At 59.8% G+C, this 45,861-nt stretch carries 37 protein-coding genes and 1 pseudogene; 12 read left to right on the top strand and 26 right to left on the bottom strand.

What is annotated here, in order from left to right; genetic code table 11:
- Nucleotides 1-107: 107 nt before the first annotated feature.
- From AC1RQB_RS23540 to hutC, 13 genes are all read right to left on the bottom strand, one after another.
- Nucleotides 108-1,055, bottom strand: coding sequence for a choline ABC transporter substrate-binding protein (locus AC1RQB_RS23540; protein ID WP_063343906.1), 948 nt, complete (start codon nt 1,053-1,055; stop codon nt 108-110).
- Nucleotides 1,056-1,245: 190 nt separating this feature from the next.
- Complete coding sequence (gene hutG, locus AC1RQB_RS23535) at nt 1,246-2,046, bottom strand: N-formylglutamate deformylase (RefSeq protein WP_063341835.1); 801 nt, start codon at nt 2,044-2,046, stop codon at nt 1,246-1,248.
- 10 nt (nt 2,047-2,056) lie between these two features.
- Nucleotides 2,057-3,262 carry an imidazolonepropionase gene (gene hutI / locus AC1RQB_RS23530; protein ID WP_008068820.1) on the bottom strand — a complete coding sequence of 402 codons (1,206 nt, stop codon included), beginning with the start codon at nt 3,260-3,262 and terminating at the stop codon, nt 2,057-2,059.
- A 17-nt stretch (nt 3,263-3,279) separates the two neighbouring features.
- Nucleotides 3,280-4,689, bottom strand: coding sequence for an amino acid permease (locus AC1RQB_RS23525; RefSeq protein WP_063341836.1), 1,410 nt, complete (start codon nt 4,687-4,689; stop codon nt 3,280-3,282).
- 151 nt (nt 4,690-4,840) lie between these two features.
- A complete protein-coding gene (gene hutH / locus AC1RQB_RS23520; protein WP_007907820.1) occupies nt 4,841-6,373 on the bottom strand; it encodes a histidine ammonia-lyase in 1,533 nt (510 codons plus the stop codon).
- A 116-nt stretch (nt 6,374-6,489) separates the two neighbouring features.
- A complete protein-coding gene (hutH, locus tag AC1RQB_RS23515) occupies nt 6,490-8,013 on the bottom strand; it encodes a histidine ammonia-lyase (protein WP_063341837.1) in 1,524 nt (507 codons plus the stop codon).
- Nucleotides 8,014-8,171: 158 nt separating this feature from the next.
- Nucleotides 8,172-9,002 (bottom strand): quaternary amine ABC transporter ATP-binding protein, encoded by an 831-nt coding sequence (locus tag AC1RQB_RS23510; RefSeq protein WP_007907824.1) that lies wholly within the window; start codon nt 9,000-9,002, stop codon nt 8,172-8,174.
- A complete protein-coding gene (locus AC1RQB_RS23505; protein ID WP_007907826.1) occupies nt 8,999-9,850 on the bottom strand; it encodes an ABC transporter permease in 852 nt (283 codons plus the stop codon). The genes AC1RQB_RS23510 and AC1RQB_RS23505 overlap by 4 nt, the downstream gene beginning before the upstream one ends.
- A gap of 71 nt (nt 9,851-9,921) precedes the next feature.
- The gene (locus AC1RQB_RS23500) at nt 9,922-10,890 is read right to left on the bottom strand and encodes an ABC transporter substrate-binding protein (RefSeq protein WP_007907828.1); all 969 of its coding nucleotides are present in this window, start codon (nt 10,888-10,890) and stop codon (nt 9,922-9,924) included.
- A gap of 68 nt (nt 10,891-10,958) precedes the next feature.
- The gene (locus AC1RQB_RS23495) at nt 10,959-12,431 is read right to left on the bottom strand and encodes a purine-cytosine permease family protein (protein ID WP_008068816.1); all 1,473 of its coding nucleotides are present in this window, start codon (nt 12,429-12,431) and stop codon (nt 10,959-10,961) included.
- A gap of 133 nt (nt 12,432-12,564) precedes the next feature.
- The gene (gene hutU / locus AC1RQB_RS23490; protein ID WP_008068815.1) at nt 12,565-14,247 is read right to left on the bottom strand and encodes a urocanate hydratase; all 1,683 of its coding nucleotides are present in this window, start codon (nt 14,245-14,247) and stop codon (nt 12,565-12,567) included.
- 450 nt (nt 14,248-14,697) lie between these two features.
- Nucleotides 14,698-15,267 (bottom strand): HutD/Ves family protein, encoded by a 570-nt coding sequence (locus tag AC1RQB_RS23485; protein ID WP_063341838.1) that lies wholly within the window; start codon nt 15,265-15,267, stop codon nt 14,698-14,700.
- Nucleotides 15,268-15,290: 23 nt separating this feature from the next.
- Nucleotides 15,291-15,959 (bottom strand): histidine utilization transcriptional repressor HutC, encoded by a 669-nt coding sequence (gene hutC, locus AC1RQB_RS23480; RefSeq protein ID WP_231669701.1) that lies wholly within the window; start codon nt 15,957-15,959, stop codon nt 15,291-15,293.
- A 200-nt stretch (nt 15,960-16,159) separates the two neighbouring features.
- Between hutC and AC1RQB_RS23475 the strand changes: the two genes are divergently transcribed.
- A complete protein-coding gene (locus AC1RQB_RS23475; protein ID WP_063341839.1) occupies nt 16,160-17,524 on the top strand; it encodes a formimidoylglutamate deiminase in 1,365 nt (454 codons plus the stop codon).
- A 118-nt stretch (nt 17,525-17,642) separates the two neighbouring features.
- On the opposite strand, the gene AC1RQB_RS23470 is transcribed toward AC1RQB_RS23475, so the two are convergent.
- Entirely contained in the window at nt 17,643-18,212 is a 570-nt protein-coding gene (locus AC1RQB_RS23470) for a lipocalin family protein (protein ID WP_063341840.1), read from the bottom strand.
- 33 nt (nt 18,213-18,245) lie between these two features.
- Nucleotides 18,246-18,500, bottom strand: coding sequence for a hypothetical protein (locus tag AC1RQB_RS23465; protein WP_008068804.1), 255 nt, complete (start codon nt 18,498-18,500; stop codon nt 18,246-18,248).
- A gap of 279 nt (nt 18,501-18,779) precedes the next feature.
- On the opposite strand from AC1RQB_RS23465, the pseudogene AC1RQB_RS23460 reads away from it, so the two are divergent.
- Both AC1RQB_RS23460 and AC1RQB_RS23455 read left to right on the top strand, forming a co-directional pair.
- Nucleotides 18,780-19,814: pseudogene (locus AC1RQB_RS23460) on the top strand (HAMP domain-containing protein); the annotation flags it as partial.
- Nucleotides 19,815-19,907: 93 nt separating this feature from the next.
- Entirely contained in the window at nt 19,908-20,672 is a 765-nt protein-coding gene (locus AC1RQB_RS23455; protein WP_370694726.1) for a methyl-accepting chemotaxis protein, read from the top strand.
- A 127-nt stretch (nt 20,673-20,799) separates the two neighbouring features.
- Here AC1RQB_RS23455 and AC1RQB_RS23450 read toward each other — a convergent pair whose 3' ends face one another.
- The 5 genes from AC1RQB_RS23450 to AC1RQB_RS23430 form a co-directional block, all read right to left on the bottom strand.
- Complete coding sequence (locus tag AC1RQB_RS23450) at nt 20,800-21,402, bottom strand: DUF924 family protein (RefSeq protein ID WP_063341842.1); 603 nt, start codon at nt 21,400-21,402, stop codon at nt 20,800-20,802.
- A gap of 3 nt (nt 21,403-21,405) precedes the next feature.
- Nucleotides 21,406-22,416 carry a class 1 fructose-bisphosphatase gene (locus AC1RQB_RS23445; protein WP_063341843.1) on the bottom strand — a complete coding sequence of 337 codons (1,011 nt, stop codon included), beginning with the start codon at nt 22,414-22,416 and terminating at the stop codon, nt 21,406-21,408.
- Nucleotides 22,417-22,718: 302 nt separating this feature from the next.
- On the bottom strand, nt 22,719-24,086 hold the full coding sequence (locus AC1RQB_RS23440) for a DUF3999 domain-containing protein (protein WP_063341844.1): 1,368 nt from the start codon (nt 24,084-24,086) through the stop codon (nt 22,719-22,721).
- On the bottom strand, nt 24,083-27,667 hold the full coding sequence (locus tag AC1RQB_RS23435) for a DUF2339 domain-containing protein (RefSeq protein ID WP_063341845.1): 3,585 nt from the start codon (nt 27,665-27,667) through the stop codon (nt 24,083-24,085). The genes AC1RQB_RS23440 and AC1RQB_RS23435 overlap by 4 nt, the downstream gene beginning before the upstream one ends.
- A 289-nt stretch (nt 27,668-27,956) precedes the next feature.
- Nucleotides 27,957-30,407, bottom strand: a complete 2,451-nt coding sequence (locus AC1RQB_RS23430; protein ID WP_008068792.1) for a glycogen/starch/alpha-glucan phosphorylase — start codon at nt 30,405-30,407, stop codon at nt 27,957-27,959.
- Between the two features lie 256 nt (nt 30,408-30,663).
- Between AC1RQB_RS23430 and AC1RQB_RS23425 the strand changes: the two genes are divergently transcribed.
- The gene (locus tag AC1RQB_RS23425; RefSeq protein WP_008005123.1) at nt 30,664-31,101 is read left to right on the top strand and encodes a YkgJ family cysteine cluster protein; all 438 of its coding nucleotides are present in this window, start codon (nt 30,664-30,666) and stop codon (nt 31,099-31,101) included.
- A 209-nt stretch (nt 31,102-31,310) separates the two neighbouring features.
- Here AC1RQB_RS23425 and typA read toward each other — a convergent pair whose 3' ends face one another.
- Both typA and thiI read right to left on the bottom strand, forming a co-directional pair.
- Nucleotides 31,311-33,131 carry a translational GTPase TypA gene (gene typA, locus AC1RQB_RS23420; protein ID WP_008068790.1) on the bottom strand — a complete coding sequence of 607 codons (1,821 nt, stop codon included), beginning with the start codon at nt 33,129-33,131 and terminating at the stop codon, nt 31,311-31,313.
- A gap of 139 nt (nt 33,132-33,270) precedes the next feature.
- Nucleotides 33,271-34,725 carry a tRNA uracil 4-sulfurtransferase ThiI gene (gene thiI, locus AC1RQB_RS23415; protein WP_063341846.1) on the bottom strand — a complete coding sequence of 485 codons (1,455 nt, stop codon included), beginning with the start codon at nt 34,723-34,725 and terminating at the stop codon, nt 33,271-33,273.
- A 330-nt stretch (nt 34,726-35,055) separates the two neighbouring features.
- On the opposite strand from thiI, the gene glnA reads away from it, so the two are divergent.
- The 6 genes from glnA (at nt 35,056) to ntrC (ending at nt 41,138) form a co-directional block, all read left to right on the top strand.
- Nucleotides 35,056-36,462, top strand: coding sequence for a glutamate--ammonia ligase (gene glnA, locus AC1RQB_RS23410; RefSeq protein WP_007907861.1), 1,407 nt, complete (start codon nt 35,056-35,058; stop codon nt 36,460-36,462).
- Between the two features lie 176 nt (nt 36,463-36,638).
- Nucleotides 36,639-37,064 carry a cupin domain-containing protein gene (locus AC1RQB_RS23405; protein WP_404943038.1) on the top strand — a complete coding sequence of 142 codons (426 nt, stop codon included), beginning with the start codon at nt 36,639-36,641 and terminating at the stop codon, nt 37,062-37,064.
- Between the two features lie 25 nt (nt 37,065-37,089).
- Nucleotides 37,090-37,605, top strand: coding sequence for a DUF4124 domain-containing protein (locus AC1RQB_RS23400; RefSeq protein ID WP_063341848.1), 516 nt, complete (start codon nt 37,090-37,092; stop codon nt 37,603-37,605).
- Nucleotides 37,602-38,201: a DUF4124 domain-containing protein gene (locus AC1RQB_RS23395; RefSeq protein ID WP_063341849.1), complete on the top strand. Its 600-nt coding sequence runs from the start codon at nt 37,602-37,604 to the stop codon at nt 38,199-38,201. The genes AC1RQB_RS23400 and AC1RQB_RS23395 overlap by 4 nt, the downstream gene beginning before the upstream one ends.
- Before the next feature lie 418 nt (nt 38,202-38,619).
- Nucleotides 38,620-39,705: a nitrogen regulation protein NR(II) gene (glnL, locus tag AC1RQB_RS23390; protein ID WP_008068785.1), complete on the top strand. Its 1,086-nt coding sequence runs from the start codon at nt 38,620-38,622 to the stop codon at nt 39,703-39,705.
- Nucleotides 39,702-41,138, top strand: coding sequence for a nitrogen regulation protein NR(I) (gene ntrC / locus AC1RQB_RS23385; RefSeq protein WP_007897405.1), 1,437 nt, complete (start codon nt 39,702-39,704; stop codon nt 41,136-41,138). Before glnL ends, ntrC begins: the two co-directional genes overlap by 4 nt.
- Nucleotides 41,139-41,768: 630 nt before the next feature.
- Here the strand turns inward: ntrC and AC1RQB_RS23380 are convergent.
- Nucleotides 41,769-42,209, bottom strand: a complete 441-nt coding sequence (locus AC1RQB_RS23380; protein ID WP_081235249.1) for a hypothetical protein — start codon at nt 42,207-42,209, stop codon at nt 41,769-41,771.
- On the opposite strand from AC1RQB_RS23380, the gene AC1RQB_RS23375 reads away from it, so the two are divergent.
- Nucleotides 42,208-42,663 carry a tRNA (cytidine(34)-2'-O)-methyltransferase gene (locus AC1RQB_RS23375; protein WP_008068783.1) on the top strand — a complete coding sequence of 152 codons (456 nt, stop codon included), beginning with the start codon at nt 42,208-42,210 and terminating at the stop codon, nt 42,661-42,663. The genes AC1RQB_RS23380 and AC1RQB_RS23375 overlap by 2 nt on opposite strands.
- 205 nt (nt 42,664-42,868) lie before the next feature.
- On the opposite strand, the gene secB is transcribed toward AC1RQB_RS23375, so the two are convergent.
- From secB to AC1RQB_RS23360, 3 genes are read right to left on the bottom strand one after another with little or no spacing between them, the layout of a single operon-like run.
- The gene (secB, locus tag AC1RQB_RS23370) at nt 42,869-43,354 is read right to left on the bottom strand and encodes a protein-export chaperone SecB (RefSeq protein WP_007897410.1); all 486 of its coding nucleotides are present in this window, start codon (nt 43,352-43,354) and stop codon (nt 42,869-42,871) included.
- Nucleotides 43,355-43,409: 55 nt separating this feature from the next.
- A complete protein-coding gene (gene grxC / locus AC1RQB_RS23365) occupies nt 43,410-43,664 on the bottom strand; it encodes a glutaredoxin 3 (protein ID WP_053153180.1) in 255 nt (84 codons plus the stop codon).
- A gap of 1 nt (nt 43,665) precedes the next feature.
- Complete coding sequence (locus AC1RQB_RS23360) at nt 43,666-44,079, bottom strand: rhodanese-like domain-containing protein (RefSeq protein ID WP_008005327.1); 414 nt, start codon at nt 44,077-44,079, stop codon at nt 43,666-43,668.
- Between the two features lie 152 nt (nt 44,080-44,231).
- On the opposite strand from AC1RQB_RS23360, the gene gpmI reads away from it, so the two are divergent.
- Nucleotides 44,232-45,761, top strand: a complete 1,530-nt coding sequence (gene gpmI, locus AC1RQB_RS23355) for a 2,3-bisphosphoglycerate-independent phosphoglycerate mutase (protein ID WP_063341850.1) — start codon at nt 44,232-44,234, stop codon at nt 45,759-45,761.
- The last annotated feature ends 100 nt before the right edge of the window (nt 45,762-45,861 follow it).

Below are 45,861 nucleotides of genomic sequence, written 5' to 3'. Positions count from 1 at the left end.
CCCCCCCCCCCCCCCCCCCCCCCCCCCCCCCCCCCCCCCCCCCCCCCCCCCCCCCCCGCTCCCACAGGTTCTGCGCCCCCCTCGCCACAGTGACCCCGCTCGACCAGTCAGTTCTTCAGACTGGCCTGAACGGTTGCCACACCCTCCTTGCCATCAACACTGCTGACCCCCGCCAGCCAGCGCTGAAGATCTTCGGGATGATCACGCAGCCACTGTTTGGCAACATCCTGCGGTGTCTTGCGCTCCATGATCGGCACCATCAACTGGCTTTCCTGAGCCGCGGTAAAGGTCAGGTTTTCCAGCAAGCGGTTCACGTTCGGGCAACGCTCGGCATAGTCCGGCGCGGTCACGGTGGAAACGGTCGCCGCTCCCTCGTTCGGACCGTAGACGTCTTCGCTGCCGGTCAGGTAGGTGACATTCATGTTGATGTTCATCGGATGCGGGGTCCAGCCGACGAACACCACGAACTCCTTGCGATTGACCGCCCGCTGAACGGCGGCGAGCATCCCGGCCTCACCGGACTCGATCAGTTTGAAGTCCTTCAAGCCAAAGTGATTGGTCTCGATCATGGTTTTGATCGTGGTGTTCGCGCCGCTACCCGGCTCGATGCCGTAGATCTTGCCGCCGAGCTGATCCTTGAATCTGGCGATGTCGGCGAACGTTTTCAGGCCGGCAGCCGCGACATAGTCAGGCACGGCAAGGGTCGCCTGGGCATCCGAGAGGCTCGGTTTGTCCATGACCTTCACTTGATTGGCAGCCACGAACGGGGCGATGTTTTTATCCATCGCCGGTTTCCAGTAACCGAGGAAGATATCGAGGCGTTTGTCGCGGATGCCGGCGAAGATGATTTGCTGCACGGCACTGGTTTGTTTGCTTTCGTAGCCGAGGCCGTTGAGCAATACGTCAGCCATGCCACTGGTGGCGATGACGTCGGTCCAGTTGACCACGCCCATGCGTACGGTCTTGCAGGAAGCGGGGTCGTTGGCGAAAACGCTGGCGCTCAGAAGAGCAGTGCCACAGAGGATTGAGAGACAGCGGGTGAACAAACCTTTGATGCTTGTCATAGGGAGCTTTCTCGCGCGGCAGATTATTGTCAGGGACCGGTGTCTTCGTGCACCGTGCCCAGAACATTACGCAGCGTCGAGAGGCTGAAAGCGAACTGTAGCGACCGAGATTTGCACGGTGGCGACTGTCCTGATGCGTTATTCCGATGATCGTTCCCACGCTCCGCGTGGGAACGATCAGTCACCGGTAGTGTTTCTCCCCCCACGCCAACAACCCTTGCAGCAATTCCCTGAGCACCACTTGCGTCGGCGCTGCCAGGTCCGGGCGATAACGGAACGGCTCGAACTCTTCCATGTACGTGCACTGGCCTAACTCCAGTTGCACGGCATGGATGTTCTCGGCCGGGTTACCGTAGTGCCGGGTGATGTGCCCGCCCTTGAAGCGACCGTTCAGCACATGGCTGTAATCGCCGTGCCGTGCGCAGATGGCTTCCAGTTGGCTGGCCAGTTGTGGATCGCAACTGGCGCCGTTGAAGGTGCCGAGGTTGAAGTCCGGCAGCTTGCCGTCGAACAGGTGCGGGATGATCGAGCGGATCGAGTGTGCATCGAACAGCAGCGCGTAGCCGAATTCGGCTTTCAGTCGCGCCAGCTCTTCCTGCAAGGTGCGATGGTACGGTGTCCAGATCTGTTCCAGATAAGTCGCACGCTCTGTAGCCGATGGCTCCATGCCCTCACGGAACAATGGAATGCCATCGAACAGCGTCGCCGGATATAGACCAGTGGTGGCGCCGACATATAACGGCTTGTCATCGGACGGTCGGTTCAGGTCGATGACAAATCGCGAGTACTCGGCGGCCAGCGTGCTGGCGCCCAGCTCAGCGGCGAATTCGTAAAGCCTGGGGATGTGCCAGTCGGTGTCCGGCAGGCTTTTCGCGTCGGGAATCAACCCGGCTTCGACCACCGGGGTCAGGCGCAGGCCGGCGTGGGGCATGCTGATCAGCAGCGGCACGCGGCCTTGTTTGAAGTTCAGAACCTTATCCACAACTGCTCTCCTAAACGCTTGTTTCGACGCCGTGACGCACGACGCGTTTTTCCAGGTCGCCGCCCAGCCAGTACGACAGGTCGGCTGGTCGATCAATCTGCCAGGCGACGAAATCCGCGACTTTGCCGGCTTCCAGCGAACCGTGAGTCTCGGCCATGCCCAGCGCGGTGGCGGCATGAATCGTTGCGCCAGCCAGGGCCTCCTCCGGGGTCATGCGGAAGCAGGTGCAGGCCATGTTCAGCATCAAGCGCAACGACAGCGCCGGCGAAGTGCCCGGATTGAGATCGCTGGCGATGGCGATTTTTACGCCGTGTTTGCGCAGGGCTTCCATCGGCGGCAATTGGGTTTCCCGCAGGAAGTAGAACGCGCCGGGCAGCAATACCGCGACGGTGCCCGATTTGGCCATGGCAATGGCGTCATCTTCGGTCATGAACTCCAGATGATCGGCGGACAGGGCGTGATAACGCGCCGCCAGGCTCGAACCGTGCAGCGACGACAATTGCTCGGCATGCAGCTTCACCGGCAAACCGAGGTTCTGCGCGGCGACGAAAACCCTTTCGACCTGTTCCGGCGAAAACCCCAGGTATTCACAGAAAGCGTCCACTGCATCCACCAGCCCTTCGGCAGCCAGGGCCGGGAGCATTTCAGTGCAGATGTGATCGATGTAGGCATCGGCGCGGTCTGTGTATTCCGGCGGCAAGGCATGGGCCGCCAGGCAGGTGCTGCGCACGCTGACCGGCAGTTCGGCGCCGAGACGACGAACGACCCGAAGCATCTTGCGTTCGTTAGCCAGGTCCAGGCCATAACCGGACTTGATTTCGATGCTGGTGACGCCGTCGCGCATCAGGCTTTTCAGACGCTTGGCGGCGCTGGCGAACAACTCGTCTTCGCTGGCAGCTCGGGTGGCGCGCACGGTGCTGGCGATACCGCCGCCGGCCGCTGCAATTTCCGCGTAGCTGACGCCTTGCAGACGCTGCTCGAACTCGCCGCTGCGGTTACCGCCGAACACCGTATGGGTGTGGCAGTCGATCAGGCCCGGTGTCACCCAAGCCCCGTTCAGGTCATTGACCGCCGGGTATTCGCCCGGCGGCAGTTCGCCGCGCGGACCAATCCACTCAATGTGCGCACCGGACGTCACGATGGCCGCATCCTCGATGATCGAGTAGGCGCCTTGCGCCATGGTTGCGACGTGGCAGTGTTGCCAGAGAGTTTTCATCCGTGGCCTCCGTTAGGTTATCGATGAGAAAAATCAGGGTCCCGCGCCACCAATGCGGCCTGACCTGCCGCCGGTTTCACCCAGGTCAGGTAGGCCAGCACCAGCAACACGATCCAGACCACGCCGACGATCAGCGCCGCCTGGGTATCCGGGAAATAGCCCAGCACGCCGAAAATGAACAGCATGAAAGCAATCGCCGCCATTGGCGCGTAGGGCCAGAACGGCACCGGGAACTTCAGTTGTGCGACCTGCTCGGCGCTCATGGAGCGACGCATCGCCACCTGGGTGAACAGAATCATCAGCCAGACCCACACCGTGGCAAAGGTCGCAACGGAGGCGATTAACAGAAAGACGTTTTCCGGAATCAGGTAGTTCAGCAACACGCCCAGCAGCAGCGCGCTGCTCATCACCACCACTGTCAGCCACGGCACACCATTGCGCGACAAGCGGGCAAAGCCTTTGGGGGCGTGCCCTTGCTGAGCCAGGCCATACATCATGCGACCCGCGCCGAAGATGTCACTGTTGATGGCCGACACCGCCGCCGAGATCACCACGATATTGAGGATGGTCGCCGCCGAGCTGATACCCAGGTTGTCGAAAATCTGCACGAACGGGCTGCCTTGGCTGCCGATCTGCTGCCACGGGAAGATCGACATCAGCACCAGCATCGTCAGCACGTAGAACAACAAAATACGCAACGGTACGGCATTGATCGCCCGGGGCAGCACGCGCTGTGGGTCTTTGGCCTCACCAGCCGTTACGCCTATGATTTCAATGCCGCCAAACGCAAACATCACCACGGCGAACGAAGCGATCAGGCCACCCACGCCGTTGGGCATGAAGCCGCCATGGCTCCAGAGATTGCTGATGTCGGTCGCCTGGGCACCGGGGGCCGTGCTGATGCCGAACAGCATGATGCCGAAGCCACCGAGGATCATCGCGACGATGGCCGCGACCTTGAGCAGCGACAGCCAGAACTCCATTTCGCCAAAGACTTTGACGTTACACAGGTTCAAGCCGCCGACCACCGAAACGATGCCCAGGACCCAGATCCAGCGATCGACTTCCGGAAACCAGAAGCCCATGTAGATACCGAACGCGGTGACGTCGGCCATGCCGACGATGACCATTTCAAATGCGTAGGTCCAACCGAGGATGAAGCCCGCCATCGGCCCTAGATAGGTGCTGGCGTACTGGCCGAATGAACCGGCCACCGGGTTGTGCACCGCCATCTCGCCGAGGGCGCGCATGACCATGAACACCGCGGCGCCACCGATCAGGTAAGCAAGCAATACCGCAGGCCCGGCCATTTGAATGGCCGAGGCAGAACCGTAGAACAGCCCGGTGCCGATCGCCGACCCCAGCGCCATGAAGCGAATATGTCGGGCAGAGAGCCCGCGTTTCAAACCCTTTGCTGGCTGTTGCATTTCTCGTCCTTAATTATTTTTATTGGCGACATGATCGTTCCCACGCTCTGCGTGGGAATGCAGCCCCGTGACGCTCTGCGTCACTGGACGCGGAGCGTCCCAAGAGGCATTCCCACGCGGAGCGTGGGAACGATCATCAGAGAAGGAGTCGTTACAGGCTAGGCAACAACTTCGCCGAAACCAGCTCGTTCAGGCAACGAGTCGCCAGAAGCTCGCTAGCAGCATTGATGTCCGGCGCAAAGAACCGATCCTTCTCATAGAACGGCACTTCGGCACGCAGAATGGCACGAGCCTTTTCCAGTTTCGTCGAGGTCTTCAGACCTTCACGCAGGTCGAGGCCCTGAGCCGCCGCCAGCCACTCCACTGCCAGAACACCACGCGTGTTTTCCGCCATTTCCCACAGACGCTTGCCGGCAGCCGGGGCCATCGACACGTGGTCTTCCTGGTTGGCCGACGTTGGCAGGCTGTCCACCGAGTGCGGATGAGACAGCGCCTTGTTCTCGCTGGCCAATGCCGCCGCGGTCACCTGGGCGATCATGAAGCCGGAGTTCACGCCACCATTGGCCACCAGGAATGGCGGCAGTTGCGACATGTGCTTGTCCATCATCAGCGAAATGCGGCGTTCGCTCAGGGAACCGATTTCGGCGATGGCCAGGGCCATGTTGTCGGCAGCCATGGCCACTGGTTCGGCGTGGAAGTTACCACCGGAGATCACATCGCCTTCAGCGGCGAACACCAACGGGTTGTCGGAAACGGCGTTGGCTTCGATGGCCAACACTTCGGCAGCCTGGCGGAACTGGGTCAGGCAAGCACCCATGACTTGCGGCTGGCAGCGCAGGGAGTACGGGTCCTGGACCTTTTCGCAGTTCTGGTGCGAGTCGGACACTTCGCTGCGCTCGCCCAGCAGATCGCGGTAAGCGGCAGCGGCGTCGATCTGGCCTTTCTGGCCGCGAGCGGCGTGGATACGTGCATCGAACGGCGAGCGCGAACCCAATACCGCTTCAACCGTCATGCCACCAATGGCCAGGGCACCGGCGAACAGGTCTTCGCCTTCGAACAGACCGCGCAATGCATAAGCGGTGGATACCTGAGTACCGTTGAGCAGTGCCAGACCTTCTTTGGCAGCCAGGGTCAACGGGGTCAGACCAGCGACTTTCAGCGCTTCGGTGGCTTCCATCCACTCGCCTTTGTAGCGAGCTTTACCTTCGCCCAGCAGCACCAGCGACATGTGCGCCAAGGGCGCCAGGTCACCGGATGCACCGACCGAACCTTTCAATGGAATGTGCGGGTAAACCTCGGCATTGATCAGGGCGATCAGTGCATCGATCACCACGCGACGAATGCCGGAGAAACCGCGGCTCAGGCTGTTGACCTTGAGCACCATGACCAGTCGCACCAGCGCGTCGCTGATCGGCTCGCCGACACCGGCGGCGTGGGACAAAACGAGCGAGCGCTGGAGGTTTTCCAGGTCTTCGCTGGCGATACGGGTCGAGGCCAGCAGACCGAAACCGGTGTTGATGCCATAAGCGGTGCGGTTCTCGGCGAGGATCTGTTCCACGCAGGCAACGCTGGCTTCGATCTGGGCCGAGGCACTGTTGTCGAGGGTGATTTTGACCGGTTGCTGATAAACATCACGCAGTTGGGCAAGGCTCAGTTGGCCGGGAATCAAATTAAGCGCAGTCATTTTTATGCTCCTTTTGAGAGTTTGTTGTTAACTCACCAGACGCTCCGGAGATGTCCGTTGTCCGTCGCGTCTCGCTTTTGGGGAGCCGCGCCTTGGCACGCTGGTATTTGTAGAAATCAGTTCAGGTTCGGTAAAGCCTTGTGCAGCAAAATCGGGTCTTTCAAAACACCGGCAGCGGCGGCGATGTCCGGTGCCAGCCAGCGGTCCTGATCGTAGGCCGGGACTCGTTCACGCAGCAGACGCCAGGCTGTATCGGTGCCTGCGCCGAAGCGTTGTTCCTTGAGAAATTCAAACGCCTGAGCCGCCAGCAAGTACTCGATGGCGAGGATCTGCGTGCAGTTTTCCAACGCGCGATGCAGCTTCAGCGCCGCATTGGTGCCCATGCTCAAGTGGTCTTCCTGCAAGCCCGAAGTAACGTAGTTGTCGAGCACCGCCGGTTGCGCCAACTGGCGATTTTCCGCACACAGGGACGCGGCAACGTACTGGACGATCATCATCCCGGAATTCACCCCGGGATTGGCCACCAGAAACGCCGGCAGACCGCTGACGTGCGGGTTGATCAAGCGGTCCAGGCGACGCTCGGCGATGGAGCCGATTTCGGCCATGGCGATCGCCAGCAAATCTGCGGCCAATGCCACTGACTGACCGTGCGGGTTGGCCTGGGACATCACCCGGAAGTTGTCCGGCGTGCCCAGCAGCATCGGGTTGTCGGTGACAGAATTGAGTTCGGTTTCGATCTGCTTTTTCGCGTGTTCAAGTTGATCGCGAGCGGCGCCGTGGACTTGCGGGATCGAACGGATGCTCAACGCATCTTGAGTGCGAATGCCCTTGCTGCTGGCAATCACTTCACTGCCATCGAGCAGCGCCCGCAGGTTGATGCCGACTTGCTGCATGCCCAGGTGAGGCTTGAGCGCGATAATCTCAGCATCGAACGCCGCAATCTGACCGCGCTGAGCTTCGAAGCTCATGGCACCGATCACATCGGCCCACTGCACCAGACGCGTTGCATCGGCAATTGCCAGGCAGCTGAGACCGGTCATGCACGGCGTGCCGTTGACCAGGCACAAACCATCTTTGGCGCCGAGCTGAACCGGTTGCAGACCTTCCTCACTCAAGGCCTGTTGCGCGGTAACGATCTGCCCGCGATAGCTGACATTGCCGACACCCAGCAGCGTGATTCCGATATGGGCCATGTGGGTCAGGTAGCCCACCGAGCCCTGGGATGGCACTTGCGGGGTGATGCCGCGATTGAGCAGTGCCAACAAGGCTTCGACCACCCGGCGATGAATGCCGGATTTGCCATGGCTGTAGTTGCGAATAGCGGCGCAGATGATTGCGCGGGTCTGTTCGTCGGCCAATGGCGCGCCGACGCCACAGGCGTGACTGAGCAAGGTGTTGCGCGACAGTTGGCTGAGTTGTTCGCCTTTGAGCGAGACGTTGCACAAGGCGCCCAGGCCGGTGTTGACGCCGTAGGCACGCTCGCCGCTGGCGACGATGCGCTGGACGATCGCCTGGGCGTTCTCGATCCGCGTCCAGATCTGGGGCGACAACTCGAGCTGCGCGCCGTGACGGGCGACTGCGACCACATCCTGCCAGCGCAACGGGGCGTCGGCGATAACGATTTTTTCAGCCTGGGACATCTTTGACCTCTTGAACTTGATCGTTCCCACGCTCTGCGTGGGAATGCCGCCTGGGACGCTCCGCGTCCCGTTGTCAGCGCAAGGCTCAAGCCCTGCGCATGTGTGACGCGGAGCGTCACGGGATGCATTCCCACGCAGAGCGTGGGAACGATCGGCCTTTAAACCACCGCCGCCCGCCGCTGTACAAACCGGTCCACATACTCATCCGCCGGCGAATGCAGGATCTCTCGTGGCGTGCCGACCTGAATCAGGCGGCCATCCTTGAGGATCGCGATGCGGTTGCCGATGCGCACGGCCTCGTCGAGGTCGTGGGTGATGAAGACGATGGTCTTGTGCAGGGTCTTTTGCAGCTCCAGCAACTGGTCCTGCATTTCCGCGCGGATCAGCGGGTCGAGGGCGCTGAAGGCTTCATCCATCAAGATGATGTCGGTGTCCGCCGCCAAGGCGCGAGCCAGGCCCACACGCTGGCGCATACCGCCGGAAAGCTGATGCGGGTATTTGTTTTCGTAGCCCTTCAGGCCCACGGTGTTGATCCAGTGCAGCGCGCGCTCGGCGCACATCTGCTTGCTCTCGCCACGCACTTTCAAGCCATAGGCGACGTTATCCAGCACGGTCTTGTGCGGCAGCAGGCCGAAGCTCTGGAACACCATGCTGATCTTGTGCCGACGAAATTCGCGCAGGGCTTCCATGTCGTATTGCAGGATGTCCACGCCGTCCACCAGGATCGCGCCGCTGGTAGGGTCGATCAGGCGATTGAAGTGGCGCACCAGGGTCGACTTGCCGGAACCCGACAAGCCCATGATCACGAAGATCTCGCCGGTGCCGATGCTCAGCGACAGGTCGTTCACGCCGACCACACAACCGGTTTCGGCCAAGACCTGGTCCTTGGTCTTTTTCTGGCGAATCATTTCCAGCGCGTCTTTGGAACGGTTGCCGAAAATCTTGAAGACGTTTTTGACTTCAATCTTGCTGATGGCTTCGTTGCTCATTTGCTCACCTCATGCCGTGGCCGACCATACGCCTGAGTAATGCGGTCGATGACCACTGCCAGAATCACGATCGCCAGACCGGCTTCAAGGCCACGTCCGACGTTGAGGGTCTGAATCCCCACCAACACATCTTCACCCAAGCCACGGGCACCGATCATCGAGGCGATTACCACCATCGACAGGGCCATCATGGTGGTCTGGTTGATCCCGGCCATGATGCTCGGCAGGGCCAGCGGCAGTTGCACGCCAAACAGTTGCTGCCAGCGATTGGCGCCGAAGGCGTTGATCGCTTCCATCACTTCACCGTCGACCTGGCGAATACCCAGATCGGTCAGGCGGATCAGCGGCGGCGCGGCGTAGATCACCGTGGCGAAAATCGCCGGGACCTTGCCCAGGCCGAACAGCATCAGCACCGGGATCAGGTACACAAAGCTCGGCATCGTCTGCATGATGTCCAACAGCGGCATCAGCACCGAACGCAGGCGATTGCTGCGCGCCGAGAGAATACCCAGCGGAATGCCGATCAGCACCGAGATGACCGTCGCCACCATCATCAATGCCAGGGTCTGCATCAGCTTGTCCCAGAGGCCGACCGCACCCACCAGGAACAGCAGACCGACGATGACCGACGTGGTCACGACTTTGCGGGTCGCGTGCCAGGCAACGCCCGCCACGATCGCCAGCATCAGCCACCAGGGCGCCGCACGCAGCAGCCCTTCGAGATTGACGATGGCCCACAGCAGGGTGTCGGAGATGCTGCGGAACACATCGCCGTAGTTGGTGACCAGCGTATCGACCCAACTGTTGACCCAGTCGGCGATGGAAAAGGTAAAGCTTTCGGGAAACATAAAAAGACTCTCAATCAAGGGGTTGCGATCAAGCATCCGACTGCCGTTGCCGACAGTCGGAGACACTCGACCTACAAGGCCGCGTCGATCTTTTTGGCTGCGTCTTCGCTCACCCACGCGTGCCAGACTTCAGGATGTTCCTTCAAGAAGATCTTGGCCAGTTTTGGCGATTCGATCCGCTCTTTGGCCATGCGCCCGAGGTTCTGATTCAGCAGGTCGATCGGCAGGTTGACCTTTTCCAGCACGGCCACCAGTTCCGGGGCTTGCTCGTGGAAGGTCTTGGACAGGCCGACCTTGATGGTCACGCTCTTGTCCACGCCTGGCTTCTCGTCGAGTTTGACCAGGTCGACCTGGCCCATCAGCGGGGTTGGCGACCAGTAGTAGAACAGGATCGGCTCGCCACGCTTGTAGCTCGACAGCACCGCCGCATCCAGCGCCGGGCCAGTGCCTGGGCGGAAGTTGGTGTAGGTGCTTTCCAGACCATAGCTTTTGAGCATTTCGCTGTTGTCCAGCTCACAGGTCCAGCCGGCCGGGCAGTTGTAGAAACGGCCTTTGGATGGCTCTTCCTGATCCTTGAACACGGCAGCGTATTTGCCCAGATCGGCGATCGCTTTCAGGTCCGGGGCTTTTGGCTCCAGCTTGCGCTTGGCATCGCCTTCGATCACGTAACGCGGCACGTACCAGCCTTCGATCGCGCCAACGACCGGAGCGCCGACACCGATAACCTTGCCGGCCTTCTCGGCCTTGTTCCAGACTTCGCTACGACCGACCCACTCTTCGGCAAACACTTGAATGTCGTTGCTGCTCAGGGCGTTTTCCATGGTGATGGAGTTGCCTGGCAGGCTGTCGGTCTTGCAGTCGTAGCCTTTCTCCAACACGATTTGCATCACGTCGGTCAGCAGCATGCCGCTTTCCCAGTTCAGGCCGGCGAATTTCACCGGTTTGCCCGATTCGCACCAGCCAGCCGCCTGGGTGGCGCCAGCACTGGCCAGCAGGCCCATGGAAAGCAATGTGGTCAGCAGGGTCTTGTTCGATTTCATTGTTTGACGCTCCTAATCATGAGTTGGCTTACGGCAGTCAAGAGGCATCCAGCCCTGTCCACGTCCAATCAGGCCTGCGCCGCAGCGCGACCGGCCCCGCTTGTTTTAGGTTGTACAACGCTGTCCTGCTCGACCGGCAGGATCAGTTGATCGGGTACTGCGCTGTGCCATTTTTTCGCGCACACGTAATACAGGGCTGCGGGAAGCACCAGACCGATGATCCAGGAAATATCCACACCACCCAGAGCGTCCACCAGCGGACCGGTATAGAACTTGGTAGCGATGAACGGCAATTGCACCAGCACACCGAAGACATAGACGCTGATACCGAGAGGGTTCCAACGGCCGTAGCGACCGTTCGGATCGCCCAGCGCCGGCACGTCATAGCGCTCGCGAGTGATGCAGTAGTAGTCCACCAGGTTGATCGCGCTCCATGGCGTGAAAAAAGCCAGCAAAAACAGAATGAAGGACTTGAACGCACCGAGGAACGAGTGCTGACCGAGTAACGCGATCAGGGTCGCAGTACCGACGATGACCAGCACGAAGACCAGACGCTGCAAGCGCGTTACCCGCAAGTCACCACGGAAACCGCTGATGATGGTCGCAATGCACATGAAGCTGCCGTAGGAGTTCAGCGTTGAAATGGTGACCTTGCCGAACGCGATGCTGAAGTACAGCAGCGCAGCGGTGGCACCGCTGCCGCTCAAACCAACGATGTAGGCCACTTCGTGGCCGGCGAATTGTCCGTTGGCCATGGCGGCGGCAAACACACCGAGGATCATCGCCACCTGTGCGCCAATGACCGAACCCGCGCCGGCGGCGAAAAAGGTTTTCACCGAAGACGTGCTGCTCGGCAGATAGCGTGAATAGTCAGCCACGTAGGGGCCGAAGGCGATCTGCCAGGATGCCGCGAGCGATACCGCGAGCAAGAAGCTGGTCCAGCTGAAGTGGCGGATTTGCAGGAGTGCGCCAACGTCAGTCTGGCTCATCAGGCGACTGAACAGGTAAACGAAGGCAATCACGCCAATGACACTGGCGACACGGCCGATGAAATGAATCACCCGGTAACCGAGCACCGTGACCAGCACGATGACACTGGCGAAGATGAGGATCCCGACGCTGTCGCTGACGCCAAACAACTGGCCCAGCGCCTGGCCGGAAAGCACGGTGCCCGTTGCGGTGAAGCCCAGGTACATCAGGCACACCAGCACGATCGGGATGGCCGCGCCATACACGCCGAACTGTACCCGGCTGGAGATCATCTGCGGCAGGCCAAGCTTGGGCCCTTGCGCCGCATGCAGCGCCATTACGCCACCGCCGAGCAGTTGACCGACCAACAAACCGATCAACGACCAGAACACATCACCGCCCAGCACCACGGCCAGGGCCCCGGTGACAATTGCGGTGATTTGCAGGTTGGCCCCCATCCACAGGGTGAACTGACTCAACAGACGACCGTGTCTCTCCGCTTCCGGGATGTAGTCGATCGAACGTTTCTCGATCAACGGTTTACTGCCTGCACGATCGCTGTTAACAGCCATGTTCAACCTCTGTGGATTGTTTGTCGGTGTTGGTGATCCCTGTAGGAGCGAGGCTTGCCCGCGAAGAATGCACCGCGGTGTGTCAGTTAAGACGCCTTCGCGGGCAAGCCTCGCTCCTACAGGTATTTCTGCGTTATTTGCCGGTGATCATCGGCAGGTTCAGGCCTTGTTCCTTGGCACAGTCGATTGCGATCTGGTAACCCGCATCGGCGTGACGCATGACGCCGGTAGCCGGGTCGTTATGCAGCACGCGAGCGATACGCTCGGCAGCTTCGTCCGTACCGTCGCAGACAATCACCATGCCCGAGTGCTGGGAGAAGCCCATGCCGACGCCGCCGCCGTGATGCAGGGAAACCCAGGTCGCACCGCTCGCGGTGTTGAGCAGAGCGTTGAGCAGTGGCCAGTCGGACACGGCGTCGGAACCGTCCTGCATCGATTCGGTTTCGCGGTTCGGGCTGGATACCGAGCCGGAGTCCAAGTGGTCGCGACCGATCACGATCGGCGCGGACAACTCACCGCTGCGAACCATTTCGTTGAAGGCCAGACCGAGTTTGGCGCGCAGGCCCAGGCCAACCCAGCAGATACGTGCCGGCAGACCCTGGAAGCTGATGCGCTCGCGGGCCATGTCCAGCCAGTTGTGCAGGTGGGCGTCGTCCGGGATCAGTTCTTTTACTTTGGCGTCGGTTTTGTAGATGTCTTGCGGATCGCCCGACAGTGCAGCCCAACGGAACGGACCGATACCGCGGCAGAACAGCGGACGGATGTAAGCCGGTACGAAACCTGGGAAGTCGAACGCGTTTTCAACGCCTTCTTCTTGGGCCATCTGACGAATGTTGTTGCCGTAGTCGAAGGTCGGAATACCCATTTTCTGGAAGTCGAGCATCGCTTTAACGTGCACGGCCATGGACTGCTTGGCGGCTTTGACGACAGCGGCTGGCTCGGTCTTGGCGCGAGCGCGGTACTCTTCCCAGGTCCAGCCGGCTGGCAGGTAACCGTTGAGTGGGTCGTGGGCGCTGGTCTGGTCGGTGACCATGTCTGGGCGCACGCCGCGCTTGACCAGTTCCGGCAGGATTTCAGCCGCGTTGCCCAGCAGAGCGATGGAAATCGCCTTGCCTTCCTTGGTGTACTTGGCGATGCGGGCCAGCGCGTCGTCGAGATCGGTGGCTTGCTCATCGACGTAACGGCTGTTCAAGCGGAAATCGATACTGACCTGTTGGCATTCGATGTTCAGCGAGCAAGCGCCGGCCAGAGTTGCGGCCAGAGGTTGAGCGCCGCCCATGCCGCCGAGGCCTGCGGTCAGGACCCAACGACCTTTGAGGTCATCGTTATAGTGTTGGCGACCGGCTTCGACGAAGGTTTCGTAGGTGCCCTGAACGATGCCCTGGCTGCCGATGTAGATCCAGCTGCCAGCGGTCATCTGGCCGTACATGGCCAGGCCTTTGGCGTCCAGCTCGTTGAAGTGTTCCCAGTTCGCCCAGTGCGGTACCAGGTTGGAGTTGGCGATCAGTACGCGCGGGGCGTTGCTGTGGGTCTTGAACACGCCGACCGGCTTGCCGGATTGCACCAGCAGGGTCTCGTCGTCGTTCAGGTTGGTCAGGCTTTCGACGATCTTGTCGTAGCATTCCCAATTACGTGCCGCACGACCGATGCCACCGTAAACCACCAGTTCTTTAGGGTTCTCGGCGACTTCCGGGTCGAGGTTGTTCATCAGCATGCGCAGCGGCGCTTCAGTCAGCCAGCTCTTGGCGGTCAGCTTGTTACCGCGGGCAGCGCGGATTTCGACGTTACGGTACTTAGTGGGCTTATTGTCAGTCACGAAAAAGACTCCTCATCAATCAATCCAAACCAACCCTGGCGGTGGGCAAGCCAGCCTGTGCGCGTCAAAGCGCCACAAGCGAATCAGTGGACGTTGCGAGGAGTCTCGATCGACTCATACGCATACGTCTTTACTTGTACATACAAGCATATGCAATCAAGCGGCCAACTTGCTGGATGAGCATTCAAGAAAAGTTTTGAAAGGGCTGGAAAGGCTGTAGATCAAGGGTTTTGAGGAGGATGAATTTTTTTGGGGAGTTTTCGCGGGGGAAGGACAGCTGTTACTTGAGCGGGGTTTTGCGCCACGCTGGGGCGTTCGGTAACAAAGTGGTGCGCGATGGGAAACGTGTTTTGAACCCAGAAAAGCATCGCGGGCAAGCCCGCTCCCACAAGTACGATGATGTCCCTGTGGGAGCGGGCTTGCCCGCGATAGAGGCGACTCGGTGCTGGATCAGCGTGCGATCAGCTCGATCACACAGCACTGGCCCTTGATGGAGATATCCAGCAGGCCAACGTTACCGTCCAGTTGCAGACAATCATGGCGCCCTAGCTGAGAGGCGTTGTTACCCACCGTCACTTCAAGCTGTTCAGCCACGCTGAACACCAACACGGTGCCGGCCGAGCTGAAAAACCGCTGTTCGCCCTCCAGCCATTGCAACCGCGCGCTGTAACGATCCGGCGCATAAATCAGGTTGAAGTCGCGAATCGGTCCGCCGAGCAATGTGCAGGACACATGACTCTCGCCACTGAAAGCAAACGGGTCCAACGGTAACAACGGCCGCGTGTCCTGGCCGTCGACGCGCAAGCTCATGCCCTCGCCTTGCAGCACGGTGATCACCCGCTCATAGCCGGCAAAGGTTGAAAACCCGCCCGACTCACCAATATCGGCAATCGACAGACGCCAGCCGAAACCCTCAAGGCCAGCACCTCCATCACGGGTGATTTCTTCAGTGCTGCCGCCGCCGTTTTTCCACGGCATACGCGGGTAATCGGCCGCGTGTAAAACTTTCAACTGGCTCATTAGGGCTCTTTATTTATGGCTCTTTATTTGTGGAACCGTCCTTCCAGACGATGACGGGAACCGGGGTGGATCAAACGGGCGGCGGTCACGGGCTGACGACCAGACCAGGTGCGGCGACGAATCAACAGGCAAGGCTCGCCCTTTTCAATCTGCAGCAACTTGCATTCGGACGGCTCGGCGAGAATCGCTTCGACCACGTGCTCGCCTTCGGTCAGCGGCGCCACCTGATTCAGATAGGCATAAGGGGTTTGCAGGGTGAAGTCTTGCTTGAGGTAGTCCGGCGCCACCAGCGCGTTAACGAAACGGTCTTCGATTTGCACCGGAATATCGTTTTCGAAATGCACGATCAGCGAGTGGAAAACTTTCTGGCCTTCGCGCATGTCCAGGGCCACGGCCCGCTCGGAACCGGCGGCCTCTTCTTCGAGGGTGATCACCTTGCAGGTGTGGCGATGACCACGGGAGGCGATCTCGTCGGCGATGTTGTGCACTTCAAACAAAGCAGACTGACTTTTCGGCTCGGCGACGAACGTACCGACACCCTGCATGCGCACCAGCAAGCCGTCGGCGGTCATCTCGCGCAGGGCGCGGTTGATGGTCATGCGGCTGAAACCCAGCTGATTGACCAACTCGCTTTCCGACGGGACGCGGTAGTGCGGCGGCCAGTTTCCACTGTCGATCTGCTGGGTGATCATCTGTTTGACGCGGGCGTACAAGGGCGCCGGACTGTCGCCCAGATTGGCGCTCAGATTGGCATTCGGCGGCAATGTGGCAGAGGGAGTCGGCACGGTTAATCCTTGTTCATCTGTTAGAGGTTGCTAGCTTGCCGGAGTTTACCGAGCAGGCAAACGTCTGTATATGTATATACAAATAACACACGATGGGGTGCTGAACCATGTCCGCCTTCTTTGCCGAACGCGCGCTGCTGCCTAGTGGATGGGCCAACAATGTACGTCTTGAGGTCAGCGCCGATGGCGTGCTGACCCATATCCAGGCCGATTCTCACGCAGATGACGCCGAACGGCTGAGCGGTCCGCTACTGCCGGGAATGCCGAATTTGCACTCCCACGCCTTCCAGCGCGCCATGGCCGGGCTGGCGGAAGTGGCGGGCAATCCGAATGACAGTTTCTGGACCTGGCGCGATTTGATGTACCGGCTCGTCGGAAAAATCAGCCCGGACCAACTCGGCGTGATCGCCCGTCAGCTGTACATCGAAATGCTCAAGGCCGGTTACACCTCGGTCGCGGAATTTCATTATGTACACCACGACACGAGCGGCCAACCGTACGCAGACCCGGCCGAACTGGCGTTGCGCATCAGCCAGGCCGCCAGCTCCGCCGGTATCGGCTTGACCCTGCTGCCAGTGCTCTACAGCCACTCCGGTTTTGGTGGCCAGGCCCCGAACGAAGGTCAGCGCCGCTTTATCAACAGCACCGAAAATTACCTGAAACTCCAGTCGCGCTTGCAGCCGATCCTGGCGCAGCAGCCGGCGCAGGCATTGGGTTTGTGTTTCCACTCGTTACGCGCGGTCACCCCGCAGCAGATCAGTGAAGTGCTGGCGGCCAGCGACAAGCAGTGCCCGGTACACATTCACATTGCCGAACAACAGAAGGAAGTCGATGACTGCCTGAGCTGGAGCGGTCGCCGTCCGTTGCAATGGCTGTACGAAAACACCGACGTCGATCAGCGCTGGTGCCTGGTCCACGCGACCCACGCCAACCCGGAAGAAGTCACGCTCATGGCCAAGAGCCGCGCCATCGCGGGTCTATGCCTGACCACCGAAGCCAACCTCGGCGACGGGATTTTTCCGGCAGTAGACTTCCTGGCGCAGGGCGGGCGCATGGGCATCGGTTCCGATAGCCATGTGTCCTTGAGCGTGGTGGAAGAATTGCGCTGGCTGGAATACGGCCAGCGTCTGCGCGATCAGCGGCGGAATCGTTTGTATGGCGCGGATCAGCCGATGGTCGGCCGCACACTCTACGATGCCGCGCTGGATGGCGGTGCCCAGGCGCTGGGGCAACCGATTGGCGCCTTGGAAGTCGGCAAGCGTGCGGATTGGTTGGTGCTGGATGGTAACGATCCGTATCTGGCAACGGCCAGTGGCGACGGGATTCTCAATCGTTGGCTGTTTGCCGGAGGTGACCGTCAGGTGCGGGATGTGCTGGTCAACGGCCAGTGGGTTGTGCGTGACGGGCGCCATGCCGGGGAAGAAGAGAGTAATCGGGCGTTTACCCAGGTGCTGCGCGATCTCTTGGGCTGACACAAAAAAATGTGGGAGCGGGCTTGCTCGCGAAAGGGTCGTCACCTTCAACACAATTGTTGACTGACAGACCGCTTTCGCGAGCAGGCCCGCTCCCACATTAGATCGCCGGTAACAGTTAGTTCGAAGTCTTGGCCATCTTGCTATCCGACGCGCGCCAGATCAGTCGCGTCGTGTCATAACCCTGCTGACGCGCCTTGCTCAGCAGTTCTTCGCGCACGACACCATTGACCGTCGGGGTGCGCGACAGCAGCCAGAGGTGACGGCGGCTCGGGTCGCCGACAATCGCGGTCTTGTAATCATCGCTGACGTACAACACCCAGTACTCTCCCTTCGCCACACCCGGGATCAGTCGCGAGAACCAGGTATCGAACTCGACCCACAGCTTGTCGGCCTTGCCGGGTACCTGTGGATAAGCCGTGCCTTTGGCCTCTTCCCATTGCCAGTCCGACGTCAGGCAGCGGTTCAGCACCGCCATGTCACCTTCAGACTTGAGACTGTAATGGGCCTCGGATTGTGCGCAGTTGCGCTGAAAATACACCGGCAGACGCGCCAGTTCGTACCAGGTTCCCTGGTAGCGCTTGAGGTTGACCGTGTTGACGGTCTTGGGTGCCAACGGATCTACACCAGAAGTGGCGCAGCCGGCCAATACCAGGCCGGCAAAAAGTACGATCAGTAACCGCTTCATTATTTTTTTCTCCCGTGGGCGAATAGCCCCGGTTTACTTCAGGCCTTGGCCAGAAAACATCAGCACTTTGTCACCGGCATACTGCACGCTGATAAAGCTGTTTTTGTCACCCCAGGTGCAACTGGACATGCCGAGTGCGCCGGAGCAATCGGCAGGTTTGCCCAGCAAGGTCTCAACCTCAGCCTTGGGCATGCCGGTCGACAGCTTCGAATAATTTTCCTGATTGATCTTGCCGCACGCTGCCAACAACACGCAGAACGAGAGCAAGGCGATAGATCGCAGCGACATGGTGTAACTCCTGGGGCGTAGGGAATGGCATGGCTGCCAAGCTGAAGCTTAGAAGAGAAAACCCTTGTCTGGTTCCCTGACCCTGCGGCTATTTGTTCGGCCATCCGTCTGCCCTTTACGATAAATCAGCCACTTTTTCGCGCCGTTGAGTATTTCGTCGGTTTTCCTGCAGGCCGCCTAATCTTTGGCGCCGGCCAGTCGACATAGAAGCAGTGTAAAGCCTTCCACTGTGGCAAATTGACACCCCTTGTTGACCAGCCCTTCGCGGTAGCTCATTTAATGACCAGAAACATGAAGTTCAGCCACAAAATCCTGTTGGCCGCCGCCCTTGTGGTGGCCGTTGCATTCGTCTGTTTCATCCTGTTCAACGATTACCGCCAGCGGCAGACTCTGCGCAGCAGTACCGAGTCCTCGATGCAGGAACTCGGCAGCCTGACCACCAGCAACATTCAGACCTGGCTGGAAAGCCGCATTCAACTGCTGCAATCGCTGTCCCAGCAAATCGCCGTGGACGGCAGCGCCCTGGCCAATCTCAAGCGCGCCATCGATCTGCCGGCCTATACCAGCAACTTCCAGCTGAGCTACTTCGGCGGCACCGATGGCGTGATGTTCTCGGTCCCGGCCGGCAATCGCGCCGCGGACTATGACCCGCGCGCTCGTGGCTGGTACAAGGCGGCCAACAACGCGCAACAGACCATCGTCACCGAACCCTACATTGCGGCATCGTCGGGCAAACTGGTGATTACCGTTGCCACGCCGGTGAAGCACCAGAATCAAATGATTGGCGTCGCCGGTGCAGACATTGATCTGTCCAGCGTCAGCGCGATCATCAACTCGCTGAACTTCGGCGGTCATGGCCATGCGTTTATCGTCAGCGCCGACGGCAAGATCCTGATCCACCCGGACAGCAAACTGGTGCTCAAGAACCTGGCTGACGCTTACTCCAACGGGGCGCCGAAAATCAGCCCGGGCCTGAAGGAAGTCGAACTGGATGGCAAAACCCAGTTCATCTCCTTCACTCACGTCAACGGCGTGCCGTCTGCAGACTGGTACGTGGCGCTGGTGCTGGATAAAGACACCGCGTTCTCGATGCTCAGCGAATTCCGCACCTCGGCGATCATCGCCATGATCATCGCCGTGGTGATCATCATCGCGCTACTGAGCATGTTGATCCGTGTGCTGATGCAACCGCTGCTGACCATGGGTCGCGCCATGCATGACATCGCCGAAGGCGAAGGCGACCTGACCAAACGCCTGACCATTCACGGCCAGGATGAGTTCGGTGCGCTGGGCACTTCGTTCAACCGTTTTGTGGAACGTATTCATACCTCGATCCGCGAAGTGTCCTCGGCCACCGGCCAGGTCAATGAAGTCGCCTTGCGAGTCGTCGCGGCCTCCAACTCGTCGATGTTCAACTCCGATCAGCAAGCCTCACGCACCAGCAGCGTGGCGGCAGCCATCAACGAATTGGGTGCCGCCGCCCAGGAAATCGCCCAGAACGCCGCCCTCGCTTCGCAACACTCGAGCGACGCCCGTGCCTTGGCCGAAGACGGTCAGCAAGTGGTGGATAAAACCATCGCCGCCATGCAGCAGCTATCGGCAAAAATCAGCGATTCCTGCGGCAACATCGAAACCCTGAACAGCAACACAGTGAACATCGGTCAGATTCTGGAAGTGATCACCAGCATCTCGCAGCAAACCAACCTGCTGGCACTCAACGCGGCCATCGAAGCGGCCCGTGCCGGTGAAGCCGGCCGTGGTTTTGCCGTGGTCGCAGATGAGGTGCGCAACCTCGCCCACCGCACTCAGGATTCGGCGCAGCAAGTGCAGAAGATGATCGAAGAACTGCAAGTCGGCGCCCGGGAAGCGGTCAGCACCATGACCGACAGCCAGCGCCAGAGCGAAAGCAGCGTCGGCATCGCCAATCAGGCCGGTGAGCGCCTGGGCAGCGTGACGCAGCGCATCGGGGAGATCGACGGGATGAACCAGTCCGTGGCGACCGCGACTGAGGAGCAGACCGCTGTGGTGGAGTCGATCAACGTCGACATCACCGAGATCAACACGCTGAACCAGGAAGGTGTGGAGAACTTGCAGTCGACCTTGCGTGCGTGTGCTGATCTTGAGCAGCAGGCGGCGCGGTTGAAGCAGTTGGTGGGTAGTTTCAGGATTTAACTGCCAGTCACTGATCATTCCCACGCTCTGCGTGGGAATGCCTCAACGGACGCTCCGCGTTCGGCTCTGAAAGGGACGCGGAGCGTCCCGGGCTGCATTCCCACGCGGAGCGTGGGAACGATCAAAGCTAGAAGCGGGATCCAGGCCCTGAAAGAAACTCAACTTCCTCAGCCGTAGATTCACGCCCCAGCACCGCATTGCGATGGGGAAACCGTCCAAACCGCGCAATGATCTTCTGATGCCGCTCGGCATAATCCAGGTTATCGGCAAACACCGCCCGATCCGCCTCCGGTTGCTGTTCAACCAGATCAAGAAACCGCGAAACCGCTTCGTTCTGCACCGCCAGGTTTTCGCAGTGCTCAAACACCAGATAGATAAACACCCGCTGGATCGGTCGCAGTTGCCGATCAAAATCCGCAGCAATGCCTTGCGCTACCAGTGCCTGAGCCCTGAGATCGCCTGAAAAGGATTTGGGGGTATCGCGAAAGATCATTCGCGGAAGTTGATCGAGTAGCAGCACCAAGGCCAGCCAACCTTCAGGGTGTTGCACCCATTCGGTCAAACCGCCGGCCAGTGCCTGCTCGACCAGGTCCCCGAAACGCGTGCGCGCTTCGAGGTCCTGGCTGTCGCGCTTGCCGAACCATAACTTGCCCTTGTCAGCCGCTATTTCGTTGGGTGATTCGAAAGATCCAAACCACCATTCGAGTAACGGCTGCCAGGGCGCAGTCATGGTTTATTCCTTGTGGTAAGCCGTGACGCGGGCAACTTCTTCTTTCGAACCGAGGAACACCGCAACACGCTGGTGCAGGCCTTCCGGCTGGATGTCGAGGATGCGCTGGTGGCCGTCAGTGGATGCGCCACCGGCTTGTTCCACCAGGAACGACATTGGGTTGGCTTCGTACATCAGGCGCAGTTTGCCCGGCTTCGACGGCTCGCGGCTGTCGCGTGGGTACATGAACAGACCGCCGCGGGTCAGGATGCGGTGCACGTCCGCGACCATCGCCGCGACCCAGCGCATGTTGTAGTTCTTTTTCAACGGGCCTTCTTCGCCAGCCAGCAATTCGCTGACGTAGCGTTGTACCGGAGCTTCCCAGTGCCGCTGGTTGGACGCGTTGATCGCGAACTCCTGAGTGGACTCCGGGATCTTGATGTCTTCATGGGTCAGCACGAAGCTGCCCATTTCGCGGTCCAGGGTGAAGCCTTTCACACCGTCGCCCAGGGTCAGGATCAACATGGTCTGCGGACCATAGATGGCATAACCGGCGGCCACTTGCTGGGTACCTGGCTGCAGGAAAGCCTTTTCATTCAAGGGCTCGTTCTGGCTCAGGTATTCGTTCGGGCAACGCAGTACCGAGAAGATGGTGCCGACCGGCGCGTTGATGTCGATGTTCGACGAACCGTCCAGTGGGTCAAATACCAGCAGGTACGCGCCTTTCGGGTATTTGCCCGGGATCTGGTAGGCATTGTCCATTTCTTCGGACGCCATGCCGGCCAGGTGACCGCCCCACTCGTTGGCTTCGAGCAGGATTTCGTTGGAGATCACGTCGAGTTTCTTCTGCACTTCGCCCTGGACGTTTTCAGTGCCCATGCTGCCCAGGACGCCACCCAGGGCGCCTTTGGAGACGGCGTGGTTGATTTCCTTGCAGGCACGCGCCACCACTTCGATCAGGAAGCGCAGATCGGCAGGAGTGTTGTTGCTACGGGTCTGCTCAATCAAATAGCGACTCAAGGTAACGCGGGACATGGAAGGCTCCGGTGGAATGGGGGGCTAAAAACCCGCGCAGTTTAACGCGAGTCGGGGCGCATTTCCTCCTATCAGACGTGATACACCCAATAGAGTTCATGTGCGGGGTTGAGCGTAGTTCGAAATGGGGCCGATGTGGCTTGCGGATCAGTGGCAGATTGAGGTTTTTTTGTGGCTGATAGACCGCTTCGCGGGCAAGCCCGCTCCCACAGTAGATCTTCAGCGTACACAACGTTTGTGTACGACCGAGATCCAGTGTGGGAGCGGGCTTGCTCGCGAATGGCGCATAGCACCAGCCATCCTCAGGACTTGGCAGCAGGCTTGCGCAGCAAGCTGAACGCCATGGCCCCCAGAAACAGCACACTGAGCAACAGCACCGCCCACAGCCCGAACTTCTTCCAGTTCGTGTCCGCCACCGCAGGCACGGTCGCCGCCGGAGTCACCACAACCCCACCCTCCACGGTCGCCTTGCCCAACGCCGCCAGCTTCGCAGCGCTGTAATCCGGAATCAGCGTCGATAATGGCAAGCTCGCCGCCTTCACCGTCGCACTCCCCAACGCCAGCGTATAAGGCCCGGCACCGCGCGCCAGGAACACCAGTTGCGTGGAGCGCACGGCAAATCGGACGGTCGGCGCTTCGGCGCCCAGGCCACCGCCGCGCTCATCCACCGTCAGCTTCAATTGCTGCACGGTCTGGCCCGGCAGCTGCAATTCGTTCTGCACCACGTCCTGGCCATTCTGGGTCAAGCGGTAGAGCAAACCGCTGGTCAGCGTTTGCCACGGCAGGCTGGTTTCCCGGCGACCCGACAACGTCACCGGCGCCAGGCTGTTGGGCTGATTCAGCTCGATCTGCAAGCGCTGGACGTTCAACCCCATCGGCAATTGCCAGATGTACTCACCGTCCTTCACGCGGGTGCCAGCCAACGGTTGCGACCAGACCAACGGCAGCGGCAAGGTGCGAGGGTTGGTGCTTTCCAGTTGCGCCGAAGTCAGCGCTGGCGCCGATTGCGGTGAGCTCCACAGCAAACGCAGATAGCGCGCTGATTGCCCCGGCAGGCCGACTTCATGTTGCTCGACCCGTTCGTCGGCAAACGTCAGGCGGGCCACCTGCCCTTCGCCCCACGACTGCCAATGCTGCAAATCGTCGCTGGCTTCAATGCTGAAACGCTGGAAGCCGTCGCGATCGCTGGTCCAATCGAGGATCAATTGCTGTAACGGCGCCTTGATGCGGCTGGCATCGAGTAGCCAGCCGCGCAGCTCTTCTTCGCCCGCCTCCAACTGGCTGGACGGCTGCACTTCGATCAACGTGCCGTTGGTGTTCGATTGCACGCGCACACTCGGCGCGCGTTCGGTGGCATCCGCCGAGTTGTACAACGGGAACCACTTCACGTCGTGAAGCATACGGTTTTCGCGGGTCTGCGCGGGTTCCCGGGCCAGCGCATAAGCCTGAGGCTCACCGGCGGCGTTGAACACGCGTAGATCGCTGAGATCGGTTTGCCGCGCCTTTAGTTGCACGCCCAAGGGTAATTCCAGGCGATACCACGGGCCTTCGCCACTCACCGACAACGGCACCTGCGCGGCAAAGTCCGCCGGTTTTTCCTGCGCGCCGGCCGACAGTGTCACGCCCAGTACAACAGCACCCCACCAGCCCAGGTTCAGCTTCTGACTCAAGACGACACTCCTTCGGTTTCAGGGGCCGGTTTTTCAACATCCGGCACAGCTTCGGCACGCTTGGGTGGCAATGGAGCGAAATAGCCCACCACCAACAGCAACACGCCAACGCCGATAAACGACACGATCCGCGCGAGCCCGCCACGGTTACTCAATTCAACGAAGAACAGCTTGGCGACCACCAACGCGATCAGCGCCGCGCCGATCAGCCAGACTTCGCGGCGATGACGCAGATGCCCACCGATCATCAGACTCAGGGCCATCAGGGTCCAGACGATGGACAGGCCGGCCTGCACCAACATCGACCCAAGCAGCAGATCCAGCGCGTACGGCACGCCACCCCAATGGTGAGCCGCGCGCATCACCAGCGCAGTGAAGAAGACGAACAGCGAAACCCCGGCGATCACTTGCGTGGCGTTATCGGCGTACTCCTTGCGAATTGCCAGTTGCGCCACGGCGCTGCGAGACCAGACGTAAACGCCGAACAGGGCGAACAACAGACCCAGCTCCAGCGGGTTAATCAGTGGCACATAGGGCAGCGGCTCGGCGGTGCCGTCACTGGCGATGTTCGCCAACCAGAACCAGCCGAGCATCAACAGTGCCAATGGCGCAGCGGCATAGAGCCGGTACTCGCGGGGATAAGCCGACACCGGCCATGGCCATGCACGCGGTGCAGCCATCAGCACCAGATACAGGCTCGGCAGAATCGCCCAGCCCAACCAGCGCCAGGCGTTGTACTGCTCCGACAACAGCAGCAGACCGTAACGCAGCTCCAGGGCCAATACGCCGATCAACAACCAGCAGCCGAGCACATGGGCGGTGCTCAGGGCTGTTGCGGGCAGCGTCGGCGCCAGACGTCGCAGGGAGATGAAATGCACGACGAACACCGCAACCCAAACCAGCCAGCCGACGTTGGCGGCCGGGTGATAACGCGAATGCCAGGCCGCGAGCAGCACCAGACCGGCGGCCGGAATCAACAAAGTGCAGAGCAAACCCAGCGACGACCACTTCAGGCGTAGCGCCAACACCGCCCACAGCGCGACACTCACGGCGGCGACGGCCAGCAACAAAGTGGCTTGCAGGTTCGACGGCGCAAAGCGCAGCACTTCGCTGACCCACGCCAGCGCCCACCAACCCGCGCCCCACACCAGCAACACTTCGGACAAGCGCTGCAGGCTCAACCCATCGAAGGCCGAGGCATGATTGCCGAGCTGCAAACGCCAGGCCCCGACGAAGGCGGCCAGCCCCAGCACCAGCGGCGTCCAGAAACCGCTATGCGCCAGCGGTCGCAACCCTTCGCTGAGCAGCGGGCCGAGCAGGTCTGGCCCGGCGAACAGGAACGCCGCGCCGCCGATCACCTGCAACAGCAGACCAAAGACAAAACTCACGCGCTGCTTCAGGTACAGGCTCAACCAGATGATGAACAAACCACTGGCGGCCCACACCGCACTCGCGGTTTGCCACGGCAACACGAACAACACCGCGAGGTTGATCAGCACCAGGCCGGCCAGCAACACCACTGACAAACCGCGCAGCAAGCGCACGTCCCTGCGCACCATTTCGTCGCGGGCCGCCAGCAACATCCCGGCGATCAATGCCAGCCCGATCAGGGACGCGCTGAGCAAACCGCTCCAACCGGCGCTGAACACCGCAGCCGACTCACCACCCGCCCCTTGCAGCCGCAACAGGAACAACGCACCGCCAAGCAGTTGCACGGCGAACGCGGTGAACAGGAAGGTTCTCGATTGCAGGCGCAGGCCGACGAACAGCGTCGCCAACCCGGCCAGCGCCCAGCTGATAGCGGTGCCATGAGTGAAGAAGAACAGCGGCGCCAGCAGATAGAGGAACGTCAACCCCAGGCAGGCCAGTACCGGCAACCCTTGGCGTTCCCATTGCGATGCCTGTTCGGGCAACGCTTTGCGTAATTGGTAGAAGCTGAACAGCAGCGCCACACCGAGCATTAACGCTCCCAGCGGTGCGCCATCGAGCAGGCTGCTCTCACCGGTCCGCAGCTCACTGAGAAAGGCCAGTGCCGAGCCCAGCTGCAGCAGCAAGGCAAAGGCTCGCGCCAGCGGTCGTTGTTGACGCAGGCCGAGCCAGAAAATCCCCGTGCCTTCCACCGCCCAGGCGGCTGCGGTCCAACGCGCATCAAGCCCCAGCGGAATTGCCAGACTGGCGAAGATCACGCCAAGTGCCAGACAGGTTTCCGCCAACAACAGCGCTCGACCTCCCATCAGCAACCGCGCCAGCCCCATGTAAATCATGCCCAGTGCCAAGGCGCTGAAGGCGGCGGCAAATTCCAGATGCTCCACCAGCGCGAACTGCAAACCGAAACCCACCAGCGGAGGGGCGAACAGCATCGTGCCGTCGACGTAATCGCCCTTGCGCGCCGACCAGTGCAGCAGTGCATCGCGGCTGTCGTCCTCGGGCGCATCGCGCATTTCCAGCAGTTTGCGCCGGGCGAACAACAGGCCGATGGCCAGGTACATCAGGAAAAACAGAATCAGGAATGGCTCGGTGCTCCACAACAGTTCAGGCTTGTAGGAACGCAGACCCCAGGCCAACCCGATGCCGAAGGTGCCGACAAAACCGATCAGGTTAAGCAGCCGCCAGGCCTTGAACCATGCGATGGCGAGGATGCCGGTGTTGAGCAAGGCAAAGTAGCTGAACAGCGCGACATGGTTGCCGGCGCCGGTGGAGGTCAGGATCGGCGCGGCGAAACCACCCAGGGCAGCAGCGGCAGCCAGGCCCAAGGCGTTTTGGGTAATGGCGAGAATCGCCGAGAACACCGTCACCACCACCAGCAGCCCCAGTGCAGCCGTGGGGTCGAGCAACGGATGCAGACGCATCGCGGCAAATACGGTCAGGTACAACACCGCGATCCCGGTGCCTTGCAGCATCAACGCGTAATTGCTGTTGCGCAGACGCAGCAACCAGCCCAGCGCGAGCAAGCCCAAGGCCGCCGCCGCGACACCGGCGTAACGCAACTCGACCGGCACCACCATGCCTTCGGTGGCATAGCGCAACAGGAAGGCCAGGCCGAGAAACAACAGCACCACGCCAACTCGCAACACGGTATTACCGCCGAACAACCAGTTGCGCGCGCCGCTGATGGCGCGCTCGATGAAGTTCGGGCCGCGAGGCGCCGCCGGTTGTTGTGGTTCGCGGGCAACCGGTTCGGGTTTCCAGGCATCTGTCTGCGGACAACTGGCTTCGGCCGCGGCCGCTGTGATGGGTTCGAGTTCAGGCGGCAGCTCCCAGATCAGCTCCGGGGATGCGACAGGGGCTTGCTCGAGAATAATTTCAGGGGATGGAACCGGCTCGCTAGCCGCAGGTTCACTGGCTTCAGGTGTTTTGACGCCCGACACTTCCAGCAATGCCAGTCGCTGCTCGACCGCATGCAGCGCAACCTGCGCCTGATCGAGCAAGCGTCGCTGCTCGGCGCTTTGAGTACTCAAGCGGCCGATGCGGATGGCCTGGCCAATACCCAGCCCGAGCAGAGCGCCCAACAGCGCATCGCTGAACGACTCGTCGAGTAGCCAGCCCAGCAGCAGCCCAATCAGCATGAACATCCATTGCATGGTCGATATCCCTAAGCGGCCCCGCGGTGGGGCAAATCCGGGCGATACAGCGTCAACGCTCAGTCTAGTGAGCAGATACCCGGAGTCCAGTGTGAGAGCAGATTGCATCTGCACCACAAATCCAATGTGGGAGCGGGCTTGCTCGCGAAGAGGGCCTGACATTCGACATCGATGTTGAATGTCGGTCCACTTTCGCGAGCAAGCCCGCTCCCACAAGGGTCAAGTTGGTGCTTAGTATATCGATCAGGCCCAACGGACGTTGGGCCTTGCGCACATTTGTTGCAGAAAGTTACTCCAGTGCCTTCCAGATATCCGTGGCGTACTCGCGAATGGTCCGGTCGGACGAGAACCAACCCATCCGCGCGCTGCTCAATACCGCCGAGCGCCACCATTCTTTGGAGTCGTGCCAATGAGCCTCGACCCGCATCTGAGCGTTCCAGTAAGAATCGAAATCGGCGCAGACCAGGAAGCGGTCATAGTCCACCAGCGAATCAATCAGTGTGGTGTAGCGGGACGGATCGTCTGGCGAGAACACCCCTCCGCGAATCGCTTGCAACACATCGTTGAGTCGATGGGAGGCAGCAATGTCCGGTGCCGCGTTGAACTCATGGTTGAGCTTGCGCGCTTCCACTTGCTCGGCGCTGAGGCCGAAGATGAACATGTGTTCGACACCAATGCGCTCGCTCATCTCCACGTTGGCCCCGTCCAGGGTGCCGATGGTCAGCGCGCCGTTGAGGCCGAACTTCATGTTGCTGGTGCCCGAGGCTTCGAAGCCTGCGGTGGAAATCTGTTCCGACAAATCCGCCGCTGGAATGATGCTTTCGGCCAGGCTGACGTTGTAGTTGGGCAAGAACACCACTTTGAGCAAACCACGCACGGTCGGGTCGTTGTTGACCACCCGGGCAATGTCGTTGGTCAGTTTGATGATCAATTTGGCCTGGTGATAACTGGCCGCCGCCTTGCCGGCGAAGATTTTCACCCGCGGCACCCAGTCTATTTCCGGTTCGGCACGAATCGCCTGATACAGCGCAACGGTGTGCAGCAGGTTGAGCAACTGACGTTTGTATTCGTGGATCCGCTTGACCTGCACGTCGAACATCGCCGCCGGGTTGATCGCAACCCCCAGCCGTTCATGAATCAGGTACGCCAGGGCTTTCTTACTGTGCAGCCGCTGTTCGGCGAACTGTTTGCGGAATGCAGTCTTCTCGGCAAACGGTTCCAGCCCTATCAGGCTTTCTTCGGGGTTATCCAGCAGATCCGGACCGAGGGCGTCGACCATCATCGAAGTCAGCTCGGGGTTCGCCTGGTAGAGCCAGCGGCGGAAGGTAATGCCGTTGGTCTTGTTGTTGATCCGCTCCGGATAGAGTTTATGCAACTCGGAAAACACTGTGCTGCGCATCAGCTGCGTGTGCAGGCCGGACACGCCGTTGACACTGTGAGAACCAAGGAATGCCAGGTTACCCATGCGCACGCGACGACCGTTGTCCTCCTCGATCAGCGACACCGCACGCAATACGTCGAAATCGTGAACGCCCTTGGCCCGCAATGAGTCGATGTGCTGGGCGTTGATCAAGTAAATGATCTGCATGTGCCGTGGCAGCATCCGTTCCATCAAACCGACCGGCCAGGTTTCCAGCGCTTCCGGCAACAACGTGTGGTTGGTGTACGACAGCGTGTCGACGGTGACCTGCCACGCCGCATCCCACGCCACGTCATAAACGTCGACCAACTGACGCATCAACTCGGCCACGGCAATCGAGGGGTGAGTGTCGTTGAGTTGAATGGCCGCGTGATCACCCAGGGTCAGCACCGAGGTGTGCATGTTGCGATGGCGGCGCAGCAAATCCTGCAGGGACGCGGCGACGAAGAAGTATTCCTGACGCAGACGCAGCTCCTGGCCGGCCTCGGTGCTGTCCGCCGGGTAGAGCACGCGGGAGATACTTTCAGCCCGGGCCACTTCTGCTACCGCGCCCAGGTGGTCGCCCGCATTGAAGCGTTCCAGGTGCAACTCTTCCATGGCCCGGGCACGCCACAGTCGTAGCGTGTTGACACTCGCGCCGCGCCAACCGACCACCGGGGTGTCATAGGCAATGGCCCGCACGGTTTCCGCCGGGGACCAGACTTGCCTGGATTTGCCGTTCTCATCGGTCACGGTTTCGACACTGCCGCCGAAGCCGATCGGGTAGGCGACTTCCGGCCGTTCGAACTCCCACGGGTTGCCGAAATCCAGCCAGTGTTCGGTCTGCTCCTGCTGCCAGCCGTCGACGATGGCCTGACGGAACAAACCGTGTTCGTAACGAATGCCATAACCATGGCCGGCGATGCCCAGGGTCGACATGCTTTCCATGAAGCACGCCGCCAGACGCCCGAGGCCTCCATTGCCCAGTGCCGCATCGGGCTCCAGCAGACGGATGCGTTCGATGTCGACGCCAAGTTCGGTCATGGCCTCGCGGGCCACATCGAGCAGGCCGAGATTGCTCAGGCTGTCATAGAGCAAGCGGCCGATCAGGAATTCAAGGGAGAGGTAATAGACCCGTTTCTGGCCTTTGCGGTAGATCTGCCGGGTGTGGTCCATCCAGTGCTCGACCATGTGATCGCGCGCCGCCAGGGCGATGGCTTCGAACCAGTCGTGGTCGAAGGCGTGATCAGGGTCTTTGCCCACCGCGTAGGTAAGCTTGGTCAAGACGGCGTCGCGGAATGCGGCCACCTCTGCTTCGCGAACAAGTGGTTCTTGAGTCATCGATAAGACCTCGAGCGAGCGTGAAGTTGTCTGAGCCTAGTCGGTCTGACAGACCATTGAGACTCTGGTTCGGCAGTTTTTCCTGTTAGTGCGAGATAGGTCGACATTACGTTGTCGCGTGCCAGAAACAATGCAGGGGCCGTGCCGGACACAGGGATTATTTTGCGCCAAGCGAAAAAATCTGGCGAAAGGTTGTTCAAAAATCCACCAGTCCCGGTATGATCGCGCGCCCTGATGCACACGCTGGTAACAACCGATGATGAAGCCCAACCTGATCGCCGCCGCGGAGATCGATCGCCTCGATACCTGGGCAAAATACTCTGCCCCAATGTGCGGTTCCTGCGTGTCCAGCTGCTGCACCTTGCCGGTCGAGGTCAAGATCAAGGATCTGATCCGTATCGGTATCGTCGACGAATTCGAGCGTGGCGATCCGCCGAAGAACATCGCCAAGCGTTTGCAGAAGGAAGGTATCGTCGAGCGCTATAACCAGAAGTCCGAGATCTTCACCCTTCAGCGCATGAGCAACAACGATTGCCTGTACCTGGATCGCAAGAGCCGTTTGTGCACTATTTATGATAAGCGCCCGGATACCTGCCGCAATCACCCGAAGATCGGACCGCGGCCGGGGTATTGCGCGTACAAGCCAAAAGAAGTGGTGCGCGAGAACAATCCGCGGACGCTGGACAAGTTCTGATTCCGATCTTCGCTGTCTGACAGATGGCTTTCGCGGGCAAGCCTCGCCCCTACAGGTCCGGGTCGTTCCCGACGCTCATGAAACGACGCGGCCTGTGTAGGAGCGAGGCTTGCCCGCGAAGAGGCCCGAATAAGCGCTACACAAACCCCAGACAAACAAAAACGCCCCCGGCCTTTCGACCGGGGGCGTTTTCGTTCAGCCGGGGCTAATTACGCCTTGGCTTTCTTGGCAGCGCGGGTACGCTCGCTTTCGTCCAGAATCTTCTTGCGAAGACGAATGGACTTAGGAGTCACTTCGCACAGCTCGTCGTCCTGGATGAATTCCAGAGCCTGTTCCAGGGTGAAGCGAACAGGTGGAACCAGAGCGATGGTTTCGTCTTTACCCGAAGCACGCATGTTGTCGAGCTTCTTGCCCTTGGTAGGGTTAACGCCCAGGTCGTTGTCACGGCTGTTCAGACCAACGATCTGACCGTTGTAGATTTCCTGACCGTGTTCTACGAACAGCTTGCCACGCGCCTGCAGGGTTTCCAGGGAGTAGGTCAGTGCCTTGCCGGTTTCAACCGAAACCAGAACGCCGTTCTGACGGCCGGACATGTCGCCGGACTTCATCACGTCGTAACGGTCGAAGATCGAGGTCAGGATGCCAGCACCGTTGGTCAGGGTCAGGAACTGGTTACGGAAACCGATCAGACCACGAGCAGGGATGTTGTATTCCAGACGTACACGGCCCTTGCCATCCGGCACCATGTTGGTCAGGTCGCCTTTACGCAGGCCCATCTCTTCCATCACCTTGCCCTGGGATTCTTCCGGCAGGTCGATGGTGACGTTTTCGAACGGTTCGTGCTTCACGCCGTCAACCAGACGGATGATCACTTCCGGACGGCCTACAGCCATTTCGAAGCCTTCGCGACGCATGGTTTCGATCAGTACCGAGAGGTGCAGTTCGCCACGGCCGGAAACCTTGAACTTGTCAGCCGAGTCGCCTTCTTCAACGCGCAGTGCAACGTTGTACAGCAGCTCTTTGTCCAGACGTTCCTTGATGTTACGGGAAGTCACGAACTTGCCTTCTTTACCGCAGAAAGGCGAGTCGTTTACCTGGAAGGTCATGGAAACGGTTGGCTCGTCGACAGTCAACGGCTTCATCGCTTCAACGGTGTCCGGGTGGCACAGGGTGTCGGAGATGAACAGCGAGTCCATACCGCTGATGCACACGATGTCGCCTGCAGCAGCTTCTTCAACGTCTACACGGTGCAGACCGTGGTGACCCATCAGCTTCAGGATACGACCGTTACGCTTCTTGCCGTCGGCACCGATAGCGACAACCGGGGTGTTCGGCTTGACGCGACCACGAGCGATACGGCCAACGCCGATAACACCCAGGAAGCTGTTGTAGTCCAGAGCGGAGATTTGCATCTGGAACGGACCGTCACGGTCGACTTTCGGCGCAGGTACGTTGTCGACGATCGACTGGTACAGCGGAGTCATGTCTTCAGCCATGTCGGTGTGTTCCAGACCGGCAATGCCGTTCAGGGCCGAGGCGTAGACGACTTTGAAGTCCAGCTGTTCTTCGGTAGCACCGAGGTTGTCGAACAGGTCGAAGATCTGGTCCAGAACCCAGTCCGGACGCGCGCCTGGACGGTCAACCTTGTTGATCACCACGATTGGACGCAGGCCGGCTTCGAAAGCCTTCTTGGTCACGAAACGGGTTTGCGGCATAGGGCCGTCTTGAGCGTCAACCAGCAGCAGAACGGAGTCAACCATCGACATTACGCGTTCAACTTCGCCGCCGAAGTCGGCGTGGCCCGGGGTGTCCACGATGTTGATGTGGTAGCCGTTCCAGTTGATGGCGGTGTTTTTCGCCAGAATGGTAATACCGCGCTCTTTTTCCTGGTCGTTGGAGTCCATCACGCGCTCGTCGTTGAGCTCGTTGCGCTCCAGGGTGCCGGATTGACGCAAGAGTTTGTCTACCAGGGTGGTTTTACCATGGTCAACGTGAGCAATGATGGCGATGTTGCGTAGATTTTCGATCACTTGTGTATCTCGATCAGAGGATTCGGTGTGCTGACAAGTCTTGGCAGCGATTTACAGTAGAGTCCGGCAAAGCCGTTACAGCTTGACGGCGGCGTCGGGGGGCCGGTGACGCAGGCCACAGGCAAACAGCCCCGGGCACTTAGCTCGGTCGATAAACGCGCACATTGGCATGCCCCTCACTGAGCAAATGGTGGGCATGCAGGCGACTCATCACGCCTTTGTCGCAATACAGCAGGTACTGGCGAGTAGGGTCCAGTTCCTTGAAACGAGCGTTCAGTGCATAAAACGGCATCGCTTGTACCTCAATGCCAGCGAGTTCCAGCGGCTCGTCTTCAGCGGCATCCGGGTGACGGATATCGATGATGATCTGGCCCGCCAGTGCTTCGCTGACTTCTTCGATCTGCAAATCCTGGCCCAATTCGTCGATTACGCGATCGATCGGCACCAGTTTGGCGTTCTCGAGCGCACGCTCGAGTACCGCCATGTCGAATTCTTTCTCTTCATGCTCCACGCGTGGACGCTTGGCGTGGGTCTTTGGGTTCACCGAGATGACCCCGCAGTATTCCGGCATGTGCTTGGCGAAATCGGCAGTACCGATTTCGTTGGCCAGGTCGATGATGTCCTGCTTGTGACTGGCGATCAGCGGGCGCAAGACCAGCTTGTCGGTCACGCAGTCGATCACGGACAGGTTCGGCAACGTCTGGCTCGACACCTGGGAAATCGCTTCGCCGGTGACCAGCGCTTCGATCTCCAGCCGATCGGCAATACGGGAAGCAGCGCGCAACATCATACGCTTCAAAACTACACCCATATGACTGTTATCGACTTTCCCGAGAATTTCTCCCAGTACTTCCTCGAACGGCACACTGACAAATAACACGCGTTGGGAGCTGCCGTACTTCTTCCAGATGAAGTGCGCGACTTCCATGACGCCCAATTCATGGGCTCGTCCGCCCAGATTGAAGAAGCAGAAGTGGGCCATCAGCCCGCGGCGCATGATCTGGTAGGCGGCGACGGTGGAATCGAAGCCACCGGACATCAGTACAAGCGTCTGCTCCAGGGCACCCAGCGGATAACCGCCGATGCTGTTGTGCTGGCTGTGGATCACGAACAACCGTTTGTCGCGAATTTCGATGCGAACTTCGATTTCAGGCTCTTTGAGCGAGATTCCGGCGGCGCCGCACTGACGACGCAGTTGGCTGCCGACGTATTTCTCGACGTCCATGGAGCTGAATTCGTGCTTGCCGGCACGCTTGCAGCGCACCGAAAAGATCTTCCCGGCCAGGGCGTCACCGAAATGCTGCTTGCACTTGGCGACGATGTCGTCGAAGTCGCCCAACGGGTATTCATCGACCTGCAGGAAATGCGCGATGCCCGGCATGCAGCTCAGGCGCTCGGTCATCTCCTTCAGGGCTTTCGGCTCGCTGACGCGGGTTTCCAGCTCGAGATTGTCCCACACACCGTTCACCACCACAGCCGGGTCCAGGTCGCGGAGCACGGTACGGATGTTTTTAGCCAACTGGCGGATGAAACGCATCCGTACCGGGCGGCTCTTGATGGTGATCTCGGGGAAGACTTTTACGATTAGTTTCATGAAAACAGCGCGCGCTGGGCCAGCCGAAAAAGGGGGGCGCGGATTATAGCGGAAATTGCTCAAGGTTTAACCAGTTAATGTGCAGAAGGTTTTGCGCGCACCAAAACAGGTCATTTATTGATTTCGACGCTACATTACAGGGCGAGGTTTGGCGCTTTTCGAGGCTTTGCACCTTTATAAGCGTGATATTGGGGCAAAAAACCCATGGTGGGGCACTGGCATGCAATTTGCTCCCTTGTGAGGCAGGTTGCCTTGGCAGAGTATTCGCGCCGGCATCACCCACATTCTAAGGGCATCCACTACTAAGCCCGAAGCCACCCGGAGGACACTATGTCGAAGTCGGTTCAACTCATCAAAGATCATGACGTCAAGTGGATTGATCTGCGCTTCACGGACACCAAAGGCACTCAGCACCACGTGACCATGCCGGCTCGCGATGGGCTGGATGAAGCTTTCTTCGAAGAAGGCAAAATGTTCGACGGTTCCTCCATCGCTGGCTGGAAAGGCATCGAAGCCTCCGACATGATCCTGATGCCGGACGACAGCACTGCCGTTCTCGACCCGTTCACCGAAGAGCCGACCCTGATTCTGGTTTGCGACGTGATCGAGCCTTCGACCATGCAAGGCTACGACCGTGACCCACGTGCGATCGCCAAGCGTGCCGAGGAATACCTGAAGTCGACCGGTATCGGTGACACCGTATTCGTTGGTCCAGAGCCTGAGTTCTTCATCTTCGACGAAGTGAAGTTCAAGTCCGACATCTCCGGTTCGATGTTCAAAATCTTCTCCGAACAAGGTTCGTGGATGTCCGATCAGGACGTGGAAGGCGGCAACAAAGGCCACCGTCCAGGCGTCAAAGGCGGCTACTTCCCTGTTCCGCCGTTCGACCACGACCACGAAATCCGTACCTCCATGTGCAACGCCATGGAAGAAATGGGCCTGGTCATCGAAGTTCACCACCACGAAGTGGCGACTGCCGGCCAGAACGAAATCGGCGTGAAGTTCAACACCCTGGTTGCCAAGGCTGACGAAGTTCAAACCCTGAAGTACTGCGTACACAACGTTGCTGATGCATACGGCCGCACCGCGACCTTCATGCCTAAGCCTCTGTACGGCGACAACGGTTCGGGTATGCACGTTCACCTGTCCATCGCCAAAGATGGCAAGAACACCTTCGCTGGCGAAGGCTATGCCGGCCTGTCCGATACCGCTCTGTACTTCATCGGCGGCATCATCAAGCACGGTAAGGCTCTGAACGGCTTCACCAACCCGTCGACCAACTCCTACAAGCGTCTGGTCCCAGGTTTCGAAGCGCCAGTGATGCTGGCTTACTCGGCTCGTAACCGTTCGGCTTCGATCCGTATTCCTTACGTGTCCAGCCCTCGCGCTCGCCGTATCGAAGCTCGCTTCCCGGATCCGGCAGCTAACCCGTACCTGGGCTTCGCTGCACTGTTGATGGCTGGCCTGGACGGCATCCAGAACAAGATCCACCCTGGCGACGCAGCTGACAAAAACCTGTACGACCTGCCGCCTGAAGAGGCGAAAGAGATCCCACAAGTTTGCGGCAGCCTGAAAGAAGCCCTGGAAGAGCTGGACAAAGGTCGTGCGTTCCTGACCAAAGGCGGCGTTTTCAGCGACGACTTCATCGACGCTTACATCGCTCTGAAAAGCGAAGAAGAAATCAAGGTTCGTACCTTCGTACACCCACTGGAATATGAGCTGTACTACAGCTGCTGATCCGGTAGCGCCGCGCTACGCGGCGTGACAAAAGAGAGGCCTCCTTCGGGAGGCCTTTTTTATGGGCAACTTCCGACAATGAAATTCGACTTTTCCTCGGGCATACACAGCGTCGTCCGGCATCAACCCACTTGAATGGCTCGTAGCCTGTCCACTACCTGCAATCAACGGATGGAATGATGACAACTTTCACACTCAAGATTCTACTGACCGCTCTCACCGCCCTCGTCCTTTCAGGCTGCACCACAACTCCCCCATCGACAGAAATCGAACGGGAAATCCTGCTTCAAAGCAGCAAGTCGTGGGATAGCACACCTTACATTCGCTACCCGGATGCCGCGCCTGAGCTGACAGTGCTCAAACTCACGATCCCTGCCAACAGCAAACTCTCCTGGCACACCCATCCGATTCCCAACGCAGCTTATATCCTCTCAGGCGAGCTAACAGTCGAAGACCGGAACAGCGGCCAGACCCGGCGTATCAAACAGGGCGAAGCGCTGGCTGAAATGGTCAATATCACTCATCGTGGAGTGACCGGCGATACACCGGTAAAACTTATTGTGTTCTATGCTGGGAGCAAGGGTATTCCATTGGCGGAGTAGTCTTTGCTCGACACGGGGAATCTGAATGCGGCCACTGTTATTACTTCTACTGCTGCCCTGCATTTCTCCCGCGATGGCCCAAATCTACAAATACATCGATGCCGCCGGCAACACCGCCTACAGCAATCAACCGCCCGATGGCGTAAAGGCTCAGCCCGTGGAGCTGCCACCGCTCAACAGCGTCGTGCGTCAACCTCCGGGCGAGCCTGTAGCGCCTGCGCAATCCAATAGCCGCGAACAGCCCGGCAGCGCCTATCAGGTGCTGGAGCTGACCGGTCTGCCCACCGAAGAAGCCCTGCGCGCCAACAACGGCACGTTCACGGTCAGCGTATTGATCCAGCCGCGCCTGCAAGGCGCTCATCGGTTAAGGCTGTTACTGGACGATCAACCCTACGGCCAACCGAGCAACGTGCCGATTCTGCAACTGGTGAACATCGACCGTGGCGAACACCGCCTCGCGGTTCAGGTGATCGATGGGCAAAACGTGGTGCAGCAGAGCCCCACCGTGACCTTCACCGTACAACGGGTGCATAGACCTTGAAGCTCTGGCTGTTGGTCGCCTGCCTGATCAGCCTGCCGGCAACGGCCGAGGTTTTTACCTACATCGACGCCCAGGGCAATCGGGTTTTCACCGATCAGCCGGGCACCCGTAATGCCAAGCGTGTGCCACTGGCGACCAGCAATCGAATGTCGGCCAACCCGAGCGGCGCCGCGCCAGTGACGGCCACGAAAGCCAAACCACTGTTTCATTACGACATGCTTCGTGTGCTGGTGCCGGACCCGGATGCCACGATCCGTAGCACTGCCGGGGAATTGATCGTCAGCGTTACCAGCGAACCCGGCTTGCAACAGGGCCATCGCTATCGTCTGCTGCTGGATGGCCAACCCACCGCCGAGCCCGGCCCGAGCCCGGTGTTCGCCCTGAGCAACATCGACCGCGGCAGCCACAACCTGTCAGTGGAAATCCTCGACGAACAGGGCCGTACCGTCGAACGCACGGCCAATCAACCCTTCCACATGCAGCGCATTTCCCTCGCGCAGAAACGTCAGGTCAAACCCTGCGTCCTTACCGACTACGGCCAACGGCCGGAATGCCCCCTCAAAGACAAACCCGAAGAAGAAAAGAGCTTCTTTTAGCGCTAACGCCGGTCCGTTAAGACGTAGAACCTGTGGGAGCGTGGCTTGCCCGCGAAGAACGATGACGCGTAATACCTGAAAAACCGCGGTGCATTCTTCGCGGGCAAGCCACGTTCCCACAGGATTCTCGTCGCTCAAAGTTGTTCGCCACAGTTCTGTACTTGGCCCGGGCTCTTCTGCTTCTTTTACTTCGTTCAGGTTTGCGCACTATATTGGTGCAATAGAGTGCACAGTACTCACACCCCAACCCATTTTGGTTCGAAAGTACTCGCAAAAGCTGGCAGAACGCCACGCAAATGAGCGTCAAACGCCTGTTTCAGGCTCTAAACGCTTCTTTTCGGAGCCTTGGTTTGGTTTTTGCATTTTCCTCGTATCGGCGCTTGTTTCTTGCGCGCGCTCCGCTCCAAAAGAGGTCCTGATGACCATTAGCGACGCACTACACCGCTTGCTACTCGACAACCTGACCACCGCAACCATTCTGCTCGACGCCGAACTGCGCCTTGAGTACATGAACCCGGCGGCGGAGATGCTGCTGGCCATCAGCGGCCAGCGTAGCCATGGGCAGTTCATCAGCGAGTTGTTCACCGAATCCACTGAGGCGCTGAACTCCCTGCGCCAGGCAGTCCAGCAGGCGCACCCGTTCACCAAGCGCGAAGCGATGCTCACCGCCCTCACCGGCCAGACCCTGACCGTCGACTACGCCGTGACACCGATCCTGAGCAATGGCAATACGCTGCTGTTGCTGGAGGTTCACCCGCGTGACCGCTTGTTGCGGATCACCAAGGAAGAGGCGCAGCTGTCGAAGCAGGAAACCAGCAAGATGCTGGTACGCGGCCTCGCCCATGAAATCAAAAATCCGCTCGGCGGGATTCGTGGCGCGGCTCAGTTGCTCGCCCGTGAATTGCCGGAAGAAAGCCTGCGCGACTACACCAACGTCATCATTGAAGAAGCCGATCGCCTGCGCAATCTGGTGGATCGCATGCTCGGCTCCAACAAATTGCCGTCACTGGCCATGTGCAATGTCCATGAAGTGCTGGAACGCGTAGGTCAGTTGGTGGAGGCAGAGAGTCAGGGCTGCATCACTTTGGTGCGCGACTACGACCCAAGCATTCCGGATGTGTTGATTGATCGCGAACAGATGATTCAGGCCGTCCTGAACATCGTGCGCAACGCGATGCAGGCCATCAGCAGCCAGAACGAGCTGCGCCTCGGCCGCATCAGCTTGCGTACCCGCGCCATGCGCCAGTTCACCATCGGCCACGTGCGCCACCGCCTGGTGACCAAGATCGAAATCATCGACAACGGCCCGGGGATCCCCGCCGAGCTGCAGGAAACCATCTTCTTTCCCATGGTCAGCGGCCGTCCGGACGGTACCGGGCTGGGCCTGGCCATTACCCAGAACATCATCAGCCAGCACCAGGGCCTGATCGAATGTGAAAGCCATCCAGGCCACACCACGTTCTCGATCTTTCTGCCACTGGAACAAGGAGCCACATCGACATGAGCCGTAGTGAAACCGTGTGGATCGTCGATGACGACCGTTCTATCCGTTGGGTCCTGGAAAAAGCCTTGCAGCAGGAAGGCATGACCACGCAAAGCTTCGACAGCGCCGACGGCGTGATGAGCCGCCTGGCGCGCCAGCAGCCGGACGTGATCATCTCCGACATCCGCATGCCGGGTGCCAGCGGCCTGGACCTTCTGGCACGGATTCGCGAACAGCACCCACGACTGCCGGTCATCATCATGACCGCGCACTCCGACCTGGACAGCGCTGTCGCGTCCTATCAGGGTGGCGCTTTCGAGTATCTGCCCAAGCCATTCGATGTCGACGAAGCGGTGTCACTGGTCAAGCGCGCCAACCAGCACGCTCAGGAACAGCAAGGCCTGGAAGTCCCGGTCGCCCTGACCCGTACGCCAGAAATCATCGGCGAAGCGCCGGCGATGCAGGAAGTGTTTCGCGCCATTGGGCGCTTGAGCCACTCCAACATCACCGTGCTGATCAACGGCGAATCCGGTACCGGTAAAGAACTGGTGGCCCACGCCCTGCACCGTCACAGCCCACGGGCGGCCTCGCCGTTCATTGCGCTGAACATGGCGGCGATCCCCAAGGATCTGATGGAGTCCGAGCTGTTCGGCCATGAAAAAGGCGCCTTTACCGGCGCGGCCAACTTGCGTCGCGGGCGTTTTGAACAGGCTGACGGCGGCACACTGTTCCTCGATGAAATCGGCGACATGCCGGCGGACACTCAGACGCGCTTGCTGCGGGTATTGGCGGACGGCGAGTTCTACCGTGTCGGCGGTCATGTGCCGGTGAAGGTCGATGTGCGAATCATCGCCGCGACTCACCAGAATCTGGAAACCCTGGTGCATGCCGGAAAATTTCGTGAGGACTTGTTCCACCGCCTCAACGTGATCCGCATCCACATTCCACGGCTGTCGGACCGTCGCGAAGACATCCCGACCCTGGCCAAGCACTTCCTCAGCCGCGCCGCGCAAGAACTGGCGGTGGAACCGAAGTTGCTGAAAAGCGAAACCGAGGAATACCTGAAGAACCTGCCGTGGCCGGGCAACGTGCGTCAGCTGGAGAACACCTGTCGCTGGATCACGGTAATGGCTTCGGGTCGCGAAGTGCACATCAGCGATCTGCCGCCAGAGCTGCTGAGCCTGCCGCAGGACTCAGCGCCGGTGACCAATTGGGAGCAAGCACTGCGTCAGTGGGCTGATCAGGCGTTGGCTCGCGGTCAGTCGAGTCTTCTGGACAGTGCCGTGCCAGCCTTCGAGCGGATCATGATCGAAACCGCCCTCAAACACACCGCCGGCCGCCGCCGCGACGCTGCCGTGTTGCTGGGCTGGGGCCGCAATACCTTGACGCGCAAGATCAAGGAATTGGGGATGAAGGTTGATGGTGGGGATGATGATGAGGGGGATGAGGGCTAAATAGCCGCCAGTTCCTCACTGAGCTCCAGATCCCATCGCGGGCAAGCCCGCTCCCACAGGAATTTTCAGTGGTTTCACTATCGCGTGAACACCATTGAACCTTGTGGGAGCGGGCTTGCCCGCGATGCTTTTAGGGCCAACATGCACCGCCCGAATGCACCGTGACCTGCAATCGCGCACGACAACCAATCAGAAACCCCGCCTTCACTTGCAAGAAAAACCCGATCGCAGAAACACAGAAGCCCCGAATTACGGGGCTTTCAGCGCTGCTGGGCGGCTTTCTGTTGCAACTTGTTAAAAACTGGCACGCCCCCTGCAATAGTCCAATCAGTGATTCGATTCACTACCCAGTTTCGGGGACCTTGGTACAGGCAGGCCGGGGATTCCCCTCTTTACACCGGGCTCATACCGCAATTGCGACGAGCCCATCCCGTTTTGGGGTCCTTGGTACAGGCAGGCCGGGGATTCCCTCTTTACACCGGGCTCACGCTGCAATGCGCGAGCCCTCCCGTTTTGGGAACCTTGGTACAGGCAGGCCGGGGATTCCCTCTTTACACCGGGCTCACGCTGCAATGCGCGGGCTCTCCCGTTTTGGGAACCTTGGTACAGGCAGGCCGGGGATTCCCTCTTTTATTGCTCTCGGAGATGGATCTCCAGCCGCCAGCGGTCATCGACCTCGCTACCGGCCCACTCGCCCTGCAGCGGCCGGGCCGCCACCACCGTCAGCAACAGTCCCCCATCACTCAAACGCGTTCGCCAGTTCACGTCCTTGCCGTTGAGCTTGAGCTGACCTTTCTGTGCACGGCCTTCAGCCTCAAATAACAGCGCCACGCTGCCGTCGACCAGCTCGCCGTGGGTTTTGGGTTCGTTGTTGAACCACACCACCAGTCCATCGTTCGTCACCTCGACCTGCTGCAAAACGCTGGGGTCGGGCGCGGTCAGGCGACCGATCATCAGGCCCACCATCACCCCGACAATCGCCAACGAAGCCATCACCCGAGGGAATAGTTTCGAACGAGGATCCTTTGGCGGCGTAGAATGCCCGTCATCTTTACCTTCGGAGCCGTGCATGTTTCACGTCATCCTTTTCCAACCAGAAATTCCGCCGAATACCGGCAACGTTATCAGGCTGTGCGCCAACAGTGGCTGCCACCTGCATTTGATCGAACCGCTGGGCTTCGAGATGGACGACAAGCGTCTGCGCCGGGCCGGCCTCGATTACCATGAGTATGCCACCCTGCAACGCCACGCAGACCTCGCCAGCTGTCTGGAAAGCCTCGGCCATCCCCGGCTGTTCGCCTTTACCACCAAGGGCTCGCGGCCATTTCACGACGCCAGCTTCGCCGAGGGCGATGCCTTCCTGTTCGGCCCGGAAAGCCGCGGCTTGCCGGCCGAAGTGCTCGATGCCCTGCCCAGCGAACAACGCTTGCGCCTGCCGATGCGCGAAGGCTGTCGCAGCCTGAACCTGTCCAACACCGTGGCCGTCGCCGTTTACGAAGGCTGGCGTCAGCTGGGGTTCAAATAACCCCGCGACTGATCGTTCCCACGCTCTGCGTGGGAATGCCTCAAGGGACGCTCCGCGTTCCAGCAGCACCACAGGCGTCGAGCCTGGCACCAGTGTGACGCGGAGCGTCACGGGCTGCATTCCCACGCAGAGCGTGGGAACGATCATCTCCCGCCCATGAAAAAAGCGCCTGTTACGGCGCTTTTTTCATTACTGCATCGAACGCTTATTGAACGGTTGGAGTCTCGCCAGCCGCCTGCATACGTTGCAGCTCTTGTGCGTACAGCGCGTCGAAGTTCACCGGGGCCAGCATCAGGGCCGGGAACGAACCGCGGGTCACGAGGCTGTCCAGGGTTTCGCGAGCGTACGGGAACAGGATGTTCGGGCAGAACGCACCGAGCGTGTGGCTCATCGAAGCATCGTCCAGGTTCTTGATCAGGAAGATCCCGGCCTGTTGCACTTCAGCGATGAACGCCACTTCCTCACCGTTTTTCACGGTGACCGACAGAGTCAGCACGACTTCGTGGAAGTCGCCTTCCAGAGCCTTCTGACGGGTGTTCAGATCCAGACCGACACTCGGTTCCCACTGCTGGCGAAAGATCGCCGGGCTTTTCGGGGCTTCGAAGGACAAGTCGCGTACGTAGATGCGCTGCAAGGAGAATTGCGGTGCGGTTTCTTCTTCGCTAGCTGCAGTGTTCTGTTGGTCAGTCATCTCAGATCCTTTCTGATCTCGGGTCTTATAGGGTTGGCTATTTCAAGTAAGGCAGTCAGGCCTTGAGCAGGGCGTCGAGCTTGCCGGCGCGCTCCAGGGCAAACAAATCATCACAGCCGCCAACGTGGGTGCTGCCGATCCAGATCTGTGGCACGGACGTACGTCCGGCCTTCTGAGCCATCGCGGCACGCACCTGCGGCTTGCCATCGACCTTGATCTCTTCGAAGGCTACGCCTTTGTTCTCGAGCAGGTACTTGGCTCGCGAGCAATAAGGGCAGTAATCGCTGGAATAGACGACGACGTTGTTCATATCACTTCACCAGCGGCAGATTGTCGGCTTTCCAGCTGGAAATACCGCCGGACAGCTTGGCGGCGGTGAAGCCGGCTTTCATCAGTTCGCGGGCATGAGTACCGGCAGTCTGGCCCATGGCGTCGACCAGGATAATGGTCTTGGCCTTGTGCTTTTCCAATTCGCCGACGCGAGCGGTCAGTTTGTCGTGAGGAATGTTCAACGCGCCAACAATGTGACCGGCGGTGAAATCCTTGGTCGGACGAATGTCGATTACCACGCCTGCATCCTTGTTGACCAGCCCGGTCAGTTCACCGGTGCTCAGGCTGCGGCCGCCGCCTTGCATCTGATAAGCGATCAGCAACGCCAGCAGTACGACGAAGATACCGACAAGCAAATAGTGGTTAGTGGCAAATTCAATCAGGTGAGCAACCATCGAAGGAGGTTCCAGGGCGTTAAAATGTCGGCCAGTATACACAGCCACTATGGTGGGCCAAACCCCGTCCGGCGGTGACGGCGTCGGAACTTAGCTTTAAACTCCTACTCCCTTTTCCATCGCCTCTTTTAATTCAGCCACGAGTGGAATCCATGACTACCACGCCTAAACCTTTGGTCCTGATTATTCTCGACGGCTTCGGTCACAGTGAGAGCCCTGAATCCAACGCCATCTATGCGGCGAAGAAGCCCGTACTGGACCGCCTGTGGGCTACCGTACCGAACGGCCTGATCTCGGGCAGCGGCATGGACGTCGGCTTGCCGGACGGCCAGATGGGCAACTCCGAAGTCGGCCACATGAACCTTGGCGCCGGCCGCGTGGTGTACCAGGACTTCACCCGCGTGACCAAAGCGATCCGCGACGGCGAGTTCTTCGAGAACCCGACCATCTGCGCCGCGGTGGATAAAGCCGCTGCTGCCGGCAAAGCCGTGCACTTCATGGGCCTGCTGTCCGATGGCGGCGTTCACAGCCACCAGGATCACCTGGTCGCCATGGCTGAACTGGCCTACAAGCGCGGCGCCGAGAAAATCTACCTGCACGCCTTCCTTGATGGCCGTGATACGCCACCGAAAAGCGCCCAGTCGTCGATCGAGTTGCTGGATGCGACCTTCGAAGCCCTCGGCAAAGGCCGGATCGCCAGCATCATTGGCCGTTACTACGCCATGGACCGCGACAACCGTTGGGATCGCGTGTCCCAGGCCTACAACCTGATTGTCGATGGCGCCAGCGAATTCAACGCCGCCACCGCACAGGAAGGCCTGCAAGCCGCTTACGAACGTGGCGAAAGCGACGAATTCGTCAAAGCCACCAGCATCGGTGAGCCGGTAAAAGTCGAAGACGGCGACGCCGTGATCTTCATGAACTTCCGCGCCGACCGCGCTCGCGAGCTGACCCGCGTGTTCGTCGAAGACGATTTCAAGGAATTCGATCGCGCTCGCCAGCCAAAACTGGCCGGTTTCGTCATGCTGACCCAATACGCCGCCAGCATCCCCGCGCCATCGGCCTTCGCCGCGAGCAGCCTGGACAACGTGCTGGGCGATTACCTGGCGAAAAATGGCAAGACGCAGCTGCGTATCGCCGAAACCGAGAAGTACGCCCACGTGACTTTCTTCTTCTCTGGCGGTCGCGAAGAGCCGTTCCCGGGCGAAGAACGCATCCTGATCCCGTCGCCGAAAGTTGCTACCTATGACTTGCAGCCCGAGATGAGCGCCCCGGAAGTCACCGACCGCATCGTCGATGCCATTGAAAACCAGCGCTATGACGTGATCGTGGTCAACTACGCCAACGGCGACATGGTCGGCCATAGCGGTGTATTCGACGCGGCAGTCAAAGCGGTCGAGTGCCTGGACCTGTGCGTCGGCCGCATCGTCGATGCGCTGGAGAAAGTCGGCGGCGAAGCCCTGATTACCGCCGACCATGGCAACGTCGAGCAAATGTCCGACGAAACCACCGGCCAGGCGCACACTGCACATACCACCGAGCCGGTGCCGTTCATCTATGTCGGCAAGCGTGACTTCAAGGTGCGTGATGGCGGCGTGCTGGCGGATGTGGCGCCGACCATGCTGATGTTGATGGGGCTTGAAAAACCTGTGGAAATGACCGGGACTTCGATTCTGGTGTAATCCGCCCTATCAAACACCGCCAAAACCCTGTGGGAGCGGGGGGGGGGGGGGGGGGGGGGGGGGGGGGGGGGGGGGGGGGGGGGGGGGGGGGGGGGGGGGG

It is taken from the genome of Pseudomonas sp. GW822-FHT02E03 (genome assembly GCF_058802325.1).
Note: the sequence above shows the minus strand (reverse complement) of the source record. Positions and strands in the feature narration are given on the sequence as shown.

Coding starts and splice junctions, on each gene's coding strand:
- AC1RQB_RS23445 (WP_063341843.1), bottom strand. CDS start 22,416: ATGTCCCGCGTTACCTTGAGTCGCTATTTGATTGAGCAGACCCGTAGC.
- AC1RQB_RS23425 (WP_008005123.1), top strand. CDS start 30,664: ATGATGAAGCCCAACCTGATCGCCGCCGCGGAGATCGATCGCCTCGAT.
- AC1RQB_RS23435 (WP_063341845.1), bottom strand. CDS start 27,667: ATGCAATGGATGTTCATGCTGATTGGGCTGCTGCTGGGCTGGCTACTC.
- AC1RQB_RS23500 (WP_007907828.1), bottom strand. CDS start 10,890: ATGAAATCGAACAAGACCCTGCTGACCACATTGCTTTCCATGGGCCTG.
- AC1RQB_RS23430 (WP_008068792.1), bottom strand. CDS start 30,407: ATGACTCAAGAACCACTTGTTCGCGAAGCAGAGGTGGCCGCATTCCGC.
- AC1RQB_RS23510 (WP_007907824.1), bottom strand. CDS start 9,002: ATGAGCAACGAAGCCATCAGCAAGATTGAAGTCAAAAACGTCTTCAAG.
- AC1RQB_RS23450 (WP_063341842.1), bottom strand. CDS start 21,402: ATGACTGCGCCCTGGCAGCCGTTACTCGAATGGTGGTTTGGATCTTTC.
- AC1RQB_RS23375 (WP_008068783.1), top strand. CDS start 42,208: ATGTTTCACGTCATCCTTTTCCAACCAGAAATTCCGCCGAATACCGGC.
- hutH (WP_007907820.1), bottom strand. CDS start 6,373: ATGACTGCGCTTAATTTGATTCCCGGCCAACTGAGCCTTGCCCAACTG.
- AC1RQB_RS23525 (WP_063341836.1), bottom strand. CDS start 4,689: ATGCAACAGCCAGCAAAGGGTTTGAAACGCGGGCTCTCTGCCCGACAT.
- AC1RQB_RS23380 (WP_081235249.1), bottom strand. CDS start 42,209: ATGCACGGCTCCGAAGGTAAAGATGACGGGCATTCTACGCCGCCAAAG.
- AC1RQB_RS23400 (WP_063341848.1), top strand. CDS start 37,090: ATGCGGCCACTGTTATTACTTCTACTGCTGCCCTGCATTTCTCCCGCG.
- hutH (WP_063341837.1), bottom strand. CDS start 8,013: ATGTCCCAGGCTGAAAAAATCGTTATCGCCGACGCCCCGTTGCGCTGG.
- AC1RQB_RS23505 (WP_007907826.1), bottom strand. CDS start 9,850: ATGTTTCCCGAAAGCTTTACCTTTTCCATCGCCGACTGGGTCAACAGT.
- AC1RQB_RS23485 (WP_063341838.1), bottom strand. CDS start 15,267: ATGAGCCAGTTGAAAGTTTTACACGCGGCCGATTACCCGCGTATGCCG.
- grxC (WP_053153180.1), bottom strand. CDS start 43,664: ATGAACAACGTCGTCGTCTATTCCAGCGATTACTGCCCTTATTGCTCG.
- glnA (WP_007907861.1), top strand. CDS start 35,056: ATGTCGAAGTCGGTTCAACTCATCAAAGATCATGACGTCAAGTGGATT.
- AC1RQB_RS23465 (WP_008068804.1), bottom strand. CDS start 18,500: ATGTCGCTGCGATCTATCGCCTTGCTCTCGTTCTGCGTGTTGTTGGCA.
- hutC (WP_231669701.1), bottom strand. CDS start 15,959: ATGATCACCCAGCAGATCGACAGTGGAAACTGGCCGCCGCACTACCGC.
- secB (WP_007897410.1), bottom strand. CDS start 43,354: ATGACTGACCAACAGAACACTGCAGCTAGCGAAGAAGAAACCGCACCG.
- AC1RQB_RS23360 (WP_008005327.1), bottom strand. CDS start 44,079: ATGGTTGCTCACCTGATTGAATTTGCCACTAACCACTATTTGCTTGTC.
- gpmI (WP_063341850.1), top strand. CDS start 44,232: ATGACTACCACGCCTAAACCTTTGGTCCTGATTATTCTCGACGGCTTC.
- thiI (WP_063341846.1), bottom strand. CDS start 34,725: ATGAAACTAATCGTAAAAGTCTTCCCCGAGATCACCATCAAGAGCCGC.
- AC1RQB_RS23495 (WP_008068816.1), bottom strand. CDS start 12,431: ATGGCTGTTAACAGCGATCGTGCAGGCAGTAAACCGTTGATCGAGAAA.
- ntrC (WP_007897405.1), top strand. CDS start 39,702: ATGAGCCGTAGTGAAACCGTGTGGATCGTCGATGACGACCGTTCTATC.
- AC1RQB_RS23405 (WP_404943038.1), top strand. CDS start 36,639: ATGATGACAACTTTCACACTCAAGATTCTACTGACCGCTCTCACCGCC.
- hutI (WP_008068820.1), bottom strand. CDS start 3,262: ATGAAAACTCTCTGGCAACACTGCCACGTCGCAACCATGGCGCAAGGC.
- AC1RQB_RS23475 (WP_063341839.1), top strand. CDS start 16,160: ATGTCCGCCTTCTTTGCCGAACGCGCGCTGCTGCCTAGTGGATGGGCC.
- AC1RQB_RS23470 (WP_063341840.1), bottom strand. CDS start 18,212: ATGAAGCGGTTACTGATCGTACTTTTTGCCGGCCTGGTATTGGCCGGC.
- AC1RQB_RS23455 (WP_370694726.1), top strand. CDS start 19,908: ATGTTCAACTCCGATCAGCAAGCCTCACGCACCAGCAGCGTGGCGGCA.
- glnL (WP_008068785.1), top strand. CDS start 38,620: ATGACCATTAGCGACGCACTACACCGCTTGCTACTCGACAACCTGACC.